Source organism: Streptomyces sp. CNP082 (assembly GCF_059570535.1).
The window spans coordinates 1-56,751 of the sequence record NZ_JCANSZ010000010.1; the positions used below are offsets into that span (position 1 = coordinate 1).

47 protein-coding genes and 3 pseudogenes (1 of these 50 only partly in view) are annotated in these 56,751 nt (G+C 75.0%); 23 read left to right on the plus strand and 27 right to left on the minus strand.

Features of this window, described 5'->3' with window-relative positions:
- A pseudogene (locus B124_RS11300) lies at positions 1–264 on the plus strand (hypothetical protein); the annotation flags it as partial.
- Positions 265–320: 56 nt separating this feature from the next.
- Here the strand turns inward: B124_RS11300 and B124_RS11305 are convergent.
- Positions 321–1,157 (minus strand): annotated as a pseudogene (locus tag B124_RS11305) (NsdA family TPR-like regulatory protein); the annotation flags it as partial.
- A 234-nt stretch (positions 1,158–1,391) separates the two neighbouring features.
- Between B124_RS11305 and B124_RS11310 the strand changes: the two are divergent.
- From B124_RS11310 to B124_RS11325, 4 genes are all read left to right on the plus strand, one after another.
- Positions 1,392–2,141, plus strand: coding sequence for a hypothetical protein (locus B124_RS11310; protein WP_496502618.1), 750 nt, complete (start codon positions 1,392–1,394; stop codon positions 2,139–2,141).
- Between the two features lie 88 nt (positions 2,142–2,229).
- The gene (locus B124_RS11315; RefSeq protein WP_496502619.1) at positions 2,230–3,141 is read left to right on the plus strand and encodes an aminoglycoside phosphotransferase family protein; all 912 of its coding nucleotides are present in this window, start codon (positions 2,230–2,232) and stop codon (positions 3,139–3,141) included.
- Between the two features lies 1 nt (position 3,142).
- Positions 3,143–3,835, plus strand: coding sequence for a class I SAM-dependent methyltransferase (locus tag B124_RS11320; RefSeq protein ID WP_496502620.1), 693 nt, complete (start codon positions 3,143–3,145; stop codon positions 3,833–3,835).
- A 36-nt stretch (positions 3,836–3,871) separates the two neighbouring features.
- Complete coding sequence (locus B124_RS11325; RefSeq protein WP_496502621.1) at positions 3,872–4,429, plus strand: HAD domain-containing protein; 558 nt, start codon at positions 3,872–3,874, stop codon at positions 4,427–4,429.
- 127 nt (positions 4,430–4,556) lie between these two features.
- Here the strand turns inward: B124_RS11325 and B124_RS11330 are convergent, their stop codons facing one another.
- Complete coding sequence (locus B124_RS11330; protein ID WP_496502622.1) at positions 4,557–6,824, minus strand: heavy metal translocating P-type ATPase; 2,268 nt, start codon at positions 6,822–6,824, stop codon at positions 4,557–4,559.
- Between the two features lie 175 nt (positions 6,825–6,999).
- Between B124_RS11330 and B124_RS11335 the strand changes: the two genes are divergently transcribed.
- A complete protein-coding gene (locus tag B124_RS11335) occupies positions 7,000–8,016 on the plus strand; it encodes a DUF8832 domain-containing protein (protein ID WP_496502623.1) in 1,017 nt (338 codons plus the stop codon).
- A gap of 153 nt (positions 8,017–8,169) precedes the next feature.
- Here the strand turns inward: B124_RS11335 and B124_RS11340 are convergent, their stop codons facing one another.
- Positions 8,170–8,412, minus strand: coding sequence for a GntR family transcriptional regulator (locus tag B124_RS11340; RefSeq protein WP_496502624.1), 243 nt, complete (start codon positions 8,410–8,412; stop codon positions 8,170–8,172).
- A 291-nt stretch (positions 8,413–8,703) separates the two neighbouring features.
- On the opposite strand from B124_RS11340, the gene B124_RS11345 reads away from it, so the two are divergent.
- Complete coding sequence (locus B124_RS11345) at positions 8,704–8,931, plus strand: hypothetical protein (protein WP_496502625.1); 228 nt, start codon at positions 8,704–8,706, stop codon at positions 8,929–8,931.
- A 94-nt stretch (positions 8,932–9,025) separates the two neighbouring features.
- On the opposite strand, the gene B124_RS11350 is transcribed toward B124_RS11345, so the two are convergent.
- Positions 9,026–12,373: an AfsR/SARP family transcriptional regulator gene (locus tag B124_RS11350; RefSeq protein ID WP_496502626.1), complete on the minus strand. Its 3,348-nt coding sequence runs from the start codon at positions 12,371–12,373 to the stop codon at positions 9,026–9,028.
- A 207-nt stretch (positions 12,374–12,580) separates the two neighbouring features.
- On the opposite strand from B124_RS11350, the gene B124_RS11355 reads away from it, so the two are divergent.
- Both B124_RS11355 and B124_RS11360 read left to right on the plus strand, forming a co-directional pair.
- A complete protein-coding gene (locus tag B124_RS11355) occupies positions 12,581–14,335 on the plus strand; it encodes a glycoside hydrolase domain-containing protein (protein WP_496502627.1) in 1,755 nt (584 codons plus the stop codon).
- A 192-nt stretch (positions 14,336–14,527) separates the two neighbouring features.
- Positions 14,528–15,067 (plus strand): annotated as a pseudogene (locus B124_RS11360) (NUDIX hydrolase); the annotation flags it as partial.
- A gap of 36 nt (positions 15,068–15,103) precedes the next feature.
- Here B124_RS11360 and B124_RS11365 read toward each other — a convergent pair.
- On the minus strand, positions 15,104–16,009 hold the full coding sequence (locus B124_RS11365) for a GNAT family N-acetyltransferase (RefSeq protein ID WP_496502750.1): 906 nt from the start codon (positions 16,007–16,009) through the stop codon (positions 15,104–15,106).
- Positions 16,010–16,085: 76 nt separating this feature from the next.
- Here B124_RS11365 and B124_RS11370 point away from each other — a divergent pair, with 76 nt between their 5' ends.
- From B124_RS11370 to B124_RS11380, 3 genes are all read left to right on the plus strand, one after another.
- Positions 16,086–16,463, plus strand: a complete 378-nt coding sequence (locus B124_RS11370) for a GntR family transcriptional regulator (RefSeq protein WP_496502628.1) — start codon at positions 16,086–16,088, stop codon at positions 16,461–16,463.
- A 416-nt stretch (positions 16,464–16,879) separates the two neighbouring features.
- Positions 16,880–18,583 (plus strand): helix-turn-helix domain-containing protein, encoded by a 1,704-nt coding sequence (locus B124_RS11375; RefSeq protein ID WP_496502629.1) that lies wholly within the window; start codon positions 16,880–16,882, stop codon positions 18,581–18,583.
- 240 nt (positions 18,584–18,823) lie between these two features.
- The gene (locus B124_RS11380; protein ID WP_078564210.1) at positions 18,824–19,090 is read left to right on the plus strand and encodes a hypothetical protein; all 267 of its coding nucleotides are present in this window, start codon (positions 18,824–18,826) and stop codon (positions 19,088–19,090) included.
- Between the two features lie 124 nt (positions 19,091–19,214).
- On the opposite strand, the gene B124_RS11385 is transcribed toward B124_RS11380, so the two are convergent.
- Positions 19,215–20,012 carry an ABC transporter permease gene (locus tag B124_RS11385; protein WP_496502630.1) on the minus strand — a complete coding sequence of 266 codons (798 nt, stop codon included), beginning with the start codon at positions 20,010–20,012 and terminating at the stop codon, positions 19,215–19,217.
- Positions 20,009–20,980, minus strand: coding sequence for an ATP-binding cassette domain-containing protein (locus tag B124_RS11390; RefSeq protein ID WP_496502631.1), 972 nt, complete (start codon positions 20,978–20,980; stop codon positions 20,009–20,011). The genes B124_RS11385 and B124_RS11390 overlap by 4 nt, the downstream gene beginning before the upstream one ends.
- Positions 20,981–21,050: 70 nt before the next feature.
- Between B124_RS11390 and B124_RS11395 the strand changes: the two genes are divergently transcribed.
- Positions 21,051–21,809, plus strand: coding sequence for a TetR/AcrR family transcriptional regulator C-terminal domain-containing protein (locus tag B124_RS11395; protein WP_496502632.1), 759 nt, complete (start codon positions 21,051–21,053; stop codon positions 21,807–21,809).
- A 27-nt stretch (positions 21,810–21,836) separates the two neighbouring features.
- Here B124_RS11395 and B124_RS11400 read toward each other — a convergent pair whose 3' ends face one another.
- Positions 21,837–23,159 (minus strand): type ISP restriction/modification enzyme, encoded by a 1,323-nt coding sequence (locus B124_RS11400; protein WP_496502633.1) that lies wholly within the window; start codon positions 23,157–23,159, stop codon positions 21,837–21,839.
- 112 nt (positions 23,160–23,271) lie between these two features.
- On the opposite strand from B124_RS11400, the gene B124_RS11405 reads away from it, so the two are divergent.
- Positions 23,272–24,156, plus strand: coding sequence for an aldo/keto reductase (locus B124_RS11405; protein ID WP_496502634.1), 885 nt, complete (start codon positions 23,272–23,274; stop codon positions 24,154–24,156).
- A gap of 13 nt (positions 24,157–24,169) precedes the next feature.
- Here the strand turns inward: B124_RS11405 and B124_RS11410 are convergent, their stop codons facing one another.
- Together B124_RS11410 and hmgA are read right to left on the minus strand one after the other, a co-directional pair.
- Complete coding sequence (locus tag B124_RS11410) at positions 24,170–24,925, minus strand: GntR family transcriptional regulator (protein ID WP_496502635.1); 756 nt, start codon at positions 24,923–24,925, stop codon at positions 24,170–24,172.
- Complete coding sequence (hmgA, locus tag B124_RS11415; RefSeq protein ID WP_496502636.1) at positions 24,922–26,346, minus strand: homogentisate 1,2-dioxygenase; 1,425 nt, start codon at positions 26,344–26,346, stop codon at positions 24,922–24,924. The genes B124_RS11410 and hmgA overlap by 4 nt, the downstream gene beginning before the upstream one ends.
- Before the next feature lie 185 nt (positions 26,347–26,531).
- Here hmgA and B124_RS11420 point away from each other — a divergent pair, with 185 nt between their 5' ends.
- Positions 26,532–27,950: an aldehyde dehydrogenase family protein gene (locus tag B124_RS11420; RefSeq protein WP_496502637.1), complete on the plus strand. Its 1,419-nt coding sequence runs from the start codon at positions 26,532–26,534 to the stop codon at positions 27,948–27,950.
- A 41-nt stretch (positions 27,951–27,991) separates the two neighbouring features.
- The gene (locus B124_RS11425) at positions 27,992–29,080 is read left to right on the plus strand and encodes a zinc-binding dehydrogenase (RefSeq protein ID WP_496502638.1); all 1,089 of its coding nucleotides are present in this window, start codon (positions 27,992–27,994) and stop codon (positions 29,078–29,080) included.
- Positions 29,081–29,146: 66 nt separating this feature from the next.
- On the opposite strand, the gene B124_RS11430 is transcribed toward B124_RS11425, so the two are convergent.
- From B124_RS11430 to B124_RS11445, 4 genes are all read right to left on the minus strand, one after another.
- Complete coding sequence (locus B124_RS11430; RefSeq protein ID WP_496502639.1) at positions 29,147–30,781, minus strand: amidase; 1,635 nt, start codon at positions 30,779–30,781, stop codon at positions 29,147–29,149.
- Positions 30,778–31,980, minus strand: coding sequence for a MalY/PatB family protein (locus B124_RS11435; protein WP_496502640.1), 1,203 nt, complete (start codon positions 31,978–31,980; stop codon positions 30,778–30,780). Before B124_RS11435 ends, B124_RS11430 begins: the two co-directional genes overlap by 4 nt.
- Before the next feature lie 179 nt (positions 31,981–32,159).
- Complete coding sequence (locus B124_RS11440; protein ID WP_496502641.1) at positions 32,160–32,672, minus strand: DUF402 domain-containing protein; 513 nt, start codon at positions 32,670–32,672, stop codon at positions 32,160–32,162.
- Between the two features lie 7 nt (positions 32,673–32,679).
- Positions 32,680–33,411: a TetR/AcrR family transcriptional regulator gene (locus tag B124_RS11445; protein ID WP_496502642.1), complete on the minus strand. Its 732-nt coding sequence runs from the start codon at positions 33,409–33,411 to the stop codon at positions 32,680–32,682.
- Between the two features lie 161 nt (positions 33,412–33,572).
- Between B124_RS11445 and B124_RS11450 the strand changes: the two genes are divergently transcribed.
- Entirely contained in the window at positions 33,573–34,196 is a 624-nt protein-coding gene (locus B124_RS11450; RefSeq protein WP_496502643.1) for a TetR/AcrR family transcriptional regulator, read from the plus strand.
- Here B124_RS11450 and B124_RS11455 read toward each other — a convergent pair.
- Complete coding sequence (locus tag B124_RS11455) at positions 34,184–34,645, minus strand: MaoC family dehydratase (RefSeq protein ID WP_496502644.1); 462 nt, start codon at positions 34,643–34,645, stop codon at positions 34,184–34,186. The two genes, B124_RS11450 and B124_RS11455, sit on opposite strands and share 13 nt — an antisense overlap.
- A gap of 180 nt (positions 34,646–34,825) precedes the next feature.
- On the opposite strand from B124_RS11455, the gene B124_RS11460 reads away from it, so the two are divergent.
- Complete coding sequence (locus tag B124_RS11460) at positions 34,826–35,614, plus strand: SDR family oxidoreductase (protein ID WP_496502645.1); 789 nt, start codon at positions 34,826–34,828, stop codon at positions 35,612–35,614.
- Entirely contained in the window at positions 35,598–36,188 is a 591-nt protein-coding gene (locus B124_RS11465) for a TetR/AcrR family transcriptional regulator (protein ID WP_496502646.1), read from the plus strand. The genes B124_RS11460 and B124_RS11465 overlap by 17 nt, the downstream gene beginning before the upstream one ends.
- Positions 36,189–36,281: 93 nt before the next feature.
- Here B124_RS11465 and B124_RS11470 read toward each other — a convergent pair whose 3' ends face one another.
- The 5 genes from B124_RS11470 to B124_RS11490 form a co-directional block, all read right to left on the minus strand.
- Entirely contained in the window at positions 36,282–37,502 is a 1,221-nt protein-coding gene (locus tag B124_RS11470) for an acyl-CoA dehydrogenase family protein (protein ID WP_496502647.1), read from the minus strand.
- A gap of 6 nt (positions 37,503–37,508) precedes the next feature.
- Positions 37,509–38,591 (minus strand): phosphotransferase family protein, encoded by a 1,083-nt coding sequence (locus tag B124_RS11475; protein ID WP_496502648.1) that lies wholly within the window; start codon positions 38,589–38,591, stop codon positions 37,509–37,511.
- A gap of 117 nt (positions 38,592–38,708) precedes the next feature.
- Positions 38,709–39,020: a hypothetical protein gene (locus B124_RS11480; RefSeq protein ID WP_496502649.1), complete on the minus strand. Its 312-nt coding sequence runs from the start codon at positions 39,018–39,020 to the stop codon at positions 38,709–38,711.
- A gap of 61 nt (positions 39,021–39,081) precedes the next feature.
- Positions 39,082–39,390: a DUF202 domain-containing protein gene (locus tag B124_RS11485; protein WP_496502650.1), complete on the minus strand. Its 309-nt coding sequence runs from the start codon at positions 39,388–39,390 to the stop codon at positions 39,082–39,084.
- Positions 39,387–39,785, minus strand: coding sequence for a YidH family protein (locus tag B124_RS11490; RefSeq protein ID WP_496502651.1), 399 nt, complete (start codon positions 39,783–39,785; stop codon positions 39,387–39,389). Before B124_RS11490 ends, B124_RS11485 begins: the two co-directional genes overlap by 4 nt.
- A gap of 151 nt (positions 39,786–39,936) precedes the next feature.
- Here B124_RS11490 and B124_RS11495 point away from each other — a divergent pair, with 151 nt between their 5' ends.
- On the plus strand, positions 39,937–41,592 hold the full coding sequence (locus B124_RS11495) for an FAD-binding dehydrogenase (RefSeq protein WP_496502652.1): 1,656 nt from the start codon (positions 39,937–39,939) through the stop codon (positions 41,590–41,592).
- 36 nt (positions 41,593–41,628) lie between these two features.
- Here B124_RS11495 and B124_RS11500 read toward each other — a convergent pair whose 3' ends face one another.
- On the minus strand, positions 41,629–42,840 hold the full coding sequence (locus B124_RS11500) for an MFS transporter (RefSeq protein WP_496502653.1): 1,212 nt from the start codon (positions 42,838–42,840) through the stop codon (positions 41,629–41,631).
- 240 nt (positions 42,841–43,080) lie between these two features.
- On the opposite strand from B124_RS11500, the gene B124_RS11505 reads away from it, so the two are divergent.
- Complete coding sequence (locus B124_RS11505) at positions 43,081–44,301, plus strand: sialidase family protein (RefSeq protein ID WP_496502654.1); 1,221 nt, start codon at positions 43,081–43,083, stop codon at positions 44,299–44,301.
- Between the two features lie 153 nt (positions 44,302–44,454).
- A complete protein-coding gene (locus B124_RS11510) occupies positions 44,455–48,546 on the plus strand; it encodes an ATP-binding protein (protein WP_496502655.1) in 4,092 nt (1,363 codons plus the stop codon).
- A 56-nt stretch (positions 48,547–48,602) separates the two neighbouring features.
- On the opposite strand, the gene B124_RS11515 is transcribed toward B124_RS11510, so the two are convergent.
- Together B124_RS11515 and B124_RS11520 are read right to left on the minus strand one after the other, a co-directional pair.
- Positions 48,603–48,818, minus strand: a complete 216-nt coding sequence (locus B124_RS11515; protein ID WP_496502656.1) for a hypothetical protein — start codon at positions 48,816–48,818, stop codon at positions 48,603–48,605.
- 235 nt (positions 48,819–49,053) lie between these two features.
- Positions 49,054–49,326 carry a hypothetical protein gene (locus B124_RS11520; RefSeq protein WP_496502657.1) on the minus strand — a complete coding sequence of 91 codons (273 nt, stop codon included), beginning with the start codon at positions 49,324–49,326 and terminating at the stop codon, positions 49,054–49,056.
- 167 nt (positions 49,327–49,493) lie between these two features.
- Between B124_RS11520 and B124_RS11525 the strand changes: the two genes are divergently transcribed.
- Entirely contained in the window at positions 49,494–51,806 is a 2,313-nt protein-coding gene (locus tag B124_RS11525; RefSeq protein ID WP_496502658.1) for an MMPL family transporter, read from the plus strand.
- A 104-nt stretch (positions 51,807–51,910) separates the two neighbouring features.
- Here B124_RS11525 and B124_RS11530 read toward each other — a convergent pair whose 3' ends face one another.
- The 4 genes in view from B124_RS11530 to B124_RS11545 are tightly spaced (each overlapping or abutting the next) and all read right to left on the minus strand, a layout consistent with a single transcriptional unit that may run on beyond the window.
- Positions 51,911–52,840, minus strand: a complete 930-nt coding sequence (locus B124_RS11530) for a dihydrodipicolinate synthase family protein (protein ID WP_496502659.1) — start codon at positions 52,838–52,840, stop codon at positions 51,911–51,913.
- A complete protein-coding gene (locus tag B124_RS11535) occupies positions 52,837–54,018 on the minus strand; it encodes an oligopeptide/dipeptide ABC transporter ATP-binding protein (RefSeq protein WP_496502660.1) in 1,182 nt (393 codons plus the stop codon). Before B124_RS11535 ends, B124_RS11530 begins: the two co-directional genes overlap by 4 nt.
- On the minus strand, positions 54,015–56,045 hold the full coding sequence (locus B124_RS11540; protein ID WP_496502661.1) for a dipeptide/oligopeptide/nickel ABC transporter permease/ATP-binding protein: 2,031 nt from the start codon (positions 56,043–56,045) through the stop codon (positions 54,015–54,017). The genes B124_RS11535 and B124_RS11540 overlap by 4 nt, the downstream gene beginning before the upstream one ends.
- On the minus strand, positions 56,045–56,751 hold the 3' portion of the coding sequence (locus B124_RS11545; protein ID WP_496502751.1) for an ABC transporter permease. The gene runs 235 nt beyond the window's last position; 707 of the gene's 942 nt are visible here — the last part of the coding sequence; the start codon falls outside the window, past its right edge; it ends in the stop codon at positions 56,045–56,047. The genes B124_RS11540 and B124_RS11545 overlap by 1 nt, the downstream gene beginning before the upstream one ends.

A 56,751-nucleotide genomic window follows, 5' to 3' on the forward strand; every position in this document is an offset into this window, starting at 1 on the left:
ACGATCACCCGCAAGACCATCACCGGCCTCGCCGACCGGCTCCCCGCCTCCCCGCCGGACCTGCCCGAGCACCCGGACTACCCCCGCATCCTCGCCGCCTTCAACCACGCAACCGGACCGCTACGGGCCAAGGACGTCTGCGAAGCCCTCGGCCACGAACCGCTGCCGAAGAACATCGAAGGCACCCGNGCCAAGCTGAAACGCCTGGTCAAACTCGGCATCCTCACCGAAGCCAACACCGGCAACTTCACCAGGAAGCCATAGCCGACACAGCTCCACCAGCGAACCTTCTCCAACCCCAACCAGAAACGGACATCACCTCGCGAACCGCCCACTGAGAGGTCCACGCAGTGACGGGGCTGTTTGAGGCTGAGTGCCTGGTGGGCCAGGGCGCGCATCATCCAGGCGGCGTGGGCGTGCGGGTCGGCTTCACAGGCCAGACGGTATGCGGCTTGGTAGTAGCGCTGGGCGGTGCCTTCGTGGCTGAGATCGTGGTGTTTCCAGCCGGCCAGGTAGGCGAGTTCGGCAACGGCGCCGAAGGCGGCTCGGCGTAAGGCGTCGGTGGGGAAGCGGCCTCGGAGCATGGGGGCTGCGGTGTCGGCGAGGTAGGCGGCGACGGTGGTCAGTCCGTGGCCACCGCCCAGGCGTTCGTCGGCGGCGCTGAAGGCGGCGGTGATCTGGCGGACGACCTCGACATCCTCTGCGCCGACCAAGGCACGACCGGTGCGGGCGCGCAGCAGGCGGGAGGCGGCTTCGTGGTCATAGTCGAGCGGCATCGCGACTCCGGCGACGGTGAAGGCGGCCACGGCCAGATGCCGGTGGCGTTCGACATCGGCCCGGCTGAGACCGGCGGCAGCGATGACGGGATCGGCGTCGTGGTCCGGTACCGCTTCACCGCCGTCGGCGAAGCCTAACGCTGCCGGGGTGACGACGCGCCCGAGGCGACGGGACAGTGCCTCGGCGAGGTACCGGTCAGTCTGTCCGGTGGGGCGGCGAGTGCCGTTTGCCCAGTGGGAGATCGCGGACTTGTTGGTCTGGATGATCTCGCCGTTCTCGGCGGCGATGCGGCGCACGTCGCGGGCAAGGGCGTCCAGCGTGCAGCCAGCCTCGGAGATGGCTGCCTGGAGGCGGGCGTTGGGCTGCTTCGAAGCGTTCACGACCCTCCCCGATCGCGAGGCTGTAAACCGCGTATACCGACTTACCCGCCCTCCACCGTACCCACTGTGCGTAGCGGCCGGTTCACTGATTGGCAGGCCGCCCGGTGCGACATTCACCCATCGCAGACCATGCTGCCCCGCCTGGGCCGGGCGGCTTCCCACCATCCGCAAGGCGCTGGCCTGAGCGATGTGACGCTGCTCAGGCCCTGCCCGAGGAGAGACGGAGAAACCGCAGTGACGACCATCGACACCACGACCATTTCGGTCGACTTACCGCAGGCCCTCGATGAGCGCTGGAGCCGACTGCCCGGCATCCAGGTCAACGGCACCCGGCTGACCATCGACCCGGCGGACTACTTCTTCCGCTTCGAGTCGAACACCTGGCTCGTCGCCGACTGGCAACTGGTCACCGATCAACTCCTCGGCGCGCAGGAGACCACGGAGAGCGCCGTCGAGCAGATGGCGCTGCAGTTCATCAAGGAACACGCCGCCCCGACATCCGACGCGGCTCTGGTGCTGCGGACGGCGTACGAGGTATACGCGTACCTGTTCCGCGAGGAGCACCTGGCCAGCCTCGGGATGCCGCAGATCACCGCTTCCCATCTGCGGATGCTGCGCGAGGCCGCCACGATCATGGCGCTGAACAAGGTCGAGCTGGACGGACACATCTCCAACGTCGGCCCGTGCTGGTTCTTCCCCGCCGCCACCTCCGTCGTCTTCGACCTGGACGACACGATGGGCGGGCTGCTGGACGAGGTCTACCACGGCGGCTGGTTCAACGAGCACCGCCGCATCGAGTCCATCAAGGCCCACGCCGCGCTCGGCGGCCGGCTGGTGCACGGCTGCCAGTCCGTGCCCGACCAGTCCGGCGGCGTCGTCGCGCCGTACGGCGCCTCCATGAACGCCTTCCGCGACGACCTGGCCGACTTCAAGGCCGGCTGGATCGAACAGGTCTACTCCCACCGCGTCACCCCGGCCGCGTAGCTCGCGCCGCAGTACGGGCTTCGGGGCCGGCTGGCACACTCGCCAGCCGGCCCCGAAGCCCTCCACCTCAACATCCGGAGATCCACCCATGGACGAGACGCTGATCACCAAGCTCTTCACCGAACTGTGCGCCGCTGTCGGGCAGCCCGCCGCCAAGCGGGAGGAGGTGCGTGTGTGGTCGATGTCGGGGGTAGAGCGATTGAACTTCCCCGACGGCAGCACCGCCATCTTCAAGTACGCCACCCGCCCCTTCGACGCCGAGGACCGTGCCCTGCGTCAGGCCCGCGCCCGCGACATCCCTGTTCCGCAGGTCTTCGCTTCCGCCACCCGCGAGGAATGGCTGGGCATGTTCCTCGAAGACCTCGGCCCCGCCACACGCGAGGCCGATGACCTCGACGGCGCCGCCGCTGCCGCGGCCCTGCACGCCGCGCCCCGCGCCGGGGCCCTGCCGGTGCTCGACGAGGAGGGACTACGGGCACTGCCCGCGCGCGCCACCGACCACCTGCGGCGACTGCGTGAGACGGGCCGCTGGGGCGACGCGGACGACGTCGCCGACGCCCTCGGCGCCCTCACCGGCGCCGCCGAGGCGCGTGCTGCCGGGGCAGCACTGGAGCCGTTCGGCTGGGTGCACTCGGAGTTTCACCCCACCAGCCTGCACATCGGAGCGACCGGCTGGCGGCTGCTGGACTTCGCCCGTGCCTTCACCGGCCCCGGCCTGCTGGACCTGGCCAGTTGGCACGGCACCCTCGACGCCCCCGAACCCGGCCGCACCCGCGTCTTCCTGGAGACCTACGTAACCGAGGGCGGGCACCAGGACGCGCTGGCCGACCGTGGTGGCCTGACGGCGGAAGCATGGGCGTTGGGCTGGCACCGCGTCTGGATCACCGAGTGGTTTCTCGAACAGGCCGTGCGCTGGGTCAACGACCCGACCACCGACCCCGCCTACCTCAAGGTCGTACGCCGCCACCTGAACGACGCCGTACGACTGCTGGAACCCTGATATGCCCACTCACCCCACCCCGTGGTTCGCTCACGCTGCGCAGCGCACCGCCGCCGGCCCCGCCGAGCCGCTGCCAGCCCCGGCACGCATGGAGTGGACCACCCGCACCGGCCAAGGACCCGGCGCCGAAATCCTCGGCCCGGACCTGTACGGGTGCCAGGTACTGGAACTCGGCTGCGGTCCCGGCCACAACACCGCCTACCTGGCCGCCCACCGCGGCGCCCAAGCCACCGGCGTCGACCTGGTCGGACTGCAGATCCGCCGAGCCCGCTCACACTACGGACACATCAGCGGCGCCACCTTCGTCGCCGGCCACGCCCTGCACTTCCTGCAAGCGTCCCAGCAGCAATACGAAGCGATCTACTCAGTGTTCGGAGCCATCGGCCTCGTCATGCCGAACCTTCTCCTCCCGGCCATCGCCGCACACCTCAAACCCGGCCGGACCCTCGCCTTCTCAGTGCCCCATCCCGCACGCCGTGGCCGTCGGCCGGCCGCAGACGACCACCCCCGGCGCGACTTCGTGACCCTGCCCGACCACACCCGCCTGCCGCTGGCCCGCTGGGAGTTCGACGCCGAGCGCTGGGTGGCGCACCTTGACGACGCCGGCCTCGCGATGACCTACACCCAGGAGTTCAACGCCCCGGGCCCCGGCCGCTGGCCCACCACCCTTCTGATCGCCGCGCGCAAGCAGTGAGCTTCACACCCTCACCCACGAGCCCCGGAGGTAGAAATGCCCCCGCCCCACCTGCTGCTCGATATCGACGGCGTCCTCATACCCTTCCCCGCTGCTGACGGCAGCACCCCGCACACCCACCGCTGCCACGACGTTCTCCCGGCCGGACGTGCCTCCGACGACACCGTCACCGTCTGGCTCAACCCCGCACACGGCCCACTGATCCGCGCCCTACTGGAAACCGGGCTGGTCGCCCCGGCCTGGTGCACAAGCTGGCGCCAAGACGCCCCCCGCCTCATCGCACCACTCCTCGGCCTGCCCGCCTTCCCACATCTTGACCTCCCCCGGCTGCCGATCACCACCAGCCACCCCAACGGCTACCTGTGGAAACGCGACTACGTCGACCCGTGGCTCGGGGACACCCCAGCCGCCTGGATCGACGACGACTTCACCGCCCTCGACCACGAATGGGCCACCCGCCGCACCGCGGCAGGAATGCCAACCCTGCTCGTCCAACCTGATCCCCGGCAAGGACTGCACCCGGCTCACGTGCGAACGATCGAGCAGTGGGCCGAGCAGCCGCAATCCGGGGATCGTCGGGTCCTACGTTGTTGAGCGGGTTGATCAAGGCTGGTTGTAGGGGCTGGAGGCCCGCGGACACCGGGTATGGCTCTCGTAGGGTCGCCCTTGATGGCTCATCCAACCTGGCCGCCCGGTGTCCCACGACGGCCTGAGCTTAAGCTCAGCCCAGCGGCCGGAAGCGCCGCAGCCGGAGGCTGTTGGCGACCACCGAGACGGAGGAGAAGGCCATCGCCGCGCCCGCGAGCATCGGGTTGAGCAGACCGGCGGCGGCGAGCGGGAGGGCGGCGGTGTTGTACCCGAACGCCCAGCCGAGGTTGGTCTTGATGGTGGCCAGGGTGGAGCGGGCGAGCCGGATGGCGTCCGCGGCGGCCCGCAGGTCGCCGGTGACCAGGGTGAGGTCGGCGGCCTCGATCGCGGCGTCGGTGCCGGTGCCGATGGCCAGGCCCAGGTCGGCCTGGGCGAGGGCGGCGGCGTCGTTGACGCCGTCTCCGACCATGGCGACCGTACGGCCCTCGGCCTGCAGCTGCTTGACCGCGTCGACCTTGTCCTCGGGGAGGACCTCGGCGATGACCTCGTCGATGCCGACCTCGGCGGCGACGCTCTTCGCGACGGCCGTGTTGTCGCCGGTGAGCAGGATCGGGGTCAGCCCCAGGTCCCGCAGCCGGCTGATGGCCTGCGCGCTGGTGGGCTTGACCTGGTCGGCGACCTCCAGCACCGCGCGGGCCTCGCCGTCCCAGGCGACCGCGATCGCAGTACGTCCGGCCTGCTCCGACCGCTCCTTGGCCGCCGCCAGTCCGGCGGGCAGCTTGAGGGCCCACTCCGCGAGGAGCTGCTCCCGGCCGACGAGGACCGCGTGGCCGTCGACGACGCCCTGGACGCCGAGCCCGGGCACGTTGGCGAAGTCCTCGGGCACCGGCAGCGTACCGACGCGGGCGGTCGCCGCCGCGGCCACCGCCTGGGCGATGGGGTGCTCCGAGGCGTGCTCCAGGGCGCCCGCAAGGCGCAGCACGGTGTCCTCGTCCGTGCCGTCCGCGGTGTGGACGGTGTGCAGGGCCATGGTGCCGGTGGTCACGGTGCCGGTCTTGTCCAGGACGACGGTGTCGGCCTTGCGGGTCGACTCCAGCACCTCGGGGCCCTTGATGAGGATGCCGAGCTGCGCGCCGCGGCCGGTGCCGACCATGAGGGCGGTCGGGGTGGCCAGGCCGAGGGCGCAGGGGCAGGCGATGATCAGCACGGCGACCGCGGCGGTGAACGCGGCGGCGATGCCGTCGCCCGTACCGAGCCAGAAGCCCAGGGTCGCCAGGGACAGGGCGATGACGACGGGGACGAAGATGCCGGAGATCCGGTCGGCGAGCCGCTGCACGGCGGCCTTGCCGTTCTGGGCGTCCTCGACCAGGCGGGCCATCCGGGCCAGTTGGGTGTCGGAGCCGACCCGGGTGGCCGCCACGACCAGCCGGCCGCCGGCGTTGACGGTGGCGCCGGTGACGGCGTCGCCCACGGCGACCTCCACCGGCACGGACTCGCCGGTGAGCATGGAGGCGTCGACGGCGGAGGCGCCTTCGACGACGGTGCCGTCGGTGGCGATCTTCTCCCCGGGCCGGACCACGAAGCGGTCCCCGACCGCGAGCTGGTCCACGGCCACCCGCTCCTCGCGGCCGTTCCGCAGCACCGCCACTTCCTTGGCGCCCAGCTCCATCAGCGCGCGCAGCGCCGAGCCGGCCTTCCGCTTGGACTTGGCCTCGAAGTACCGTCCGGCGAGGATGAACGTCGTCACGCCGGCCGCGGCTTCGAGGTAGATGTTGCCGGAGCCGTCGCCGCGGGAGATGGTCAGCTCGAAGGGGTGGGTCATGCCGGGCTCGCCCGCGGTGCCGAAGAACAGCGCCCACAGCGACCACACGGTCGCCGCGATCGTGCCGACCGAGATCAGCGTGTCCATGGTGGCGGCGCCGTGCCGGGCGTTGACCCAGGCGGCCTTGTGGAACGGCCAGGCGCCCCAGACCACCACCGGCGCGGCCAGCGTGAGCGAGAGCCACTGCCAGTACTCGAACTGCAGGGCGGGGACCATCGCCATCGCGATCACCGGCACCGACAGTGCCAGGGAGCCGAAGAGCCGCTGGCGCAGGGTCCGCAGCTCGTCGGAGGGCCTCTCCCCGCCGGCACCGTCCTGGGAACCGTCGCCCGCGGCCGGTCCGGCGGGGGCGGGCGGCGCGGCGGTGTAACCGGTACGTTCGACGGTGGCGATCAGGTCGTCGACCGCCACGTCGTCCGCGAACGTGACCTTGGCCTTCTCGGTGGCGTAGTTGACGGTGGCCTCGACGCCCTCCATACGGTTGAGCTTCTTCTCGATCCGTGCGGCGCAGGAGGCGCAGGTCATGCCGCCGATCGCGAGTTCGACCTCGGCCGTCCTGCCGGGCGTGGTGGTGGTCATCACTGCTCCTCGTGGTGCTATACCCCTGGAGGGTATTACATCCTTCGACGCCATGTATACCCCTGGCCCGTATCGAATGCAAGGGCTGGCCCAGGCTTGACTTTATACCCCCAGGGGGTATTGTCGCCGGTATCGAGGCCGGTCGCAGCGACGGGCCGACCGAGAGGAGCGAGCGATGAACACCGCAGCCAGGGCCGGACTCTTCGCAGGCGCGCTGGCCGTCGCGTTCGCCGGGGCGTACGGGGTCGGCAGTGCCGTCGGGCCCGTCACCGACGGGGACAGCGCCCCCGCCCACGGGCACGCCGCCGCCGACGGCGACGGCGCCGACGCGGGCGCCGGGGAAGGCGCGGGCGGGAAGGAGGGCGGCCACGGCGAGGACGCCGGTCCCGCCGCGGGCGGGCTGCAGCTCTCCGAGGCCGGCTACACCCTCGACCTGGACACCGAGCGGATCGACGCCCGCCCCGCCGAGCTGCGCTTCGCCGTGCGCGGCGCGGACGGCGAGCCCGTCACCTCGTACGAGCGGGAAGGCGGCAAGGAGCTGCACCTGATCGTCGCCTCGCGGGACCTCGGCACGTACCGCCACCTCCACCCCGTCCGCGACGACACCGGCACTTGGAGCACCCCCGTCGAGCTGCCCAAGGCCGGTGACTACCGGGTCTTCGCCGACTTCGTGCCCACCGGCGGCCCCGAGAACGGCCTGACCCTGGGCGGCGACCTCGCCGTCGCCGGCGACTACCGCCCGGCGCCGCTCGCCGAGCCGGAGCGGACCGCGACCGTCGACGGGTACGAGGTGACGCTCGACGGCGCCCTGACGCCCGGCTCCGCCCGCGACGTGGGGTTCACCGTCGAGAAGGACGGCAAGCCGGTCACCGACCTCCAGCCGTACCTCGGCGCGTACGGGCACCTGGTCGCGCTCCGCGCCGGCGACCTGGCGTACCTGCACGTCCACCCGAACGGCGAGCCCGGCGACGGCACGGAGCCCGGCCCCGAGGTGGCCTTCTCCGCCACCGCGCCCAGCACCGGTTCGTACCGCCTGTTCCTCGACTTCAAGCACGACGGCGAGGTGCGCACCGCGGCCTTCACCGTCACCGCGGGCGGCGGCACGGGCGAGGAGAGCACGCCGGCCGGGGAGCACGAGGAGGGCACCGAGAGCAGTTCTGGCGGGGAGGACTCCGGCGGTCACGGCCACTGACGGCTGCTGGCCGACCGCTTCACGGGGTTCGGATCACTGGGGCGGCCAGGCGCCCAAGCCGGGGCACTCCGGTGCCCCGGCTTGACTGGCGGGGGAGGCGGGCTCAGTGCACGACGATCGGGCGGGCCCCGGACACGGCCGGCTGCGGACCGGCTAGCGGCGCGCCGGAGGGTCGTCCACTACGAACGTGCCCATGCCCACTTCACCGCGCGTGTACCCCTGTTCCCGCACGTGGCGCATGGCTTTCGCTGCGGTGGCGTTCACCACTCCGAACTCTTGCGCCAATTCCAGCGTGGAGGGCACGCGGGATCCGGGCGCGTACCTGCCATCGTCGATGCGCTGGATGATCTCTGCGGCAATCTGCTTCCAGAGCGGACGAGAGCGATCGAGGGCCATAACGTCAGCGTGGATGACCGCGGATCATCGTGCATCCGTAGATAACCGCGGATAACTGCGGGTAAGCTGAGCAGCGAAGGGCCCGGCGGGTGCGCTCACACCCCCGGGCTGTGACCAACGCTGACTAGGAGCGCTGATGAACCACAGACTACCGAGGCGGACCAGTGGGCGGGCGGTGGCAATCCCGCCCGTGCTGGCGTACGCGACCTTCCTTGCCGGCATCCTGGCACTGGCTCCGGTGTCCCGATGACGCGCCCCCGGCGGCTTCCGTGGCTGGAGGGGGACCGAAAGGTGTACGTCATCAGCGACAGGGGCGGAGTGCTCGACAGGGTCGCTGACGACGCTGAGGTCCGGCTCCTGGCGAGCGCCCAGGCTCTGCTGAAGATCACAGGTCCGATGCTCGACGAGCTGCGCAGTCAGGACGAGTGGAGGTTTGCGGGCGAGCGCCTGCGTGAAGCGCTCACGGATGCCGTTCAGGTAGCGGAAGCGCGTGGCGAACGATTGCGCGAACGTTCGTGAGCAAAGCACGCGCCTGACGCACAACCTACGAGTGGCCCGCTGCTGGAGGGGAGATTCTGGCGGCGGGCCGTCCCACGGGTCCCCGCCCGCCGCGTCAGCGGCTCTCCGCCGCCACGCGCAGCGGGCCCCGCGGGGCGCGGAGCGCGGGGGACGGGTCCGGGGCCGGGGTGAGGTGCCCGCCGAGGCGGCGGCCGGCCGTGACCGGGGGGCGGAGGGTCGCGGGCAGGCCGACTGACGCGCGTAGAGCCGATGCCTGACGACGTACCCGGGCGGCGGCCACCTCGCCCCCCGCGCCGCCCGCCGCCGCGTGTGCGGCGGCGAGCACGTCGAGCGTGCGCGCGGTCCAGTACGGGGTGTCCAGGTGCCGCCAGATCGACAGCGCCTGCCGTGCCGTGGCTTGCGCCTGCGCCGGCCGGTGCGCGTGCAGCAGCAGGTCCGCCTGGGCGCGCAGCGTCAGCGCCTCGCCGAACCGCTCGCCGAACCTCCGGTACGCCGCCAGGCTCTCGTCGAGCATCCGCTGCGCCTGCGCGGGCTCCCCGGCCACGTCCGTCAGATGCCCGAGCCACTGCAGGGCGTGCACCTCGCCCACCCGGTCGCCGCTCTCCACCGCCAGCTCGCAGCTCCGCAGCATCCGCGCCGCCGCGGAGTGCACGCGGCCGACGGCGAGGTCCGCGAGGCCGAGATTGCGCTCGGCGGACGCCTCGCCGCGCCGGTAGCCGTCCTGCTGGGCCAGGGCCAGCGCCTGGTCGAACTCGCCCCGGGCGGCGCCGGGCTCGCCGCACTCCAGATGGACGGTGCCGAGGCCACTATGCGCGTAGACCTCGGACCGTACGTCGCCGCCCGCCGCGGCCCGTTCGATGCCGCGCCGCAGACACGCCGCGGCCTGCGCGTACTGGCCGCGCAGCCGCAGCAGCACGCCGAGGCCCGCCGCCGCAGCGGACTCGGCGGGGTGGTGGCCGCCGGCGCCGGCGCCGCTGTCGCGGGGCGGGCCGCCGGGGCGGTCGCCGGGCTTCGCCCGGGGCGCCGGGCGCGGTCCTGCCAGCGCCGCGAACTCCTTCAGCGACCGCTTGAACGCCGCCACCGCCTCGCCGTAGTGGTCCTGTACGGTCTCCAGCTCGCCGAGGTCGCGGTGCAGGACGGCGACGCCGAGCCGGTCGCCGGCCGCGGTCGCCGCCGCCAGCGCCGTACGGTGCGTCTCGCGCCAGTCGTCGAAGTGCGCGGACGACTCGAAGTACGCCGCCAGCGCCGCCGCCAGCCGCCACGCGGTGCCGGCTTCGCCGGCGTCGGCCGCCTGGCGGACGAGGGCGCGCAGTGTGGTCCGTTCCGCCTCCAGCCAGGCCAGCGGGTCCGCCGCGACCCGGGCCGCCTCCGCCGCCGGAGGGCTGTGCCCGGGGCGGGGCACCGTGACGCGGCCGGAGAAGCCGGCGGCCAGGGCGTCGTCGGCGCGGCGGGCGAGGTCGAGGTAGGCGGTGTGCACCCGGCTGAGCGCGGCGGCCCGTTCGCCGGGCGGCTCCTGGGCGTGGGCGCGTTCGCGGGCGTAGAGGCGCAGGAGGTCGTGGAGGCGGTAGCGGGGTTCGGTGGCGGGGCCGGGGGCGTGGACCTCGACGAGATGGTTGTCGACGAGCGCGTCGAGGGACCGCTCGGCGAGGGCCGCGGGGTCGGCCGGGGGCGGGGCGGCCGTGTCCCTTTGCGCCGGGTCCGCCGGGGTCCGGCCGCTTCGGGCGGGGTCTGCGGGGGCTTGCCGGGGCGTGCCGCCCGGCGCGTCGCCCAGCAGCGCGGTGACCACCCAGCCGGGCACCGACGGCACGTCCAGCAGGCCGAGGAGCCGGAACGCCCGCTGCGCCGCGGGGTCCAGCGCCGCGTAGCCGAGTGCGACGCTGGCGCGTACCTCCAAGTCGCCCGCGACCAGCTCGTCCAGCCGTCGCCGCTCGTCGGCCAGCGCGTCCGCCAGCCTGGGCAGCGACAGGTGCCGCCGGGTCGCCAGCCGGGCGCCCGCGATGCGCAGCGCGAGCGGCAGGTTGCCGCACTGCGCCGCGATCCGCGCGGCGACCGCGGGGTCGCGGCGCGTACGGTCGTCGCCGGCCGCCCGCGCCAGCAGCTCCAGCGCCTCCGCGTCGCTGAGGAGGCCGAGGCCGACGCGCAGCGCGCCTTCGAGCCCGGCGAGGGCGGCACGGCTGGTGACGAGCACGGCGCTGTCGCCGGTGCCGGGCAGCAGGGGGCGTATCTGGCGCTCGCAGTCGGCGTTGTCGAGGACGACGAGCACGCGGCGGTCGGCGAGTTCCGCGCGGTAGCGGCGGGCCCGCTCCTCCAGGGTCCCGGGGATGGCGGCGCCGGTCATGCCGAGGGTTTTGAGCAGGGAGGCCAGGACGTCGCCGGTGTCGGCCGGGCACCCCGACGCGGTACGCAGGTCGGCGTACAACTGGCCGTCGGGAAAGGCGTCGCGGAGCAGGTGCGCGGCGTGCACGGCGAACGTGGACTTGCCGGCGCCCGCGACGCCGGTGACGAGGACGGTGCGCGGCGCGGAGCGACGCGCGTCGACCCGCCACGCGTCGAAGCCGGGGGCCCCGTGCTCCGGCATCCCCTCGGGCCGCCCCAGCCACCGCAGCACCTGGACCAACTGCTCCCGCCGCCCCACGAAGTCCGGGATGCGCGCCGGCAGTTGGCAGTACGCCTGCCGCTCCGCGGCCTCGTGCCGCGGCGCCGGCTCCGGCCCGCCCGCCAGCACCGCCGCGTGCACCTCCTGCAACTGCGCCCCCGGCTCCACGCCCAGCTCGTCCGCCAGCAGCCGGCGGGCCCGCGCGTACGCACGCAGCGCGTCCGAGCGCCGCCCGGAGCGGTGCAGCGCCAGCATCAGCCGGCCCCACAGCGGCTCGCGCAGCGGGTGCTGCGCGAGCAGCGTGCCCAGCTCCGCGGCCAGCTCCGCGTGCCGGCCCACGGCCAGCTTCGCGTCGGCCAGGTCCTCCCAGGCCGTCAGCCGGCACTCCTCCAGCCGCGCGGCCTCGGCCCGTACGGCATCGGTGGCCGGCACGTCCGCGAACGCCGGCCCGCGCCACAGGCCCAGCGCCTCCGTCAGCGACTCCACGGCCGCCCCCGGCCGCCGGTCGGCCAGCTCCGCGCGCCCGGCGGCAGCCAGGGTCGCGAAGCGGCCGGCGTCGGTGCCGTCGGGCTCGACGGCCAGCTCGTAGCCGCCGGGCCGGGTGTGCAGCGTCTCCTGGGTGCCGCCCAGGGCACGGCGCAGCCGGTGCACGTAGACCTGCAGGGACTTGGCGGCGGAGTCCGGCACGTCGTCGCCCCACAGCTCGGCGATGAGCGCGTCGGCGGGGACGAACCGGCCCGCGTTGATGAGCAGATGGGCGAGCAGGGCGCGCTGCTTCGCGGCGTTCAGCGGCATCCACGTCGTGCCGCTGCAGACGTCGAGCCTGCCGAGGACCCGATAGCGCATCACACCGTCCCCTGGTCACGGTCGTCGTGAGCTGCCTCGGCGTCACCATCCTTGTACTGGGCGGTACATGTCAAGAACGCCGGTGTCTTGCCAGGCAGCGGCCACGCAACCGTCGCGCAACCGCCGCGCTGCGGCCATCGCGTAGACACGTGGCGCAGCGCCGTCCCGCCACCGGAGACCCCACCGCACGAGGAGAGCGATTTCGCGATGTCACCCAGACGTACGGCCTGGCGCCCCCTGCTCGCCGGCCTGGCGGCCCTCGTCACCCTCGGCGGGCTCACCGCCGCGGGCCCCGCCGCCGCCGAACCCCCGCCCGCCCGCGGCAACACCGTCAGCTACCACGGCTACGAGGTCACCGTCCCCGCCGACTGGCGGGTCGTGGACCTCACCGCGGACCCGGGCGCGTGCGTACGCTTCGACCGGCCCGCGGTCTACCTCGGCGAGCCCGGCGACCAGAGCGCTTGCCCGCCCGGCCTCAAGGGCCGTACCGCCGGGATCGTCGTCGAACCCCTCGGTGCCGGGGCCGCCCGGCAGACCACCGCGGCCACCGCCGTCGCCCCGCGCGGCAGCGCGACGGCACCGGGCGCGAAGTCCCGCGACGGCGCCGTCCAGGTGGCCGTCGAGGACGCGGGCGTCCTGGTCACCGCGGCGCACAGCCCCGCGACCGAGGACCTGGTACGCGCCGTCCTCGCCACCGCCGAGCTGACGGCCGGTGCCGAACGCACCGAACTGCCCGCCGCCGGCGCCCCGTCCACCGGCGCCACCCCCCGCGCCGCCGCGGGACCCCAGCCCGGCGACTTCCGCGGCCAGGGCTTCGACGCCTGCGCCGCGCCGTCGCAGAGCGCGATGGACGCCTGGCTCGCCGCCTCCCCGTACCGTGCCGTGGGCGTCTACATCTCCGGCGCCACCCGCGCCTGCGCGCAGCCCAACCTCACCGCGAGCTGGGTGACGAACCAGACGGCCAAGGGCTGGCACCTCATCCCCATCGACGTCGGCCGCCAGGCACCCTGCAGCAACTTCTCCCACAAGATGTCCGCCGATCCCGCCACCGCCCGCGCCCAGGGCGTGAGCGCCGCCAACGCCTCCGTGACCGCCGCGCAGAACCTCGGCATCCCGGCCGGCAGCGCCCTCTACTCCGACATCGAGGGCTACGCCTCCACCGACTCCTGCAAGGCCGCGGTCATGAGCTACGTCTCCGGCTGGACCGAGGCGCTGCACGCCCAGGGCTACCTCTCCGGCCTGTACTCCAGCGCCTCCTCCGGCATCCGCGACGCCGCGAGCGTCTACGACGACAGCCGCTACCTGCGCGTGGACCACCTGTGGTTCGCATGGTGGAACGGTGTCGCCGACACCGACGCGGGCTCGTACGTCCCCGACGCCTACTGGTCCGGCCACCAGCGCATCCACCAGTACGTCGGCGAGGTCTCCGAGACGTACGGAGGCCAGAGCGTCAACATCGACCGCAACTACCTCGACGTCGGCGAGGGCACCGTGCCGCCCGTCACCTGCACCACCGCCGACCTGAGTTTCAGCGCCTACGGAACCATCCGCTCCGGCTCCACCGGCGCGCTGGTCGACGCCGCCCAGTGCCTCCTCAAGGCCGCCGGCCACGACCCCGGCGGCGCCACCCCCACCGGCACCTTCGACGCCGGCACCGTCACCGCCACGAAGGCGTTCCAGACCGCCAGGGGCCTGACCGCGGACGGCATCATCGGGCCCCGCACCTGGACCGCGCTGCTGGCCCAGGGCGCCACGCCCACCCTGCAGAACGGCTCCACCGGCGACGCCGTCGCCCGGCTGCAGCGCGCGCTGACCGCCGCGCTCGGCCGCACCGTCGCCATCGACGGCATCTTCGGCTCCGGTACGCAGGCGGCCGTACGCGACTACCAGAGCACGCGCGGGCTCGACGCGGACGGCATCGTCGGCCCGCTGACCTGGGGGGCGCTCCAGGCAGGCAGGTGACCGGCAACGCCGCAGGGAGATCCCCGCGGGCCGCGCCCGCCGCCGGGCACGGCCCCGCGGGGGTTCCGGCGGGCGGCACCGCCGACGCCGGTCCCGCCCCCGGCCGTTGAAGGCGGAGGCGGTGTCAGTGGCGGCTGCGATGATCGGCGCATGAGCGCAGACGTGACGGACACCACACCGCCGGACCCCGCGGCCCCGCGCGAACGGCCCCGCCGCCACCGGGAGATCGTGGACGTGCACCTGCTGCTGCTCCGGCGCACCCCCGAGCCGGAGGTGCTGCTCGCCCGCCGGGCCGGTACGGGGTACGCGGACGGGCTGCTGAACCTGCCCAGCGGCCACCTGGAGGACGGCGAGGACGTACGGGCCGGGGTGCTGCGCGAGACCGCGGAGGAGATCGGGGTCGTGCTCGACCCGGAGCGGGTCTCCGCGGCGCTCGTCGTGCAGCACAAGCCGCCCGTGGGCCGGCCGCGGATGGGGTGGTTCTTCGCCGCGGAACTGCCGCCCGGCGCCCGGCCGGTGAACGCCGAGCCGGACAAGTGCGCGGGCATCGGCTGGTATCCGCTGGCCGGGCTGCCGGACGACATGGTGGCGTACTGCAGGGCCGCCCTGGAGGCGTACCGGGCGGGGGAGCGGTTCGTCGTGCACTGGCACGGGGCGGACGACCCCGTCGGGTACGACCCCCGGGTGCCGGACCGGGCCGTGGTGCTGCCGCAGTCGGCGGGCCCGCCGTGACGCGGGCGGGCCGGGTGCCGCGGCGGGCCGGGCGACTCAGAGGTCCTTGAGGCAGCGCAGCTCGGCCAGGAGCGGCTCATAGCCGAACCAGCGGTTGATGGCGAGCATCGGTCCGTTGCCGCTGTCGTTGCCCGTGAAGGCGTCGGTGTACCCGGCCGCCTGTGCCCGCCGCAGCGACTCGTGCTTGGCGAGCTTCGCCAGCCCCCGGCCGCGGAACGCCCGGCGGCTGCCGGTCATCCCGGACAGGTAGCGCGTGCGCCCGTCGGTCTCCGCCAGGGAGAACGCCGCCACCTCGCCCTCGACCACCGCCGCGATCGTCAGGTCGTGGTCGAGCAGCGGCTCGCGCCAGGTGTGGTCGAGCCAGTGCTCGTACGTCATGGCGTCGGCCGGGGTGTCGCTCGGCTCGTCCAGGGCGGCCTCCGCGTCCGCCTCGTACAGCGGGCGCGGGTCGTCGAAGTCCGCGTACGCGCGCAGCTCCACACCAGGCGCCGGCTCCGGGCGCGGCCGGAGTTCTTCGCGCAGGTCGAGGCGGAGGATCTGGCCGGTGCGCCCCCGGCGATAGCCGCGCAGCTCGGCGAAGCGGATGTCGCGCCCCGGGTCGTACACCCAGGTGTACACGGTGGTCATGCCCTGCGCGGCGAGGTGCGCCTCGGCCGCCTCGACCAGCGCGCTGCCGACGCCGCGACCGGTGTGCGAGGGGTGCACGTGCGGCTGGACGACACCCTGTCCCGGGGTGCTGCCGTCGTAATTGACGAACGCCTCGCACTCGCCGACGACCTGCCCGCCGACCTCGGCGACCAACTGCCGCAGCCGCTTCTCCGGCGGCGCGGAGGCCACGCTCCAGCGCACCGACTCCGGGGTCATGACCGCGAACGGCACCGCCGCGCGCTGCACCTCGGTGACGGCTTCGGCGTCCTCGGGGCGGAAGTCGCGTACGTGCACACTCATGGAGCCGCACGGTACGGCCACGGGGGTGCCGCTGTCGTGCGAATTTCCCCGCGCGGACCACAATGAGTCCGTGACCATCCAGATTTTCGTCGACCAGCAGGCGCCCGAGGCGCCATACGAGCAGGTGCGCGCCCAGATCTCCGCCCAGGCGCGCGGCGGCGTGCTCCCGGCCGGCACCAAACTGCCCACCGTGCGGGGCCTCGCCGAGCAGTTGGGCCTCGCCCCGAACACCGTCGCCAAGGCGTACCGCGCGCTGGAGAGCGACGGGGTGATCGAGACCCGCGGCCGGCACGGCAGCTACGTGGCCGCCGCCGGCGACGCCGCGCAGCGCGAGGCCGCCGCGGCGGCACAGGCGTACGCGCAGCGGGCGCAGCGCCTCGGACTCGACCACGGAACCGCGCTGACCGCGGTGGAAGAGGCGCTGCGCGCCGCCTACGCCGGCGCGTAGGGCCCCACCGGGTGGACCCGGTCCGGGCCCTCGGGGGTACACGCCGAACCTGGGGCCTCGTCACCCGGGCCGGACCGTCGTACGCGGCGGCACCGGGCGGCCGGCGCGCAGTGGCCCGGCCGACGAGGCCCACCACGGGCCGAGCCGACGACTGCGCAGACCGCACCGGGAGCCGCCCGCGAACCGGTCCGGCCCGGGAGGCCGTCGCGCGGCGCCGAGCGGATACCCCCGTACTCCGCCCGGCGCCGCGCTGCTTCGGTGCTGGAGCGCTTGGCTTGGTGCTGGTGACAAGCCTGCGGACCGCGGGGAGCCGATCGCAAGCGAACCGCGTCGAAACGGGAAGCTGGAACGGGAATCGGACCACCCACCAGCGCAAACAGGGCTAGGGTGGAACGCGTTGGAACGGGGGACAGGACGTGAGGGACGCGGCGACGGAGAAGTTCGCGGCGCTGTTGCGCGAGTTGAAGCAGCGCTCGGGGCGCAGCTACGGCACGCTGGCGGCCCGCCTCCACGTGAGTACGTCGACCCTCCACCGCTACTGCAACGGCGATGCGGTCCCGTCGAGTTACGACCCGGCGGAGCGCTTTGCGCGCCTGTGCGGTGCGACGCCGGAGGAGCTGGTGGAACTCCACCGCCGCTGGCACCGCGCCCGCGGCACCCGGCGCCCGTCGTGGGCGGCGGGAGAGGAGCCGCGCGGCGGCGGCCGGGGCCGGGGGGCGGAGCCTGCGAAACGGGGCACGCCTGCGCCTGCGGCGGGCGCGGGTCGCGGGGGAGCGCGCGGCCGGTCCGGTGCGGCGGGTGCCGCCCGCGGCGCGACCGCCGCGGCGGCTTCGGCGCAGGGCGGGCCCTCGGCCGCGCCGGACAGGCCAGCGGCGCGTACGTCCCCCACCGCCCCCACCGCCGCCGCACGTGCCGGCGCCACCGGTGCCGCGACGGGCTCCGCCGGCACTGCTGGCCCGGTCGACGAGCCGGTCCCCGGCGACGGGCCGCCCGCCGGCGGCGCGGCCCCCGCGGACGGCGCCCGGCCCTCCGCCGGGCCCCGGGGCCGCCGCTTTCCGCGGGTGCTGCTGTCCGTGCGTGGTGCCGCCGCGGCGGACCGGCCCCACCCCGCCGGGGCCCGGGGCCGCTGGCGGCGGGTGGGGTTCCCCGTCTCCGGGGTGGCCGTTGCCGCGCTCGTCGCCTTCTTCGCCACCTCCAGCGGGTCCACCGGCGAGGGCAGGACCGCCGGTGACGACGGGCCCGCGAGCGGCGTGGTGGCCGACGGGAGCCGGGGCGGCGGGGGTGCGCGGGGCGGCGAGACGGCGGGGAAGGACGAGGCCGCCGGGCCGTCCGAGCGGCGCAGGACCTCACCCGCCGGCGGCGAGGACGCGGACGAGGGCGAGCACGAGGACGCCGCGCCCGGTGCCACGCCCCGCAGGGACGGGGGCGCCGCGCCCGGGGGCCGGGGGGACGAAACCGCCGCCCGGACCCCCCTTGCGTGGTCCGTGCGCTCCCACGTCTGGGAGTTCGGCTGCGACCACCGCTACGTCCTCGACAAGTCGCCCGACGACGTGCCGCCCCCGCCCATGGCGCAGGACGCCGAGGCGTGGGCCTCCAGCCAGGGCGCCGTCCACGGGGGCAAGACCAACGTCGAGGCCGCCATCGAGCCTCGCGGCGACGAGCCGGTGACCGTCACCGCCGTCCACGTACGCAAGACCGCGACCGGCACGCCGCTGCCGTGGAGCGCGTTCGCGATGTCGTCCGGCTGCGGCGGCGAGGTCACCGAGGCGGCGTACAGCGTCGACCTCGACGTCCCCCGCCCCGTTCTCAAGCCCCGGCAGGGCGGCGACTCCTCGCAGACCTGGGATCCCCCGGCGCTGCCGTACCGCGTCACCCCCGACGATCCGCTGTCGCTCCTCGTCCGCGCCAACACCGAGGAGTACCACGTCCGCTGGTACCTGGAGGTCGAGTGGAGCACCGGTGACGACTCCGGCGTCGTCCGCATCGACGACCAGGGCGCCCCGTTCCGTACCAGCAGCATCAAGGACCGGCCGCTCTACGACTACGACACCCTCAACGGCTCCTGGTACACGTGGCCGTCAGACGACTCCGCGGACGAGTCCGCCTCCCCCGCGCCGTAGCCACCGGGCCAGACCGGGCGGATCCGGAGGAACGGGCGGAACGGACGGAACCAGAGGAAGCGGAAGACGATCCACCGGCGCGGCCCCTGAACCCGTCAGATGAAACGGTTCTCCAGGTCAAGACCGCGTTGTGGGTGGGGAATTGGGGATGATTCCCGCGTGGGGGATGCGCATGTGACGCGGGCAGACGATAGGGTTAGCCTGCCCGGGCCGGGAGCCCTCGTAAGGGTGGGGAGAGTCATGGATCAGATTGCAATGCGCGGCAAAGCGCGAGTTCCTGCGATCAACTGCGGGAGCACCGCGTCGCGGGCGCGCGTCGACCGGCATCTAGCCGTGCTCGGCGGACCCGCCGCCCCCCAGGGGGACACGGACAGCGCCACCATGCTGATGCGTGAGCTGACCGCGCGCGAGGACAGGGCCGCCAAGCCGGGCCGGATGGCGCGCGTCTCCCTCTTCGCTCCGCTGCGGAAGCTGCGGCGCACCCTCTTCGGCAACCGCCGGAGCTGACAGACGGCTCGTATCGGGGCGGGCGCGGCGACCCGGCATGCCGCGCCCGCCCCGATCGCTGCCCGCGTACGTCCGAGCCCGCCCGGACCTCCCGAGCAACCCCGCGCCCGCGTGCTCCCGTTCCTCAGCCCCGGCCCCGCGCGCTGCGCCGCACCGCCAGCGGCACGAACACCGCCAGCAGCACCGCCGACCAGCCCAGCGCCGCCGCCACCGGATGCGTCATCGGCCACGCCGCGCCCGCCGCGTCGTCCAGCCCCGGCGGCGCGCTGCCCGTCAGGTCCCGCACGGCGGTGACGTACGCGCTGAGCGGGTTCCACTCCACCACCGCCCGCAGCCACCCCGGCATGCCGTGGGCCGGGACGTAGGCGTTGGACAGCAACTGGAGCATGAACGTGGTGCTCGCCAACTGCCCCGCCGCCTCCTCGTTGCCGAGCACCGTGCCGAGGTGGACGCCGGCCCAGGCCGAGGCGAACCGCAGCAGGAGCAGCAGCCCCAGCGCCCCGGCCGTCGCCGCCGCGCCGCCGTCGTTCCGCCAGCCCACGGCGTAGCCGACCGCGACCAGCGGGACCAGCCCGGCGGTGAACAGCAGCACGTCCGCGACCGCGTGTCCGAGCGGCACCGCGGCCCGGCTGATCGGCAGCGCCCGGAAGCGCTCCGTCACCCCGCGGCCGGTGTCGCCGGCGGCCTGCAGCATGCCGGTGACGAGGCCGCCGGCGGCGGTGGTGGCGAAGAGGCCCGGGACGATGTACGTGCGGTAGTCCGCGTCGCCGGGGAGTGAGACGGAGTTGCCGAAGACGTAGCCGAAGAAGAGCAGCAGCGTCAGCGGCATCATCTGGGTGATGACGAGCAGCGCGGGGTTGCGCCGGGCCCGCTGCAACTGGCGGCCGACCATGGCCATGCCGTCGTACGCGAGATCGCTCATGCCGCCGCCTCCTTCTGCTCGGGCCGGGCGCCGTCCGCCCCGGTGAGCCGGAGGAAGACCTCGTCCAGCGTCGGCTTGCGCAGCGTCGCGTCGACCACCGGCACCCCCGCCGCGTCCAGCTCCCGCACCAGGCGCGGCAGCGTCAGCCCAGGGTCGTACGCCGCCGCCCCCACCGCGCGCCGCTCCGCGTCCAGTTGAGGTTCGCCGCCGGTCAGCGGCCCGAGCACCACGGCCGCCGCCGCCAGCGCCGCCTCCTCGGCCACGACCACCTCCGCGTACGCGCCGACGCGCCGCTTCAGCTCGTCGGGCGTGCCGGTGACGGCCGCCCGGCCGTTGTCGACGACCACGACAGAGTCCGCCAGTTCGTCCGCCTCCTGGAGGTACTGCGTCGTCAGCAGCACCGTCGTGCCCGCCGCCGCCAGCTCGCGCACCGCCGCCCAGATCTGCTCGCGGCTGGCCGGGTCGAGCCCGGTGGTCGGCTCGTCCAGGAAGAGGACCCGCGGCCGGGACAGCAGGCTGGCCGCCAGGTCGAGGCGCCGCCGCATGCCGCCGGAGTACGTACGGGCCGGCCGGTCGGCGGCCTCGGCGAGGCCGAACCGCTCCAGCAGCTCGTCCGCACGCTGGCCCCCGGCGGGCCCGCGCAGGCGCAGCAGCCGGGCGAAGAGGCGCAGGTTCTCGCGCCCCGAGAGGTCGTCGTCCACGGACGTGTCCTGCCCGGTGACGCCTATGGCCCGGCGCACGGCGGCCGGCTCGGCGACGACGTCGTGCCCGGCGACCCGCGCGCTGCCGCCGTCCGGCGGGGTGAGCGTGGTCAGGACCCGTACGGCGGTGGTCTTGCCGGCGCCGTTCGGGCCGAGCAGCCCGCAGACGGTGCCCTCGGCCAGGGCGAGGTCGAGGCCGCGGAGGGCGTGGACATCGCCGTAGCGCTTCTCCAGACCCTCACTAAGTACATCGTACGTAGTTGTCATGCGGCCGAGCATAGCCGACTCATTACGCTGTACGTAAACCGGCAACCGACGGCCCTCCGGGAAGGCAGCGATGGCAGCGAGCGGACGAGCCGCCGACGGGGCGCGGCGCGGCGCCACCCCCGAGGTGATCTGGACCCGCCCCGAGCGCGCCGGCCGCGGCCCGCGTCCCGCGCACAGCCGCGCCGCGATCGCCGCCGCCGCGGTGCGGATCGCCGACGCGGACGGGCTCGACGCGGTCTCGATGCGGCGCGTCGCCGCCGAGATCGGCAGCGGCACCATGTCGCTCTACAACTACGTGCCGCGCAAGGAGGACCTGCACGAGCTGATGGTCGACGCGGTCAGCGCCGAGTACGACCTGTCGGTCCCCCTCACCGGCGACTGGCGCGCCGACGTGCTGGCACTGGCCGGGCAGACCCGGGACCTGATGCGCCGGCACCCCTGGCTGCCCCGGCTCACCGCGACCACGGCGTACGGGTTCACGCCCCACGCGCTGCGCTACCTGGACCGCTTCCTCGCCGCCCTGGCGGGCCTGGACGTGCCGCCGGGCACGAAGATGGAGCTGGTCGCGATGGTCACCGCGTCGGTGACCAGCTATGTGACGTTCGAGATCGCCCTCGCGGAACGGGCCCGCGCGCTGCCGTGGAGCGAGGCGGAGGAGCAGGCGGTCCGGGGGGCGTACCTGGCGGAGCAGTTGGGGACGGGGGAGTACCCGCACCTGGCCGCGGTGCTGGCCCAGGCGGCGGAGCCCGGGGACTACGAGGAGGCGTTCCGGCGGCTGCTGGGGCGGGTGCTGGACGGTTTCGAGCCGCCGGGCAGCGGCGCGGAGTGACGGATTCCGGCCGGGGCCCAGGGGGGCTCAGATCAGCGCGAACTGCCCCTCCGGGCCCTCCTCGTGGTGGTCCAGCACCGACGCCGGGCGGCGGGCCGACCCGGGGGCGGGGAGGATGCCCGCCTCGCGCAGCTCCGCCGCCGTGATCTCCGCGCCGGACGGGCCGCAGCCGCCGGGCGGGCCCTCGCTGCCGTACGCGCCCGCGTCGCCGTACGCGCCCTCGCCGCCGGACCCGGCCGGGTCCCGCAGCTCCGCGAGCAGCGCCAGCACCGTGATCAGCTCCAGCAGCTCCGACGTCCACTCCTGCGGCCACGTCCCCGGGCGTATCGCCGCCAGCGTCCCCGGCTCCCCGGGCTCCAGCCGTGCGGCGACCCACTGCTCCAGCACGGGCACGCCGCCCTCCGTGAACTCCCATGCCCCCGGCGGCACCGGCGCGATGCGCCCCTCACCGAGGAACAGCGCCTCCTCCTCCGGGTCGTACGACACCTCCGCCGGCCGGGCCGGTATCGCCGCCCGCACGTACGGCCGCCGCCCGCCCGGCAGCCGGGGCTTCTCGCCGCCGCGAGCGCCGCGCAACTGCACCTGGAGCATCCGCCGCCCCCGCTCCACTCCGGCCCGCCACGCCTCGGCGTCCCCGGTCAGCGGCACCGCGCACCCGCGCGGCGTGGCCCGCCCGGCGGCCAGCGCCCAGGCGAACAGGTCCTCCGGCGCGACCTTGCCGCCCAGCCGCCTGCCCAGCCAACGCAGCAGCCGCGGCGCGACGTTGGGCTCCCGCCCCCGGGGCCGCCGGTACAGCGGCCGGATCCGCCCCGGCCGCCCGGCGGGCGACCGCCCGTCCGGCAGCAGCGCGGAGGCGACCACGCCGGGCCCGCAGGACCCGGCCGCCCCCGGCGCGACGTACCCCGCCTCGACGGCGAACAACTGCCGGTCGTCCGCGACCCGCCACAGCTCGGGGCGGGCGGCGTCGATGAGCCGGTGGTCGGGGATCAGCCACTGCCGGTCGTACGTCCCGTGCAGCACCCGCACCGGCTCGGGACACGGCCCCGCCTCGCGCGCCAGCCGCCCGGTCCCGGCCGCCCGCCCGGGCAACTGCGCCACGGCACTGTGCGTCGTCCGCGCCCGCGTCGCCCCGAAGAGCGCGTCCCGCTCGCCGTCTTCCGCCCGTACGAGCGCGTCCCACCGCGCCCGCAGCGAAGCGGGGTCGGGCGCCATGACCCACCCCCGGCCGAGCCGCAGCGGGGCGACTCCCCAGGGCATGAGGTCGGCGAGCAGCGGCGCGGAGCCGCCGGCGGCGTCCGGGCCTTCGGCGGCCTCCGCCACGGCCGGTCCGCCGTCCGCTGAACCACCCATCCCCGTCCTCCCCTCGACTCCCGGGCCGCCCGCAGGGCACTGCGCATCCTACGATCCCGGTGCGACATCCCCGGCGGGGCCGCGTCCGCGACCGCCGTGTCATCATCCGCTGATGACCTCCTCCCCGATCACCGCGGACACCGCCGGCACCTGGCAGCTCGGCGACCTCGTCGTCCACCGCCTCGGCTTCGGCGCCATGCGCCTGCCCGCCGCCGCGGAGCCGGACGCCGGCGGCCGGGGGCGCGCCCACGCCGTGCTGCGCCGCGCCGTCGAACTCGGCGTCAACCACATCGACACCGCCGCCTTCTACTTCTCCCCGCGCCGCGCCGCCAACGAACTGATCAACTCCGCCCTCGCCCCGTACCCCGACGACCTCGTCATCGCCACCAAGGTGTGGGCCGGCCGCGACCCGTCGGGGGCGTGGGAGTGGGCGGAGCCCGAGCAGATCCGCGGCCAGGTCGAGGAGAACCTGCGCCAGCTCGGCCGCGACCACCTCGACCTCGTCAACCTCCGCCTCCCGCCCAGCCGCCGCCGCGCGAACGGCTCCCTGGCCGACCACTTCGGCGCCCTCGCCGACTGCCGCGCGGCCGGCCTCGTCCGCCACCTCGGCGTCTCCAACGTCACCGCCGGCCAGCTCGCCGAGGCCCGGACCATCGCCCCGGTCGTCTGCGTCCAGAACGCCTTCGGCGTCGGCGCGGACGACGAGGAGCGGGCCCTGCTGCGTACCTGCGGGGAACAGGGCATCGCCTACGTGCCGTTCTTCGCCATCGCGGGCGAGGGCCGGGAGGCGGGCCCCTCGGGTACGGACCCGGAGGAGGTCCGCTCGGCCGCCCGCGCCCACGGCGTGACGCCCGCCCAGATCCGGCTGGCCTGGACCCTCCACCAGGGCGCGCACGTCCTGGCCATCCCGGGTACGGGCAACCCCGCCCACCTCACCGAGAACGTCGCCGCGGGCGCTCTCCGGCTCACGGACGAGGAGGCGGCGCTGCTGGGCTGACCCGGCCGGCGCGTTACTGCGGCGCCTCCAGCGTCACGCTGAACGAGAACCGGTCGCCCCGGTAGCGGATCCGGGCCACGTCCACCACCCTGCCGTCGTCGTCGTACGAGACGCCCGTGTAGTGCAGGATCGGGCTGAGCAGCGGGACTCCCAGCAGCCCGGCGGTCTCCGGGTCGGCCAGGGTGGCGGTGACCGTGTCCGTGATGCGGGCGATGCGGACGCCGGCGCGGTCGCGCAGGACCTTGGTCATCGGCCAGCGCTCCAGGTCCGCCGGGTCGATGCCGGCCGCCGCCTTCGGATGGACGGTGTTGACGGCCCAGTTGGTGGGTTCGCCGGTGTCGCCGTCGTGGCGCAGGCGGCGGTACGTCACGGCCTCGGCGACGTCCGGGAAGTAGCCGGCGAGGTCCCCGGGGACCGGCGCGGGGCCGTGGGCCAGGAGCGTCGTGCGCTCGCCGGACTGCTGGGCGACGATCGCGTCGACCGAGCCCAGCAGCCGGACGGGGGCGGTGCGGCGGGCGGCGGCCTCGATGAAGGTGCCGCGGCGGCGGTGCCGGGTGATCAGCCCCTCCTCCTCCAGCTCCTTGAGGGCCTGGCGGAGGGTGAGCACGCTGACGCCGTAGTGGCCGGCGAGCTGCTCCTCCGTCGGCAGCCGCAGGGGCGCGTCCGGGGGGCGGCCGAGGATGGAGGCGCGCAGGGACTGCGAGACCTGATACCACAGCGGCAGCTTGCGGTTGAGCTGGAGTGAGTCGGGCGCGAAGAGGCCGGTCATACTCCGCTGTGCTTTCCGGGGGAGCCCCCCAGACCCCCTGCTTGCCGCAGTCCCCGCCACACGTCGTCGTAGCCCTGCTGCAGGTGGTCCGCGTCACGCGCCTGCGGCGTGAGCGTGACCGGCCAGCGGGTCTCGAACATGAACGCCAGCCCGTCGTCGATCTTCTGCGGCTTCAGCTCGGCCGCCGAGGCCCGTTCGAAGGTCTCCCGGTCGGGGCCGTGCGCGGACATCATGTTGTGCAGCGAGCCGCCGCCGGGCACGAAGCCGCCCGGACCCGCGGTCTTCGCGTCGTACGCGCCCTCGAGAAGCCCCATGTACTCGCTCATCACGTTCCGGTGGAAGTACGGCGGCCGGAAGGTGTCCTCGCCGACGAGCCAGCGCGGCGCGAAGACGACGAAGTCGACGCCCGCGAGCCCCGGGGTGTCGGAGGGCGAGGTGAGGACGGTGAAGACGGACGGGTCGGGGTGGTCGTAGCTGATGCTGCCGATGACGTTGAAGCGGTGCAGGTCGTAGACGTACGGGACGTGGTTGCCGTGCCAGGCGACGACGTCGAGCGGGGAGTGGTCGTACGTGGCCGTCCACAGGTTGCCGCAGAACTTGCTGACGACCTCGACCGGGCCTTCCGTCTCCTCGTACGCCGCGACCGGGGCGAGGAAGTCCCGGGGGTTGGCCAGGCCGTTGGCGCCGATGGGGCCGAGGTCGGGGAGGGTGAAGGGGCTGCCGTAGTTCTCGCAGACGTAGCCGCGCGCCGTGGCGCCGGCGTCCAGCGGCTCGACGCGGAAACGGACGCCGCGCGGTATGAGGGCGACGTGCCCCGGCTCGGCGCGCAGCAGGCCGAGTTCGGTGCGCAGCAGCAGGCCGCCGCGCTCGGGGACGACGAGGAGTTCGCCGTCGGCGTCGGAGAAGACGCGGGTCATGGGGGCGTTGGCGGCGTAGAGGTGGATGGCCATGCCGGCGCGCTGGGCGGCGTCGCCGTTGCCGCCGAGGGTCCACAGGCCGGCCACGAAGTCGGTGCCGGGCGGGGGCTCGGGCAGCGGGTTCCAGCGGAGCCGGTTGGGGTCGGGGACCGCCTCGGTGAACGGGGCGGAGCGCAGGCCGCCGTTGCCGGTGCGGACGAAGCGGGGGTGCGCGGCGGAGGGGCGGATGCGGTAGAGCCAGGAGCGCCGGTTGTGGGCGCGGGGCTCGGTGAACGCGGAGCCGGACAACTGCTCGGCGTAGAGCCCGAGGGGGGCGCGCTGCGGGGAGTTGCGGCCGGTGGGCAGGGCGCCGGGGACGGCCTCGGTGCTGTGCTGGTTGCCGAAGCCGGAGAGGTACGCCAGCCCCTCGGCGGTCTTGCGCGCCTGCTCCGCCCCTGCCTGGGCTGCCTTTGCCCGGTCGGCGCTTGCCTGATCGGCGCGTGCCTGCGCTGCACTGCTGGTCATGGTGGTACCGCCCGCCTTCCCGTCAGCCATTCCTATGGAGAAACATAGGAATCGTGTCAGGTGTGCGCCGGCGGCGCTACCCCCTCCGCGTGACCCACCGCACGCCCGGACGCCCTGGGCGCCGAAAACTACCGGCGCTAGTTTGGTGCCGTACGCACACCGCCGACGGACCGGGAGACGTACCGATGCAGGCTCACGACGGCATGTTCCTCGACGGCCGCTGGCAGCCCCCGGCCGGCGACGGCGTCATCGAGGTCGTCGACCCCGCCTCCGAGCAGGTCATCGCCACGGTGCCGGCCGGCACCGCCGCCGACGTGGACGCCGCCGTGGCCGCCGCGCGCACCGCGTTCCCCGGCTGGGCGGCGACCCCGCCCGCACAGCGGGCCGCGCGGGTGCGGGCGCTGAGCGAGACGCTGGCCGCGCGCGCGGAGGACGTCGCCGCGACGGTCACCGCGGAGCTGGGCGCGCCGCTGACGTTCAGCCGGAAGGTGCACGCCGCGGTGCCGGTCGCCGTCTCCGCCTCGTACGCGGAGATCGGCGCCTCGTACCCATACGAGGAGAAGGCCGGCAACTCCACCGTCCTGCACGAACCCGTGGGCGTCGTCGGCGCCATCACGCCGTGGAACTACCCGCTGCACCAGATCGTGGCCAAGACCGCCCCGGCGCTCGCCGCCGGCTGCACCGTGGTGCTCAAGCCCGCTGAGAACACCCCGCTGGTCGCCCGGCTCTTCGCCGACGCCGTCGCCGCGGCCGGCTTCCCGCCCGGCGTCCTGGGCGTCGTCACCGGCCACGGCGCCGAGGCCGGCCAGGCGCTGGTGGAGCACCCCGGCACCGACTTCCTGTCGTTCACCGGCTCCACCGCCGTCGGGCGGAAGGTCGCCGCGGCGGCGGGCGCGGCGGTCAAGCCCGCGGCGCTGGAGCTGGGCGGCAAGTCCGCGAACGTCATCCTGCCGGGCGCCGACCTCGCCCGTGCCGTCAGCACCGGCGTCGCCAACGTCATGGCCAACTCCGGCCAGACGTGCAACGCCTGGACCCGGATGCTCGTCCACCGTGCCGCCTACGACCAGGCGCTCACCCTCGCCGCCACCGCCGTGGCCACGTACGCCCCCGGCGACCCCCGCGACCCCGCCACCCGCCTCGGGCCCGTCGTCAGCGCCGCCCAGCGCGACCGCGTCCGCGGCCACATCGAGCGGGGCACCGCCGAAGGCGCCGTGCTCCTCGCCGGCGGGCCCGAGGCCCCGGCGGGACACGGGCGTGGCTACTACGTCCAGCCCACCGTCTTCGCCGACGTCACCGAGGAGATGGCCCTCGCGCAGGAGGAGATCTTCGGGCCGGTGCTGGCGATCATGCCGTACGAGGACGAGGACGACGCCCTGCGCATCGCCAACGGCACGGTCTACGGCCTCGCCGGCGCCGTGTGGGCCGGCGACGACGCGACGGCGGTGGCGTTCGCACGGCGGATGGAGACCGGGATGGTCGACATCAACGGCGGGCGGTTCAACCCGCTGGCGCCGTTCGGCGGCTACAAGCAGTCCGGCATCGGCCGCGAGCTGGGGGTGGCCGGGCTCACGGAGTTCCTGCACACCAAGTCGCTGCAGTTCTGAGGTACGCACCCACGCGCCCCCCGACCTTACGGAGCCAGAAGATGACCCGCGCCGCCGTCCTGCCCGCGATCGGCTCCCCGCTCGAAGTCGCCGACATCGACATCCCCGCCCCCGGCCCCGGCCACGTGCGCGTCCGGCTCGCCGCCGCCGGCGTCTGCCACTCCGACCTCTCCCTCGCCAACGGCACCCTGCGCCAGCCCGCCCCCGCGGTGCTCGGCCACGAGGGCGCCGGCACCGTCGTCGCGGCCGGCGAGGGCGTCACCGGGGTGGCCGCCGGCGACGAGGTGGTGCTCAACTGGGCGCCGTCCTGCGGCGCGTGCCACTACTGCGGGCTCGGCGAGCCGTGGCTGTGCACCGCCTCCGGTGCCGCCGCGGCCGAGCCGTACGCGACCCGCGCCGGCGTCGGCCTCTACCCGGGCCTGGGCACCGCCGCCTTCGCCGAGGAGACGGTCGTCCCCGCGCACGCCGTGCTGCCCCTGCCCGCCGGGGTGCCGCTGGCCGACGCCGCGCTCCTCGGCTGCGCCGTGCTCACCGGCTGGGGCGCCGTGCACCACGCCGCCGCGGTACGGGCCGGGGAGTCGGTCGCCGTCTTCGGCGCCGGCGGCGTGGGGCTCGCCGCGCTCCAGGCCGCCCGGATCGCCGGCGCCGGGCCGCTCGTCGCGGTCGACGTCTCACCGGCGAAGGAGGAGCTGGCCCGCGCCGCCGGGGCCACCGAGTTCGTCCTCGCGGCGCCGGGCGCGGAGCGCGAGACCGCGAAGCGGATCCGTACGCTGACCGGCGGGATCGGCGCCGACGTGGCGATCGAGTGCGTAGGCCGGGCGGAGTCGATCCGTACCGCCTGGTCCTGCACGCGCCGCGGCGGGCGGACGACGGTCGTCGGCATCGGCGGGCAGGAGGAGCGGGTGTCGTTCTCGGCGCTGGAGCTGTTCTACTTCGGCCGCACGCTGGCCGGTTGCGTCTACGGCAACAGCGACCCGGCCCGCGACCTGCCCGCCATCGCCGCGCACGTACGGGCCGGGGAGCTGGACCTCGGCGGGCTGGTCACGGCGCGCATCGGGCTCGACGGCATCCCGGCGGCGTTCGAGGCGATGCTCGCGGGACGCGGGGGCCGGGCGCTCGTGGTGTTCTGAGCGCGCTGCCAGCGTACGCACACCCGGCCCTTCCAGGCGGGCCGTTCGTGCTTGGGCCGCCCCCCCTCAGCCGTCCTGGATCCGGCGCCAGGGCCGGTCGGCCTCCAGCGCGAAGGCCAGCTCCAGCAGCGTGCGTTCGTCGCCGTGCGCCGCCGAGAGCATCACGCCGACCGGGATGCCGCCTGCGGGGCCCGGGTCGGTGGCGGGGGCGGGCAGGGAGAGGGCCGGGCTGCCGTTGATGTTGTTGATGGGGGTGAAGGCCACGTAGGCCCGGAGCCGGTTCAGCAGCTCCTCGTACGGGACGTTGGGAGACAGGTGCCCCAGGCGCGGGGTGGTGTGCGCGAGGACCGGGGACAGCAGGACGTCGTAGCGGGTGAGCGCCGCGTCGTACGCCTCGTCCGCCGCGCGGCGCAGGCGGCGCAGGAACGCCGGGGTGGTGTGCATCCGGCGCAGGTACGTCGCCCGCAGGCCCCTGCTGAGCCCGTCCATCCGGCGGGTGTCGAAGTGCCGGTCGTACACGAACCGGCCGCCGGCGCCCGCGAGGAAGGCGAGCATGCCCCAGTACGAGATGAAGTCCTGCTCGAAGCGGCCGTCGAGCGGCAGCGCGTACGGCTCGACCGTGTGCCCCTGGCCCTCCAGCGCCGCGGCGACGGCGGCGACGGCCGCGCGCGTGGCCGCGTCGGTGGCGGCGCCGGTGGGCGACTCGGCCACCAGGCCGATCCGCAGCCGGCGTGAGCCCGGGCCCTCGACCAGGCCGAGCGGGGGCATGCGCGGGTTGCGCCAGTGCCGTTCGGCCGCGGCGAGGAACGCCGCGGTGTCGCGTACTGACCGGCTCAGGACGCCGTCGCCGACCATGTCGATGGGCAGCCGGCGGCCCGTGTCGTTGGCCACGACCCGGCCCCGGGTCGGCTTGAGGCCGACGAGCCCGCAGCACGCGGCGGGGATGCGGATGGAGCCGCCGCCGTCGTTGGCGTGCGCGATCGGCACGGCGCCGGAGGCGACGAGCGCGGCGCTGCCGCCGGAGGAGCCGCCGGGGGAGTGGGAGGGGTGCCAGGGGTTGCGGACCGGCTCGTCGTCCGCGTACTCCGTGCTGGCGTTGAAGCCGAACTCCGGCAGCCGGGTCTTGCCGAGGAACGTCATGCCGGTGCTGAGGAACTGGCGCGTGAACGGCGCGTGCCGCGGCGCGGTGTGCGGTGTGAAGGCGGCGCTGCCGTGGCCGGTGGGCAGGCCGCCGAAGTCGGTGTTGTCCTTCAGCACGGTGGGCACGCCGGCGAGCGGGCCGGTGGCTGTGTCGTCGGTCTCGTACGAGTCGTAGGCGGGGACGGCGACGGCGTGCAGCTCGGAGTCGACGAGGCGGATCCGCTCGACGGCGGCGCGGGCCAGCTCCCCGGCGCTGACCTCGCCGGAGCGGACGAGCGCGGCGAGGGCGACGGCGTCGTGCGCGCCGAGGGCGTCGTCGCGGAAGGCGTGGACGCGCGCGCGGTCCGCGGGCCCGCCGCCCGGGGCCGCGGCGTCGCGCGCGGGCGACCCGGCGCCCGACTCAGGCCCGGCGCCCGACCCCGAGCCGGCGCCCGACCCCGACCCGGACCTGGCGTCCGACCCGGACCCGGCGCCCGAGCCGGAGCTGGAACGCGGGGCCGCCGGGCCCCGCTTGCGGGCGGCGGCGCCCTGCTGCCGGTACTCGGTGACGTCGTCGGTCATGGCCTGCCTCCCGGCTGGGGTGACGCTTCTACGGCAGTGGCCATCCGGTCCACCGCCTCGGTCAACACCTCGGGCGAGGTGGCGAAGTTGAGCCGCGCGTGGCCCGCGCCGCCCGTGCCGAACGGGATCCCCGACGCCAGCGCCACGCGCCCGCGCTCCAGGAACTCCGCCGCGGGGTCGTCCCCGAGCCCCAGCGCGCGGCAGTCCAGCCAGGCCAGGAACGTCCCGTCCGGAACGCGGTACTCCACCCCCGGCAGCCGCTCCGCCAGCAGCCGCCCGAGCAGCCGGCGGTTCTCGTCAAGACCGGCGAGCAGCGCGTCGAGCCAGGGGCCGCCGTGCCGGAACGCCGCCACGTGCGCGATGGCCCCGAGGTGGCTGGGCCCGTGCGAGACCTCCTCCGGCAGCAGCGCCAGCTCGCCCGCCGACTCCTCGCCGGCGACGGCGACCGCCGCCTTCAGCCCCGCCAGGTTCCACGCCTTCGACGCCGACAGCAGCGCGAAGCCCCGCTCCGCGCCGGGCACCGTCAGATACGGCACGTGCCGGACGCCGGTGCCCGGCGGCACCAGCGGGGCGTGGATCTCGTCGGCGACGATCCGCACCCCGTGGGCCCCGGCGAGCGCGGCGACCTGCGCCAGCTCGGCGGCGGTGTGCACGGTGCCGGTCGGGTTGTGCGGGCTGCACAGCAGGAACGCCGCGCGGCGGCCACCGGCACGGGCGGCGGTGAACGCCTCTTCCAGGGCGCCGAGGTCGATGCGGCGGTCCTCGCCGAGCGGGGCCTCGACCACGCGCCGGCCCAGGTTCTCGGTGAAGGCGTAGAACGGCGGGTAGACCGGGGAGTTGACGACGACGGCGTCGTCCGGGCCCGTGATCAGCTTCAGCACCTCGACGATGCCGAGCATCACGTCCGGCACGATGGCGACCCGCTCGGCCGGCACCCGCCAGTCCCAGCGGCGCTTCGCGAACTCCGCCAGCGCCTCCGCGTACGGCCCGACGGTCGCATAGCCCGTGTCGCCCAGGTCGATCGCCGCCCGCACCGCCTCGGCGACGGGCGCGGCGAGCCGGGTGTCCATCTCGGCGACCCACAGCGGCAGCACGTCGGGCGGATACGCCCGCCACTTCATCGACGTCCGCCGGCGCAGCTGAGCCAGCGCCGGCCAGCGCAGCGGGTCCGCCGGGGCGCCCGGCGTCCCGGCGCTCATCGGCACCCGCCGGCGGGGCGGGGCGGGACGGGGCGGGCGAGGGGGCTGGCGACGGGGCTGCGCGAACGGGCCATGCCTGCCATCGTAGGTCGGCCCACTGACACCGGACCTGCGAATTCACGCCTCTCGACCCACCTGTTACCGACCGGTCAGAACGCGGCGCCCCCCCCAGTCGGCCGCTAGCCCTCCGCAACCTGCGCCAGCCACCTCAGGTGCGCCCCGGCGAACGGCCCCGTGCCCGCCGCCACCGCCGCCATCAGCCACTCGGCCGACGCCGTCGCCCGCGCCACCGTCTCCTCGGAGTAGCCGTAGCGCACCCGGTGTTCGGCGAACTCGTCCTCGTCCAGCAGCCGCGGCTCCCGCTCCCCGCGCCGGCGGGCGACGTCGAGGTCCAGGTCGACCATGGTGACCTCCGCGGCCGAGCGCCACCGCGGCGGCGTGGTGATGTCCACGTAGAGGTCGGTGCGCTTCGGCGGGGCGTTGAACTCGGCGGTCCACCAGGCGCCGCGGGGGAAGAGCGCCACGTGCGCGCACTCGAAGGTCACGGGCGGCCCCGTGCCCTTGCGCGTCGTGCCGCCGGGCGGCTGGCCGAGCCACACGCCGTGCTCGTCCTCGCCGAGGCGGCGCATGGTCGAGTTCCAGTGCAGGGTGCCGTCGTACTTGCGGTAGATCACGCGTACCAGGTCGGCCATTGCGGGATCATAGCCCCGGCCGCGGCCTGCCGGTGCCGTCTCCGGCGCTGCCCCTGCGCTGCCTTTGCGCTGGGCCTGCGCTGGGCCGGTGCCAGCCCGAAGGCTGCCCGCTGAGCTGGGCGAACTGCAGTTGCAGCCCGTCGACGAGCGCCTGCAGCCCGGTTTCGAACGCGCCCTCGTCCACCTCCCGCCGGTGCTCGGCCAGCAGATGCGCCCGGCCGAGGTGCGGGTAGTCCTCCGGGTCGTACGCCGCGGGGTCGGTGACGAAGCCGCCCGCGAACGAGCCCAGGGCGGAGCCGGCCACGTAGTACCGCATCAGCGCGCCGATCCGGGTGGCCTGCGCCGGCGGCCAGCCCGCCGCGACCATGCCGCCGAAGACCGCGTCCGCCAGCCGCAGCGCCGCCGGTCTGCGGCCGGGGCCCTGGACGAGGACGGGCACGATGTTCGGGTGCGCGGCCAGCGCCGCCCGGTACGAGCGGGCCCAGGCGAGCAGCGCCCCGGGCCATGGCGAGCCGTCCGAGAACATCGACAGGTCGACTTCCGCGACGACGGCGTCGACCGCGGCGTCCAGCAGGTCGTCCTTCGTCGTGAAGTGGTTGTACAGCGACGGCCCGCTGACCCCCAGTTCGGCGGCGAGCCGCCGGGTGGAGACGGCCTGCAGCCCCTCGGCGTCGACGAGGGCGAGCGCCGCCGTGACGATGCGCGCACGGCTCAGCAGGGGTTTGCGGGGGCGGGCCATGCCGTGCATTTTAGGGCGGGCCAAGCGGGAACCGGCAGGCTCGACCGCGAGGTCACGGCCGGGGCGCCGGCCGCCCGGCCCGGTCCCGTACGGCCCTAAGCGCTTGCTCAGCGTCGGGGGTAGGGTGTTCTCCGCTGCACCCGGGAGAGCGGAGAGCGAGCATGCAGGACGTCCAGGACCCCGCGGCCTGGGGCGGCGTCGAGCCGGAGGCGGCGCAGCGGTTGCTCACCGCGGGGGTCGAGGCGTTCGCCGAGCGCGGCTACCACGCCACCACCACCCGCGACATCGCCGGCCGCGCCGGGATGAGCCCCGCCGCGCTGTACATCCACTTCAAGACCAAGGAAGAGCTGCTCTTCCGCATCAGCCGCGTCGGCCACGAGCGGGCGCGGTCGGTCATCGCCGCGGCGGCGGAGTCCGAGGGCGCGGCGGGGGAGCGGCTGGCGCGCGCCGTACGGGCCTTCGTGGGCTGGCACGCGGCGCACCACACGACGGCGCGCGTCGTGCAGTACGAACTTGCGGCGCTCGGCGCGGAGCACTACGCGGAGATCGTCGACCTGCGGCGGGACATCGACCGGCTGGTGCGGGGGATCATCGAGGACGGCGTACGGGACGGCGAGTTCGCGGTCGCCGACGTGCCGGGGACGGCGCTGGCGGTGCTGTCGCTGTGCGTGGACGTGGCCCGGTGGTTCAGCGCGGCGGGCAGCCGGTCGCCGGACGAGCTGGGGGCGCTGTACGCGGACCTGGTGGGCCGGATGGTCGCGGCGCAGGGCGGTCAGAAGGAGTAGCGGACCACCGACTCCGCCACGCACACGGGCTTGGTGCCGCCCTCCCGCTCGACCGTGTACCGCACGACGAGCTGCACGCCGCCCGTGACCTCGGTGACGTCCACGATGACGGCGGACGCCCGCAGCCGGGAGCCCACGGGGACGGGGGCGGGGAAACGCACCTTGTCCGTACCGTAGTTGACGCCCATGCGGACGCCCGCGACGTCGATGAGCTGCGGGCCGAAGAGCGGCAGCAGCGAGAGCGTGAGATAGCCGTGGGCGATGGTGCCGCCGAACGGGCCTGCCGCGGCCCGCTCGGGGTCGACGTGGATCCACTGGTGGTCCCCGGTCGCCTCGGCGAACCGGTCGATGCGCCGCTGGTCGATCTCCACCCAGTCCGTGTGCCCCAACTGCTCGCCCACCGCGCCCTTCAGCTCGTCGACCGAGGTGAACGTACGGGGCTCTGCCATGGCGTGCCTCCCGGGGCGGGCGAGGGTGCGTCGGGACCGTCTAAGCGACTGCTTAGCATGGTCGTGCCGCGCGCCCCCTGTCAACGGCCCCGCGCCGGTGGCGGCCCGGGCCGGAGCCTTCCCTCCGGCATACCGACCGGTTAGTCTGCCCGTGTCGCAGGCCGTGGAAAGGCGGGCACCGTGGGCAGCGTGCGGGACGCGCGGGCAGTGGTCACCGGAGGCGGTGCCGGCATCGGCGCCGCGCTGGCGCGGCGGCTCGCCGCCGAGGGCGCCCGGGTCGCCGTCAACGACCTCGACGCCGCCAGAGCCCGCGACGTCGCCGCCGAGATCGGCGGCATCGCGCTCCCCGGCGACGCCTCCGGCGTCGTACCCGCCGCCCGCGAGGCGCTCGGCGGCGTCGACCTCTTCTGCGCCAACGCCGGCGTCGCCACCGGCGGCGGGCCCGAGGCCGCGGACGACGTGTGGACCGCCGCCTGGGACGTCAACGTCATGGCCCACGTGCGCGCCGCGCGCGAGCTGCTGCCGGACTGGCTGGAACGCGGCGAGGGCCGGTTCGTCGCCACCATCTCGGCCGCCGGCCTGCTGTCGATGGCCGGCGCCGCCCCGTACAGCGTCACCAAGCACGCCGCGCTCGCCTTCGCCGAGTGGCTGTCCCTGACGTACCGCCACCGCGGCGTCGCCGTGCACGCGGTCTGCCCCCAGGGCGTACGCACCGACATGCTCCGCGCCTCCGGCACCGCCGGGGACCTGGTCCTGGCCCCCGGCGCCATCGCGCCGGAGCAGGTCGCCGACGCCGTCCTGGCCGGCATCGCCGAGGACCGCTTCCTGATCCTGCCCCACCCCGAGGTCGCCGGTTACAGTGCCCTGCGCGCCACAGAGCCGGACCGCTGGCTGGCGGGCATGAACCGCCTGCAGCGGACACTGGAGGCCGGAACGACGAAGGGGCCAGGACATGGCGACGACGGGTGAGAACAGCGGGACGGTGCCGGAGCGGCTGCTCGCCGCCGCCACACGGCTCTTCGCCGAGCGCGGTTTCGACCGCACCTCGGTGCAGGAGCTCGTCGAGGCCGCGGGGGTCACCAAGGGCGCCCTCTACCACTACTTCGGCTCCAAGGACGATCTCCTGCACGAGATCTACGGCCGCCTGCTGCGGCTCCAGCAGGAGCGCCTCGACCACTTCGCGGCGCTGGACGCCCCGGTCGAGCAGCGGCTGCGGGAGGCGGCGGCGGACGTGGTCGTCACCACCGTCGACCACCATGAGGACGCGCTCATCTTCTTCCGCTCGATGCACATGCTCGGCCCGGAGAAGTCCAAGGAGGTACGGGCGGAGCGGCGGCGCTACCACGAGCGCTTCCGCAGCCTGATCGAGGAGGGCCAGGCCGCCGGCGTGTTCTCCACCGCGACCCCGGCCGACCTGGTGGTGGACTACCACTTCGGCGCGCTGCACCACCTGGGGAGCTGGTACCGCCCGGACGGGCCGATGTCGGCGCGGGAGGTCGGCGACCACCTGGCGGAGCTGCTGCTGCGCGCCCTGCGCCCGTAGCCGGGACGTTTCCGCGCCGCAGGTCCCGGCGATCCCGGCGTTCCCTGTGATCCCTGCCGTGCGGATCCCGCATCCCCGCCCGTACGCGCCGGCTCACGCCCCCGGCGCGTACTTCCGCAGCTCGCGCCGGGCCAGCGACCGCTGGTGCACCTCGTCGGGACCGTCCGCCAGCCGCAGCGTGCGTGCCGACGCCCACAGCTCGGCCAGCGGCGTGTCCTGGCTGACGCCCGCGGCGCCGTGCAACTGGACCGCGCGGTCCAGGATGCCGGTGACCTCCCGCGGCACGGCGATCTTGATGGCCTGGATCTCCGTGTGCGCGCCGCGGTTGCCGACGGTGTCCATCAGCCACGCGGACTTCAGCACCAGCAGCCGCAACTGCTCCACCGCCACCCGTGCGTCCGCGATCCATGTCTGCACCACGCCCTGCCGCGCCAGCTCCTTGCCGAACGCCGACCGGTCCACCGCCCGCCGGCACATCAGCTCGATGGCCCGCTCCGCCATGCCGATCAGCCGCATGCAGTGGTGGATACGGCCAGGACCGAGCCGCGCCTGCGCGATGGCGAAGCCGCCGCCCTCCTCGCCGACCAGGTTCGCCACCGGGACCCGTACGTCGTCGAGCACGACCTCGGCGTGGCCGCCGTGCAGATGGTCCTCGTAGCCGTAGACCTGCATGGCGCGGCGGACCGTCAGGCCCGGGGTGTCGCGCGGGACGAGGACCATGGACTGCTGGCGGCGGATGTCAGCGGACGGGTCGGTCTTGCCCATGACGATGAACACGGCGCAGTCCGGGTTCATCGCCCCGGAGATGTACCACTTGCGGCCGTTGATGACGTACGTGTCGCCGTCCCGCGCGATCCGGGTCTCGATGTTCGTGGCGTCGGAGGAGGCGACGGCCGGCTCGGTCATCGCGAACGCCGAGCGGATGGCGCCGTCCAGCAGCGGCTCCAGCCACCGCGCGCGCTGCTCGGCGGTGGCGAACTGGGCCAGCAGCTCCATGTTCCCGGTGTCCGGCGCGCTGCAGTTGAGCGCCAGCGGCGCCAGGTGCGGGCTGCGGCCGGTGATCTCGGCGAGCGGCGCGTACTGCAGGTTGGTCAGGCCCGCCCCGTACGCGGGGTCGGGCAGGAAGAGGTTCCACAGCCCGCGCCTGCGCGCCTCGGCGCGCAGCTCGGCCACCACCGGCGGGTGCACCCACGGGTCGCCCTGCCGGGCGAGCTGCGCGGCGGCGACGGGCTCCGCGGGGTAGACGTGCTCGGTCATGAAGGCGAGCAGCCGCTCGCGCAGCTCCTCGGTGCGTGTGTCGGGTGCGAAGTCCATGACCGGTCAGCCTTCCTGCAGGGTGGTGAGGCCGCCCGCGATGAAGCGGGGCACGAGCGCGCCGATGCGGTCGAAGCCGGCGCCGACGGTCTGGCCCAGCGTGTAGCGGTAGTGGATGCCCTCCAGGATCACGGCGAGCTTGAAGTACGCGAACGCCGTGTACCACGGGACGCGGGAGACGTCCCGGCCGGACCGCTCGGCGTATCTGGCGGTGATCTCGGCGGCGGTCGGGTGGCCGGGAGCGTCCGCGGTGGTGGCGACGGGGGAGTCGGCGCCGGCGGGGGCGCTGTACATGGCCAGCAGGCCGAGGTCCGTGAGCGGGTCGCCGAGCGTCGACATCTCCCAGTCCAGGACGGCGGTCACGGTGCTGCCGGCGTCGGCTGTGCCGGCAGCGCTGTCGGCTTCGGCGGTGCTGCCGGTGCTGGGGGTGCTGCCGGTGTCGACGAGGACGTTGTCGAGGCGGTAGTCGCCGTGGACGACGGCGGGCGCGGCGGCGGGCGGCAGGTCGCGGGTGAGGGCGGCGTGCAGCTCGTCGATGCCGGGCAGCTCGCGGCTGCGCGAGGCGTCGAGCTGCTTGCCCCAGCGGCGGAGTTGGCGCTCCAGGAAGCCGTCGGGGCGGCCGAAGCCGCCGAGCCCGACGGCGGCGGGGTCGACGGCGTGCAGGTCGACCAGGGTGTCGACGAGGCCGTCGACCACGGCGCGGGTGCGTGCGGGGCCCAGCGGCACCAGTTGCTCCGCCCTGCGGTACACCGTGCCGGGCGCGAACTCCATGACGTAGAAGGGGGCGCCGAGCACGGCGTCGTCGGTGCAGAGCAGCAGCGTCCCGGGCACCGGGACGGGGGTGGGGTGCAGGGCGGTGAGCACGCGGTGCTCGCGGGCCATGTCGTGCGCGGTGGCCAGGACGTGGCCGAGCGGGGGGCGCCGGACGACCCAGCGGCCGGTGCCGTCGGTGACGTCGTACGTGAGGTTGGACCGGCCGCCCTCGATGAGCCGGGCGCTCAGCCCGCCGCGGACGAGCCCGGGCAACTGCGCGTCGAGGTGGCGGCGCAGCGCGTCGAGGTCGAGGCCGGGCGGGTGGTCGTCGCTCATACGGGCTCCCTCCGGGGGCGGTCGGCGGGCCCGGCGGCACGGACCCGGTCCACCATAATGCCGACCGGTCGGTATGCCGTCCAGACCCGTGGGCACGGGCCGCCCCGCGGGCAGGCGTCAGGCGTGGCAGGGCCTCATCTCGCCGCCGCTCAGCGCCGTCATGTCCGCGAGGTACTCCGCGGCGTCCAGCGGACGGCCCTCCGGCTCGCCGGCGAGTTCGCTGTACGCCCGGTGCAGGTTCGCCACCAGGCGCTCCGGCTCCCGCAGCGACCCCCCGAGCGAGCCGAACGCGACGCACGGCGACCCGCCGCACACCGCTATGTCCCCGGCGAACAGCACCCGCTGCTCCGGCAGCCACACCACCGTGTCGCCGACCGTGTGCGCGGTCCTGCCTGCGCTGTGGTGCTCCCTGCGAGCTGAGAACCACAAGGCCGGCGCGCGAGGCCGCCCGCACCTCGGGCGCGCGGGGGCAGGGTGGCCGGGAGCGGCGTCAGAAGAGCAGCACGGCCGCGGACGTCGCGGAGGCCACCACGCACAGCCCGGCGCCCAGCACGAGCCCGGGCGCCATCGCCGCCGGTGCCGGGGCGGCCAGACGGCTTATCCGCCGCTGGCCGACCGCCAGGAACACCAGCCACGTGGACAGCGCCAGCGACAGCCCGGCGTACCCGCCCGCCGAGCCGCCCTCGGCCACCACCCGCCGTATCTCCAGCACCACCACGACGGCGAACGCCAGCGTCGTACGCCGCCACGCGAAGCGCGTCCGCTCCGGCTGCGCCGCGGGGTCCCGGGAGTTCCTCACCGCCCGGTCCCGACCAGCACCGCCACGATCAGCGCCACCGCCGCCACCGCCGTGCCCACGGCGAGCAGCCCGGGGAAGCGGGACTCCGGCAGGTCCTCGCCGCGGCGCATCGCCCGTTCGCAGCGGATCCAGTGGTTGACGGCCCGCACCGCGCAGACCGCCCCGCCCACGAGCAGCACGGCGGCGATGGCCGTACGGATGGGGCGGGACATCTCGGTGAGGAACTGGTCCGCGGCGATGCCGCCGCCGACGAGCGCCAGCGCGGTCCGTACCCACGCCAGGAACGTCCGCTCGTTGGCGAGCGAGAAGCGGTAGTCCGGCGTGCGGCCCTCGGCGCGCAGCCGCCGGGGCGAGAACCACAGCCGCACCGCGGACGGACGTTCGGGGTCGCTCACGGCCTCGACCCTAACCGAACGCCCCCGCGCACCCGGTGGCCGACCCGCGCCGCCCGCGGGCGGCGGAAAGAGCCCGGTGTCCGGCGGTTGACGGGCGGGCGCCCAGTCAACAGGATCTGAACCGACCGGTAACCTTCGAAGGGCGGCAGCCATGGCCTACGACGCCGACGTCATCGTGATCGGAGCGGGACTCGCCGGCCTCGCCGCCACCGCGGAGCTGGCCGACGCCGGACGCCGGGTCATCCTGCTGGACCAGGAGCCCGAGCAGTCGCTCGGCGGCCAGGCGCACTGGTCCTTCGGCGGCCTGTTCTTCGTCGACTCGCCCGAGCAGCGCCGCATGCGCATCCGCGACAGCCGCGAACTGGCCTGGCAGGACTGGCTCGGCACCGCCGGCTTCGACCGGGACGAGGACCACTGGCCGCGCAAGTGGGCCGAGGCGTATGTCGACTTCGCCGCCGGCGAGAAGCGCGCCTGGCTGCGCTCCATGGACGTGTCGTTCTTCCCCGTCGTCGGCTGGGCCGAGCGCGGCGGCTACGACGCGGAGGGCCACGGCAACTCCGTACCCCGCTTCCACATCACCTGGGGCACCGGACCCGGCATCGTCGCGCCCTTCGAGCGGCGGGTGCGCGAGGCCGCCGAACTGGGCCGCGTCGACCTGCGCTGCCGCCACCGCGTCACCGGCCTGTCCCGCAGCGCCGACGCCGTCGACACCGTCACCGGCGAGATCCTGCGGCCCAGCGACGCCGCGCGCGGCACCGCCAGCTCCCGGGAGACGGCCGACACCTTCGAGCTGCGCGCCCAAGCGGTGATCATCACCTCCGGCGGCATCGGCGGCAACCACGATCTCGTACGCGCCCACTGGCCGAAGCGCCTCGGCACCCCGCCGGAGAAGCTGCTCTCCGGCGTCCCCGCGCACGTAGACGGGCTGCTCCTCGACGTCGCCGGCGCCGCCGGCGGCCGGCTGATCAACCGCGACCGGATGTGGCACTACACCGAGGGCATCGAGAACTGGAACCCCATCTGGGCCCGGCACGGCATCCGCATCCTGCCCGGCCCGTCGTCGCTGTGGCTGGACGCGACCGGCCGCCGGCTGCCGGTGCCGCTGTTCCCGGGCTTCGACACGCTCGGCACGCTGGAGCACATCATGAAGTCCGGCCACGGCTACACCTGGTTCGTCCTCAGCCAGAAGGTCATCGAGAAGGAGTTCACGCTCTCCGGCAGCGAGCAGAACCCGGACCTGACCGGCAAGAGCGTGCGCGACGTCCTGGGCCGGGCGCGCTCCGGGGCGCCGGGTCCTGTGCAGGCGTTCATGGACAACGGCGTCGACTTCATCGTCGAACGCGACCTCGGCGCCCTGGTGCGCCGGATGAACGAGCTGACCGGCGACAAGCTCATCGACGAGGAGGCGCTGCGCCGCACCCTCACCGCCCGCGACCGCGAGATCGACAACGCCTACACCAAGGACATGCAGATCACCGCCCTGCGCGGCGCCCGCAACTTCCTCGGCGACAAGCTCATCCGGGCCGCGTCCCCGCACCGCTTCCTGGACCCGAAGAACGGCCCGCTCATCGCCGTACGGCTGAACATCCTCACCCGCAAGTCCCTCGGCGGGCTGCAGACGGACCTGTCGTCGCGGGTGCTCACCGAGGGCGGGGAGCCCCTGCCGGGCATGTACGCGGCCGGGGAGGCCGCCGGCTTCGGCGGGGGCGGTGTCCACGGATACCGCTCGCTGGAGGGCACGTTCCTCGGCGGGTGCCTCTTCTCCGGCCGCGCCGCGGGCCGCGCGGCGGCGAAGGCGGTGGGCTGAGGGGAGTGCGCGCCCTGGTACGCAGGCGGTTGGGGCCTACGAGTCCGCCGGGGGCGCCGGGGCCGGATCCGCTACGGCGCCGGGCGCCTTGGCCCGCGTTTCCGAGCGCTGCCCGCGCAGCAGCCCCGCGCCCGCGATGAGCCCCGTCGCCAGCAGCGTCACCAGTCCGAACGACACCGTCAGCGACGTCGCGTCCGCGACCTGCCCGATCGCCGCCGGGGCGATCAGCCCCGAGGCGTACATGATCGTCGCCACCCCCGCGATCGCCTGGCTCGGTGCGCTGGCGGAGCGCGCCGCCGCCGCGAAGACCACCGGGACGACGACCGCGATGCCCAGCCCCAGCAGCCCGAACCCGGCCATCGCCTGCGCCGGGACGGAGGAGGTGACGATCAGTACGCCGCCGAGCGTCGCCAGCACCCCGCCGGCACGCACCGTGCGTACCGGGCCGAGGCGTTCCACGACCGCGTCGCCGACCAGCCGGGCCACGGCCATCGTCAGCGCGAAGCCGGTGGTGCACGCGGCGGCCAGGCCGGGGGCGGAGTCCATCTCGTCGCGCAGGTAGACCGCCGACCAGTCCAGGCTGGCGCCCTCGGCGAACACCGCGCAGAACCCCACCGCGCCGATGAGCAGCGCGGAGCGCGGCGGCAGCGCGAAGTGCGGCGGCGGTTCCTCGTCGGCGTGCGCGACGGGTGCCAGCACCCAGCGGCAGGCGACGGCGGAGACCGCGGTGAGGACGGCGGCGGCGATCGCGAAGTGCACCCGGCCGTCCAGCTCGGTGTGCGCGGCGACGGTGCCGGCCGCGGAGCCCGCGAGCGCGCCGCCGCTCCACATGCCGTGCAGCCCGGACATGATCGAGCGGCCGAGCCGCTCTTCGACGTCGACGCCGAGCGCGTTCATCGCGACGTCCGCCATGCCGGCGGTGGCGCCGTACACGAACAGGCCCGCGCAGAGCGTCGCGAGGCCCGGCGCGAGGGCCGGCAGCACCAGCGCGAGACACCACATGACCATCAGCCCGCGCAGCGCGCGGCGGGCGCCGAAGGTGTGGCTGATCCGGCCCGCGAGCGGCATCGCCGCGGCGGCGCCGAGCGCGGGCATCGCGAGCGCGAGGCCGAGCTGGCCGGCGCTGATCCCGGCGTGGTCCTGCACCCAGGGGACCCGGGTGGCGAAGCTGCCGGTGACCGCGCCGTGGGCGGCGAACACCGCCGCGACGGCGTACCGCGCCCGCCGTATCTCGCCCGTGCTCGCCACCCGGCCTCCTCCGCCCGCCTGTTGCGCCCGTTCCGGGGCACCGCAGGTGCGCCCAGGCGGACCCGATTCCCCTGCCCAACCAGCTCGATTCCCGCCCACGATCGCATACGAACGCCTGCGGGCCCGCACGTTGGTGCGATCTCTCCCGGCGTCCGGGGGCTTGCCTCGCGCCGCGGAGCCCTCTACGTTTTGCGATCAGACATCCCACCTCCTACGTCCCATGACTTGGGGAGCCGCCGCATGCGCACCTCGACAAGCCTCCTGTTCCTCTCCGCCACCGCCCTCCTCGGCACCCTGGCCGCAGGCCCCGGCACGGCGGCGGCCGACGCCGGAGCCACGGCGTCCGGCACGGCTGGCTGCACGTCCTCGGTCCCCTACAGATCCGGCGACGGCGGCTACGACACGTACCGCATCCCCGCCACCGTCAAGACCGCCGGCGGCGCCCTCCTCGCCTTCGCCGAAGGCCGCGTCGGGGGCGCCGGGGACAGCGGCAACATCGACGTCGTCGTCCGCCGCTCCGAGGACGGCGGCTGCACCTGGGGCCCGATGTCCATCGTGGCCGCCGGCGGCGGCGACACCCGCGGCAACCCGGCGCCCGTCGTCGACCCGGAGACCGGCGACCTGGTGCTCCTCACCGTGTTCAACAGCGGCGCGGTCACCGAAGCGCAGATCATGCGCGGCGAGGTCACGGCCGAGCAGAGCCGCCGTGTCTTCGTCCAGCGCTCCACCGACGACGGCCGCACCTTCGACGAGCCGCGGGAGATCACCGCCGACGTCAAACGGCCGGAGTGGCGCTGGTACGCGACCGGTCCCGGGCACGCCGTCGCCCTCAGGCACGGCCCGCACCGCGGCCGGCTCGTCATCCCGTCCAACCACTCCACCTCGCCGCCGGCCGGCTCCGCCGAGACCGGGCAGGAGGCCAAGTACTACGGCGCCCACGCCATCTACAGCGACGACGGCGGGCGCACCTGGCAGATGGGCTTCATCGACGACGAGTACGAGGGCGAGATCAACAGCAACGAGAACATCGCCGCGGAACTGCCCGACGGCCGCCTGTACTTCAGCACCCGCGACCAGAACGGCACCAGCACCGGCAACCGCCTGGACAGCTACTCCAGCGACGGCGGCACCAGCCTCGACCGGCCCTACACGGTCCAGCCGGACCTCAACGAGGTGCCCGTGGTGCAGGCGAGCGTGCTGCAGCCGGCCGGGCGGCAGGCGCCGCTGCTGTTCTCCGGCCCGTCGAACCCGGTGAAGCGGGAGAAGCTCGCGGTCTGGCGCAGTGACGACGCCGGGCTCAACTTCACCAAGGTGACGACGCTGTCGCAGCAGCCGGCCGCGTACTCCGACCTGGTGCAGGTCAGCGGCCAGACCATCGGCGTCCTGTACGAGACCGGGGTGTCCCGCTCGTCCGAGACCATCGAGTTCCGCCGGCTCGACCTGCGCGACCTCGACGGCTGACGGCGTCCGCCGGTGCCCGGACGGGGGCGGCGCCGGCGGACGGGCGGCCGGCGGTGCCTGACGGCTGGCCGGCCGCACGCCGCTCGACCGCCACCGGTGCCCGGGGGCTTCCCCGGCGCACCGGTGGCGGCGGGCGCGGCCTAAAATTCCCCCGTGGTGGCGATAGGCGTGCTCGGCCCGCTCGCCGCCGATGTCGACGGTGTGCCCGCCGGACTCGGCGGCCCGCGCCAACGTGCCGTCCTCGCGCTGCTGCTGACCGCGCGCGGCGCGACGCTCTCCGCGGACCGGATGATCGACGACCTCTGGAACGGCGCCCCGCCGCCGCGGGCGCGGTCCTCACTCCAGGCGTACGTCTCCCACCTCCGGCGCGAACTGGAACCGGGCCGCTCGCGCCGCGCCCCGGCCCGGCTGCTGGTGAGCACCCCGCCCGGCTACGCCTTCCGGCCGCCGGACGAGGCGGTGGACGCCTGGCGGTTCGAGCAGGCGCTCACCCGGGCCCGGAGCCTCCTCACCCCGGACCCGGAGCGGGCCCGTACGGAGGCGGAGGCGGCGCTGCGGCTGTGGCGCGGCGAGCCGTACGCGGAGTTCGCCGACGCCCCGTGGGCGGCGGCCGAGACCGCCCGGCTGTCCGGCCTCCGGCTGACCGCCCGCGAAACCCGTGCGGCGGCGACACTGCGCCTCGGCCGCCCCGCCGAGGCGGTGGCGGAGGCGGAGGCACTGACCCGCGAGGAGCCGCTGCGGGAGGAGGGCTGGCGGCTGCTGGTCCTCGCCCTGTGGACGGACAGCCGCCAGGCCGACGCGCTGGCGGCGCTGCGCCGGGTGCGGCGGGGGCTGCGGGAGGAGCTGGGGATCGAGCCGGGGCCGGAACTGACGGCACTGGAAGACGCGATCCTGAACCGCCGCTGGGAGGTTCTGCGGGACGGCCTGCCGCCGGCCCGTGAGGACTTCGACGCCGCCCGGCACGCGGCGCCGGCGGGTGACGGGGAGCGCCCCGAACCACCCGGCCCCGGGCCCGCGGTGGCCCCGTCGCCGCCGCTGCGCGGCGCGATGCCCGCTGCGCCGGTGCCGTCCGCGCCGGTGCCGGCCGAGCGGGCTGCCCCCGCTGGCGCGCCCCCGGCCGCAGGCTCTGAACTCCCCGGCTCCGGGCCCGCCGTGAGCCCCTCGCTGCTGCACCGCTCGGGCTCCGCCGGGGCGGAGGCGGGGCCGGGGGCGGCATCGGCGGAGTGGGCTGGACCGGCCGGCCCGGGGCCGGCCGCTGGTCCGGCGCCTTCCGGGGCGCCGGGCCCGGTGGCGCCCCCGGGCCCGGCGGCCCGCGATGCGGTGCCGCCCGAGGGGTCCCTGCCGCCCGGCCGCACCGGTCCCGGGACCGCCGGGCTGTACGGCACCGACGTGCCGCCCCCGGCCGGTGGCGTCCCCGCGCCTCAGGGGGGCCCGGCCCGTTCCGCTTCCGCACCCTCCACGTTCCGCGGCGGCCCCGGCTCCGGCGGCCCGGCCGCGCCCCTCGCGGCCGGCCCGCCCCCGCCGGGTGGCGCCTCCGCGCCGCACGGCAGCCCCGCCCGTTCCTCCTCCCGCACCGCGCTTCTCCCCGCCGGCCCGCCGCCCGAGGCGCCCGCGCTCTTCGTCGGCCGGGAGGCAGAGGTGGCGGCGCTCGGGGCGGCTGCCGGGGAGGCGTTCGCCGGGGGTGTGCGGTTCGCGCTGGTGGCGGGGGAGGCCGGGGCCGGGAAGTCGCGGTTGCTGGGGCACTGCGCACGGCGGCTCGCCGGCGAGGGGTGGGTCACCGCCGTCGGCCGGTGTCCCGAGGCCGAAGGCCCGCCGCCCGCCTGGGCTTGGGAGGAGATCGCCGGCGAACTCGCCCGGCACGAGCCGCCCGACCCCCGGCTCGCCGACGACCTCGCCCCCTTGCTCGACCCCGGCCCGCGGGCCGCCGCCGGCCGGGCCAGCGACCGGTTCCGGCTGCACCGCGCCTGCCGTACGTGGTTCGCCGCCGCCACCCGCGAACGCCCCCTCGCCCTCTTCCTCGACGACCTGCACCGCGCCGACCGCGAGACCCTCGCGCTGCTCGCCGGGCTCGCCGAGGACCCGCCCGCCGGCCGGCTCCTGATCGTCGCCGCCTACCGCCCGGAGGAGGGCGAACTCGCCGCCGTGCAGGCGGTCCTCGCCCGCCGCGCGCCGGTGCGGCTGCCCCTGGCCGGGCTTGCGCCGCCCGACGCCGTACGGCTGGTGCGCGCGCTGGCCCCCGTCGACGCCGAGACGGCCGCCGCCCTCGCGGAACGCACCGGCGGCAACCCGTTCTTCCTGCTGGAGACCGCCCGCATGCTCAGCGCCGGCACCGTCACCGCCGACGCGCTGCGCACCGTCCCCGACGGCGTACGCGACGTGCTGCGGCGCCGCTTCGACCGGCTGCCGCCCGCCGCGCTGTCCGTGCTGCGCCTCGCCGCCGTGGCCGGCCGCGAGGCGGACGTCGAGGCGCTGGTCCGCGCCGCCGCTTCCGGCGCAGGCGCCACGCGCGAACCGGCCCCCGAACGCGCTCCCGCCCCCGCCGCCGCGCCCGCCGCCACCCCGTCCCCCTCGCCCGGCACAGCCCCTCCCGCCGACCCCGCCGACACCCCGGCCCCACCCCCGCCGCACGAAGACGCCGTCCTCGACGGACTCGACGCCGGCCTCGCCGCCGGGCTGCTCACCGAACCCGGCCCCGGCCGTATCCGCTTCGCCCACGCCCTCGTACGCGACACCCTCTACGCCGACCTCAGCGGCCTGCGCCGCGCCCGGCTGCACGCCGCGCTCGGCCGGGCCCTGCGCGAGCTGCGTCCCGACGACGTCTCCGCCATCGCCCACCACCACCTCCAGGCCCCCGCCACCGCCACCGCCCGCACCGCCGTCGACTACGCCGTCCGCGCCGCCGGCCTCGCCGGCCGCCGCTACGCGCACGACACCGCCGCCGGACTGCTGGCCCAGGCCGCCGCCTGCGTGGAGCGCCACCCCGCCGCGTTCGCCGCCGAGGACGCCCCCGCCCGCCTCGTCGCCCTGCTCGGGCTGGAGTTGCAGGCGCGCGCCCGCGGCGGCGCGGTCGTCGAGGCCCAGGGCATCCGTGCCCGCGCCATGGACGTCGCCGAGCGGCACGGCCGTGACGACCTGCTCGTCGAGGCGCTGACCGCCTGGACAGAGCCCGCCGCCTGGGAGCCCCGGACGTACGCGCACGAGGACACCCGCGCCGTCGCCGCGCTGCGCCGCCTGCTGGCCGACCGCACGCTCGCCGACGCCACCCGCTGCCGGCTGCTGGAGGCCCTCGCCGCCACCCTCGACAGCGCCGCCGGACCCGCCCACGCGGGGCGGGCGGCGGCGGCCGAGGCCGTCGGCCTGGCCCGCGGCCTGGACGACCCCGGGCTGCTCGCCCAGGTGCTCGCCACCTACAGCCGGGTCATGGACTGGGAGTTCGACCCCGCGCCGCGCGAGAAGACCGCCGCCGAGCTGGCGCAGCTCGCGGCGGACCACGGCCTGCCCGCGTACGCGTGGTTCGCCGAGTACCTGGCCGCCGGGGCCGCCGCCGTCCGCGGCGACGTCGTGGCGATCCGCGGGCACGTCGCCCGCGGGCTGGAGATCGCCGAGACCCACCGGCTCAGCGATCCCACCGCGGTCGGGCACGTACAACTGGCCGCGCTGCGCATGGCCGAGGGCCGCCTCGCAGCATCCGAGCGCGGCTACGCCGAGGCCGTCGCCCGGCTGCGCGCCAACGGCTCCCCGCACGCGGCGGCCATGTGGACGGTGTCGCGCTTCGCGCTGTGCTGGCGGCAGGGCCGGCCCGCGGCGGCGCTGCCGGAGCTGCGGGCGGCGGCGGAGGAGTACGGGGCGCTCGCCGGCGACTCCCTCGCGCTGGCCCTGATCGATGCCGGCCGCCCGGACGAGGCCCGCGCCGTCCGCGCCGAACGGCCGCCCATCAGGCAGGACTTCTTCTACTCGCTCTTCCTGACCGCCCGCGCGCTGGCCGTGGTCGGGCTGGAGGAGCGGGACGAGGCCCCGGATCTGCTGGCGGAGCTGCTGCCGCTGCGCAACGTCGTCGCGGGGGCCGCGAGCATGTGCCTGGCCATGCGGCCCGTCGCCCAGACGCTCGGCGACCTCGCCCGGCTGCTGGGCCGTACGGACGAGGCCGCCGGCCACTACGCGCACGCCGCCGTCGTCGCGCGCCGCTGGCAGGCGCCGCAGTGGCTGGCCGACGCGCAGGCGGCCCGGGCCGCGCTTGCCGCCTGATCCCCGTCACGGCCCCGACCCTGGACCGCCTCCGGCCACTGATCACCCCGGCGCCGTCATCCGGACAGCAGACGCCTGCACGCCACCGCCAGCCGCTCGGCCATCATCCGCTGGTCCCGCAGTTGTCCCGGGTCGTCGGGCATCGAGGTCCAGAAGCCGTCTGAGGCACGCCAGAGGGTGGGCGCTTCTACGAGGGCTCCCAGCACGGACCCGAGTTCGGCAGCCGCGTCGAGGCCGGCGGCCTTGGCCAGTCTGGCGAGCTGCTTGAGCATCTCGGGCCAGGGTGGCAGGCCGCCGAGCGTGCGGCGGACGGCCAGCTCCCGCAGTTCCCGGCAGGCCCTCCGCGTCGGACAGCAGGACCGGATGCGGCAGGGACACGGGGCCCACCGGTGGGGCGTGCGCCGTACCGTCCCGGCCAACCAGGGCGGTACGACCCTCGTCGGTCACCTCCGTCAGCAGGCCCGTCCGCCCGCCGACGACCACCACGAGGTGCTCCAGCGCGGACCGTCAGCCCGGGTCGGGCCACACGCGGGCCAGCAGGGCGGCGGGCACCGGAACGCCGGCCAGCAGCCAGGACTCCACGGTGGACCGGCACTCCTCCTCGTGCCGCACCAACCGCTCGCGCAACTCGGACAGCTTCTCTCCCACCGAGCTGCCGCGCACGGCCCTGGGGACTGACCGCAGCACGTCACCGCCGGACTTACGGCATCTGAGGACGGTTCCGTCCAGGGCGAGTTCGTGGTCATGGGCGGCGGGAACCCACACAAGCGGAGTCGGCATGCCCCGCATCGTGCCAGCCCCCTGTGACAACCGTCCCGGGCGGGACCCCGGACGCGCCGAGCTGCGCCGGAAGCCCTCCGGCCCGTTCCAAGAGTTCTCCAAGTCGCCTGCAAGAGGCCCCCCGCACCGTGTGATCGGAATCGATCGGATCTGCGCAAGGAACGGTCATGACCCGACTGCTCGGCCGCCTCGGCGGCGCCTGTGCGGTGCACCCCTGGCGGACGATCTCCGCCTGGCTCGTCGCCATCGCCGCGTTCTTCACCCTGGCCGGGGCGTTCGGCGGCACCCCGCACGACAACTACCGCGTGGAGGGCACCCCCTCCCAGGCCGGCACCGACTTCCTCACCGACGCCTTCCCGGAGATGTCCGGCGCCAACGCGCGCGTCGTCGTCCACGACGAATCGGGCGACGGCCTGCCGGCGGGCGTGCTCGACGAGGTGCGCCGGCGGCTCGCGGATGTGGAGGGCGCGTCCGTGGTGGACGAGCCGGTGTTCTCGCGCGACGGGGACACGGCGCTGATCAGCGTCAACTACCGCATCCCCGTCACCGACATCAAGGGCTCGGAAGGCACCGACGCGCTGCGCGCCGCCGCCGCCCCCGCAGAGGACGCGGGCCTGGACGTCGAACTGGGCGGGCAGGTACCGGAGAACGTCACCAAGCCCGCCATCACCGCCGAGATGATCGGCGTCGGCGCCGCCCTGATCATCCTGCTGTTCGCCCTGCGCTCGTTCACCGCGGCCGGGCTGCCGCTGGTCGTCGCCATCGCCGGGCTGGGCGTCGGGTTCGCCGGCGTGGCGCTGCTCTCCGCCGCCACCGACGTCAGCAACATCGCGCCCACCGTCGCCTCCATGGTCGCCCTCGGCGTCGGCATCGACTACGCGCTGCTGCTCGTCGGCCGGCAGGCGGAGGGGCTGCGCCGCGGCCTCGCGCCGCGCGCTGCGGCGGCGGAGGCGACGGCCACCGCCGGCGTCTCCGTGCTCATCGCCGGCGCCACCGTCCTGCTGTCCCTCTTCGGGCTCCGGCTCAGCACGGTCGCGGTCTTCGCGTCCTTCGGCTACGCGACCTTCTGCACCGTCGTCGCCGTGATGGCCGCCGCGCTGACGCTGGTGCCGGCGCTGTGCGGGCTGGCCGGACACCGCGTGCTGCCGAGGGCCGAACGGCTCGGACTCGTACGCTCCGAAGAGGCCGAAGCAGCCGGAGAAGCCGAAGAGGTCGAAGGGGCAGCGCAGACCGGGGCAGCGGGGGGAGCCGCCGTCCGGTCCGCGCCGCCGCGCGCCACCCTCACCGAGCGCTGGGCCCGCGCCGTCACCAAGCGCCCGGTGGTCTTCGGCCTCAGCGCGCTGGTCGTGCTCCTCGCCTTGGCCGCCCCCGTCCTCGGCATGCGCACCTGGCCGCAGGACGCCGGCAGCCAGCCGGACTCCAACACCACGCGGCGCGCGTACGACCTGGTGGCCGCCGAGTACGGCGAGGGTGCCAACGGCCCGCTGCAGATCGCCGTGGACCTCGCCGAGGTACCCGCGGACGCCCTGCCCGCGCTCGGCGACGACCTGGCCGCGGCCGACGGGGTGGCCGCCGTGTCGCCGCCCCGCGTCAACGAGGCCGGCGACGCCGCCGTCATCCTCGTCACGCCCACCACCGGACCGCAGGACGAGCGCACCCAGGACCTGCTCGACCGGCTCCGCGCCGACGTGCTGCCCGAGGGCGCGGAGGCCACCGGTCTTGTGGCAGTGTTCGCCGACATCTCCGACCGGCTCGCCACCCGCCTGTGGGTGGTCATCCCGTTCGTCGTCGGACTCTCGCTGCTGCTGCTCACCGTGCTCTTCCGGGCGCCGGTCGTGGCGCTGAAGGCGGCGGCGATGAACCTGCTGTCGGTCGCCGCGGCGTACGGCGTGATGACCGTGGTCTTCCAGACCGACACCGGCGCCCGCCTGCTGGGCCTGCCGCACGACGTGCCGGTGTCCAGCTGGGTGCCGATCCTGATGTTCACCATCCTGTTCGGCCTGTCCATGGACTACGAGGTCTTCCTGCTCTCCCGGATCCGGGAGGACTGGCTCGCCACCGGCGACCCGCACGGCAGCGTCGTGCGCGGCCTCGCGGCGACCGGGCGCGTCATCACCAGCGCGGCGGCCATCATGGTCGCGGTCTTCACCGGGTTCGCGATCGACCCCGACGTGACGGTGAAGATGATCGGCGTCGGCATGGCGGTGGCGGTGCTCGCGGACGCGACGATCGTCCGCATGGTGCTGGTGCCGGCGACGATGACGCTCCTGGGACGGGCCAACTGGTGGCTGCCCCGCTGGGCCGACCGGCTGCTGCCGGAGCTGCACCTCGAACCGCCGGCCCGCGCCGCCGCCCCCGTCACCGCCGGCCCGGAGACCGCGGCGGGCCCGGAGGACCCGGGAGATCCGGGGGCCGGGGAGGAGGCCGCCGCGGAGACCGGCGGCGGCAAGGGGCGGATCCCCGTCGGCGGCGGGGGATGAGACCGGCGGGAGGGACGACGGGTCCACCCCCCGTGGCCCCCGCCCCTCCCGCCTCTCCCGCCTCTCCCGTCCCTCCCGCTCTCGTACGGCGGGACCGGAAGCCGTCAGAGCAGTCCCGCCGCGGCCAGGTGCTTCTCCACCCGCCGCACCTCCTCGGCGTCCAGCGGAATCTGCGGCAGCATCGTCGCCGGGCAGTCGATGACCCCGCGCAGGTGCAGGGCCGCCTTGAACGAGCCGAGAGCCGACGAGCTCATGCCCATCCGCGCCAGGTCGCCGCTCCTGATCATCCCGAAGAGCGTGAGCAGCCGCTCCTGTTCGGTACGGGCCGTCTCCCAGTCGCCCTTCCGGGCGCTGCGGTACAGCCGCACGTAGCCGTGCGGGTCGACGTTGCCGAGGCCGGGCACGACGCCGTCGGCGCCCATCGCCAGGGCACTGTCCACCGTCGTCTCGGACCCCGAGAGCACGGAGAAGCCCGCCGCCTTGCCCCGGGCGCCGACGATGACGCGGCGCAGCCCCGTCTCGTCCCCGCTGGAGTCCTTCAGCCCGGCCAGCACCCCGTCGGCCGCGAGTTGGAGCACCAGGTCGGGGCCGAGCTTGGTGTGCACCGACACCGGCAGGTCGTACGCGTACACCGGAGCCTCGGCGCGGCCGGCGACCTCGCGGAAGTGCCGGTCGATCTCCGCCGGGTGGGTGCGGGTGTAGAACGGGGCGGTGACGACGAGCGCGTCCGCACCGGCGGCCAGCGCGCTGCGGGCGTGGTCGAGCACCCGCGGCGTCGTCATGTCGATCGCGCCGGCGAGCACGGGCAGTTGGCCGCCGACGTGCCGTACCACCGTGTCCACCACCGTCCTGCGCTGCTCGTCCCTGAGGTAGGCCGCCTCCGAGGTCGAGCCGAGCACGAAGAGTCCGTCGACCCCTCCGGCCACGAGGAAGTCCACCAGCCTGATCAGCGAGGCGGTGTCCACCTCGGCATCCGGCGTCAGGGGGGTGCAGACGGGCGGTACGACGCCGGTCAGGTGGGTGGGACGGGTCATGCGTTCTCCTTCGCTTGGATCACGAGATCACGGGTGCTCTCCCCGGCGGCCACCGGATGGTGGCAGCGGAACCGGTGAGCGTGGGCTGCCTGCGTGACGTCCGGCATGGCCGCGGCGCACTCCTGCGTGGCCTTCCAGCACCGGGTACGGAACGGGCAGCCGCTCGGCGGCCGGGTGGCCGACGGCACGGGGCCGACGAGCGGGATCGGGTCGATGGGGTCGAGGAGCCCCGGCGTCGCCGAGAACAGCGCCCGGGTGTACGGGTGCCGGGCGGTGTCCGCGCGGCGCTCCTGCGGCCCCTCGCCGCCGGAGCCCAGCGCCATCGCCGGCGCCTCCTCGACGATCCTGCCCAGGTACATGGTGATGACGCGGTCGCTCATCCGCCGCACGGTCTGGATGTCGTGCGAGACGAACACCAGCGCCAGGTTCAGCCGCTCCTTCAGATCCAGCAGCAGGTTGAGGATCTGGGCGCGTACGGACACGTCGAGCGCCGACGTCGGCTCGTCGGCCACCACCAGGTCCGGCTCCAGCGCCAGGGCGCGGGCGATGGCCACCCGCTGCCGCTGCCCGCCGGACAACTGGCCCGGCAGCGCGTCCGCGAGCACCGGCGGCAGGCCGACCAGGGCCATCAGCTCCCGTACCCGCTCGGTGCGCTGCGCGGACGTGCCGCGGCGGTGCACGTCGAGCGGGTCGCGGAGGATCTGCCGGATCGGCAGCCGCCGGTTGAGCGCGGTCGACGGGTCCTGGAAGATCATGCCCGCGCCGGTGCCGATGGCCGTACGCCGCTCGCCGGCGTCCATCCCCCAGATGTCGCGGCCCCGGAACTCCACCGTGCCGGCGGTCGGGGCCTGCACCCCGACCAGCACCTTCGCCAGCGTCGACTTGCCGCAGCCGGACTCGCCGACCACGCCGACCGTCTCGCCCGCCGCGATCGTCAGGTCCGCGCCGGTCAGCGCGTACACCCGGTCGCGGGAGAACAGCCCGCCGGTGCGCGCCCGGTGCACCACGTGCGCGTCGCGCACGGTGACCAGCGGCGGCGCCGCACCGGCACCCTCTGCCGCATCCCCCTTGTCCAGGGGCTCCTTGACCGGGGGCTCCCTGTCCACGGGCTTCGTGTCCACGGCCTCCTTGGCCAGATCGCCGGCCGTCCCCGGGCCGCCGCTGTCCTTCGCGCTCATCGCAGCGCCTCCTTCTCCGCCTCGCCCGCGGCCGTGACCGCCGGTTCTGGTGCCGGTTCGGCCGCGGGGTGGTGGCACGCCACCTCGTGCCTGCGTTCCTCGCCGACGAGTCCGGGCGCGGTCTCCAGACACACGGCGCTGGCCATCGGACAGCGGTCGGCGAACCGGCAGCCGGCCGGGAAGTCGGCCGGCGACGGCACGACGCCGCGGATCTGCGTCAGCCGCTCCTGGGCCGACTCCAGCGACAGCACCGAGCCCAGCAGCCCGCGGGTGTAGTGGTGGGACGGCGTCTCGACCAGGTCGGCGGTGACGCCGGTCTCGACGATCTGCCCGCCGTACATGACGACCACCCGGTCGGTGACGTCGGAGATCAGCGCCAGGTCGTGGCTGACCAGGATGAGCGCGAAGCCCAGCTCCGCGCGCAGCCGCAGCAGCAGCTCGATGACCTGCGCCTGCACCGTGACGTCGAGCGCGGTGGTCGGCTCGTCGGCGACGATGAGCTTCGGGTTGCGCGACAGCGCCATGGCGATGAGCACCCGCTGCCGCTGCCCGCCGGACAGCTCGTGCGGATAGCTGCGCAGCGTACGGTCCGGGTCCAGGCCCACCAGCTCCAGCAGCTCGGTCGCGGTGCGCGTGCCGCCGCGCCGGATCAGCTGCCCCAACTGCGCGCGGATCGTCATCGCCGGGTTGAGCGAGCTGAGCGCGTCCTGGTAGATCATCGCCATCTCGTGGCCGAGCAGCTTGCGGCGTACCCGCATCGGCGTGCCGACCAGCTCCCGGCCGTCGAAGACGACGCTCCCGCGGACCCGCGCGCCGTCCGGCTCCAGGCCCATCACCGTCAGCGCCGTCAGCGACTTGCCGCAGCCCGACTCGCCGACGAGGCCGAGGACTTCACCGGGCCTGATGTCGAAGCTGATGCCGTCCACGATGTCCACGCCGGAGTGCCGCTTGTCGAAGCCGATGGCCAGGTCCCTGACCGACAGCACCGGCTCGCCGCCGGGCAGCGGGCGGGCCCGTTCCCGCAGCCGCCGCGCGGCCTCGGCGAGCCCCGGAAGCTCCAGCACCTTGCCGGTGCCGGGCGCGGCGGCCTCGATCCGGTCCTCGGCGCCGGCCTGCTTGACCGGCACGCCCGTGGACTGCCGGGAGGCGGGCGCCGCCCAGGCGTCGGATATGCCCTCGGAGAGGATGTTGAGCGCCAGCACGGTCAGCAGCATCAGCAGGCCCGGGAAGACCGTGGCCCACCAGCCGCCGAGCAGCACCATGTTCTTGCCGTCCGCGATGACGCTGCCCCAGGACGGGTCCGGCGGGCGGACGCCCGCGCCGATGAAGGACAGCGACGCCTCGAAGACGATCGCCTCGGCGACCTGCACGGTGCAGAACACCAGGATCGGCGCGGCGCAGTTGATGGCGACGTGCTTGACGATGATGTGCGGCGTACGGGCCCCGATGACCCGTTCCGCGATCACGTAGTCCTCGCCGTACTGGTCGAGCACGTTGGCCCGGACGACCCGCGCGATCGGCGGCGTATAGAGGAACGCGATGGCGCAGACCAGCACGGGGATGCTGCCGCCGAACACGGCGACGAGCACCGCGGCCAGCGCGATCCCCGGGAACGCCATGACGACGTCCAGGCAGCGCATGACGAACTCGTCCACCGCCTTGCGTGAGGTGGCGGCGACGGCGCCGAGTACCGCCCCGGCGGCCAGCGCGAGCAGCGTGGCGCCGAGGCCGATGATCAGCGACCAGCGGGCCCCGTACATCAGCCGGCTGAGGATGTCGCGGCCGAGGCTGTCCTGCCCCATCCAGTGGTCACCGGAGGGGTGCCCGGTGCCGTCGACCTGCCCCTGCTGGTCGAGCGGGTCGTGCGGGGCGAGCAGCGGCGCGAACACCGCGACGGCCACGACGAGGGTGATCAGCCCCAGCGAGATCCGGGAGATCCAGGGCAGCCGCCCCAGCCCGCGGAGCCGCAGGCCGGGCCGGGACAGCCGCTCTGCGAGCTGCTTGCGGCCCCCGAGGGTGGTGAGCATCAGGCGGCACTCCTCAGACGGGGGTTGACCAGCAGGTAGAGGATGTCGATGACGAGGTTGACGACGAGGAACGCAACGGCGACGGTGAGCACCACGCCCTGCACGACCGCGGGGTCGCCGTTCTTCACCGCGTTGATCATCAACGTGCCCATGCCGGGCAGCGAGAAGATCGTCTCGATCACGACGGTGCCGCCGAGCAGATAGCCCACCCGCAGCCCGAGCACGGTCAGCGGGTTGACCAGCGCGTTGCGCAGCACGTTGCGGCCGACCACGACGACCGGCGGCAGCCCGCTGCCGATCGCCGTGCGCACGTAGTCCTTGTCCAGCTCCTCCACCACGGCGGTGCGGACGATGCGGGTGAGCTGCGCGGCGACGTGCAGCGACAGCGCGATGGCCGGCAGCGTCATCGTCTTGAGCCAGCCCGTGAAGGAGTCGCCCGGATTGACGTACCCCCCGCTGGGGAACCACCCCCACTCCACCGCCAGATACTGGATCAGCAGCAGCGCCACCCAGAAGGCGGGGGCGGCGACGCCCACCAGCGACACGACGCGGATGATCTGGTCCGGGGCCCGGTCGCGGTAGATCGCGGCCGTGACCCCGAAGAGCACCGACAGCACGATGGCGAGCGCGAGACCGATGAAGGTGAGCTGCATGGTCAACGGCAGCGCGGTGGTCACCTGGTCGATGACCGGTCTGCCGTTGAGCA

Bases quoted from the DNA above. Each gene is read 5' to 3' on its own strand.
- B124_RS11445 (WP_496502642.1), bottom strand. From the start codon at position 33,411: ATGGCCCGCCCCCGCAAACCCCTGCTGAGCCGTGCGCGCATCGTCACG.
- B124_RS11475 (WP_496502648.1), bottom strand. From the start codon at position 38,591: ATGAGCGACGACCACCCGCCCGGCCTCGACCTCGACGCGCTGCGCCGC.
- B124_RS11530 (WP_496502659.1), bottom strand. From the start codon at position 52,840: ATGACCCGTCCCACCCACCTGACCGGCGTCGTACCGCCCGTCTGCACC.
- B124_RS11390 (WP_496502631.1), bottom strand. From the start codon at position 20,980: ATGACAACTACGTACGATGTACTTAGTGAGGGTCTGGAGAAGCGCTAC.
- B124_RS11325 (WP_496502621.1), top strand. From the start codon at position 3,872: ATGCCCCCGCCCCACCTGCTGCTCGATATCGACGGCGTCCTCATACCC.
- B124_RS11315 (WP_496502619.1), top strand. From the start codon at position 2,230: ATGGACGAGACGCTGATCACCAAGCTCTTCACCGAACTGTGCGCCGCT.
- B124_RS11340 (WP_496502624.1), bottom strand. From the start codon at position 8,412: ATGGCCCTCGATCGCTCTCGTCCGCTCTGGAAGCAGATTGCCGCAGAG.
- B124_RS11405 (WP_496502634.1), top strand. From the start codon at position 23,272: ATGACCTCCTCCCCGATCACCGCGGACACCGCCGGCACCTGGCAGCTC.
- hmgA (WP_496502636.1), bottom strand. From the start codon at position 26,346: ATGACCAGCAGTGCAGCGCAGGCACGCGCCGATCAGGCAAGCGCCGAC.
- B124_RS11400 (WP_496502633.1), bottom strand. From the start codon at position 23,159: ATGGGTGGTTCAGCGGACGGCGGACCGGCCGTGGCGGAGGCCGCCGAA.
- B124_RS11465 (WP_496502646.1), top strand. From the start codon at position 35,598: ATGGCGACGACGGGTGAGAACAGCGGGACGGTGCCGGAGCGGCTGCTC.
- B124_RS11380 (WP_078564210.1), top strand. From the start codon at position 18,824: ATGGATCAGATTGCAATGCGCGGCAAAGCGCGAGTTCCTGCGATCAAC.
- B124_RS11355 (WP_496502627.1), top strand. From the start codon at position 12,581: ATGTCACCCAGACGTACGGCCTGGCGCCCCCTGCTCGCCGGCCTGGCG.
- B124_RS11450 (WP_496502643.1), top strand. From the start codon at position 33,573: ATGCAGGACGTCCAGGACCCCGCGGCCTGGGGCGGCGTCGAGCCGGAG.
- B124_RS11525 (WP_496502658.1), top strand. From the start codon at position 49,494: ATGACCCGACTGCTCGGCCGCCTCGGCGGCGCCTGTGCGGTGCACCCC.
- B124_RS11535 (WP_496502660.1), bottom strand. From the start codon at position 54,018: ATGAGCGCGAAGGACAGCGGCGGCCCGGGGACGGCCGGCGATCTGGCC.
- B124_RS11440 (WP_496502641.1), bottom strand. From the start codon at position 32,672: ATGGCCGACCTGGTACGCGTGATCTACCGCAAGTACGACGGCACCCTG.
- B124_RS11515 (WP_496502656.1), bottom strand. From the start codon at position 48,818: ATGCTCAAGCAGCTCGCCAGACTGGCCAAGGCCGCCGGCCTCGACGCG.
- B124_RS11410 (WP_496502635.1), bottom strand. From the start codon at position 24,925: ATGACCGGCCTCTTCGCGCCCGACTCACTCCAGCTCAACCGCAAGCTG.
- B124_RS11520 (WP_496502657.1), bottom strand. From the start codon at position 49,326: ATGCCGACTCCGCTTGTGTGGGTTCCCGCCGCCCATGACCACGAACTC.
- B124_RS11470 (WP_496502647.1), bottom strand. From the start codon at position 37,502: ATGGACTTCGCACCCGACACACGCACCGAGGAGCTGCGCGAGCGGCTG.
- B124_RS11335 (WP_496502623.1), top strand. From the start codon at position 7,000: ATGAACACCGCAGCCAGGGCCGGACTCTTCGCAGGCGCGCTGGCCGTC.
- B124_RS11435 (WP_496502640.1), bottom strand. From the start codon at position 31,980: ATGAGCGCCGGGACGCCGGGCGCCCCGGCGGACCCGCTGCGCTGGCCG.
- B124_RS11420 (WP_496502637.1), top strand. From the start codon at position 26,532: ATGCAGGCTCACGACGGCATGTTCCTCGACGGCCGCTGGCAGCCCCCG.
- B124_RS11395 (WP_496502632.1), top strand. From the start codon at position 21,051: ATGGCAGCGAGCGGACGAGCCGCCGACGGGGCGCGGCGCGGCGCCACC.
- B124_RS11430 (WP_496502639.1), bottom strand. From the start codon at position 30,781: ATGACCGACGACGTCACCGAGTACCGGCAGCAGGGCGCCGCCGCCCGC.
- B124_RS11425 (WP_496502638.1), top strand. From the start codon at position 27,992: ATGACCCGCGCCGCCGTCCTGCCCGCGATCGGCTCCCCGCTCGAAGTC.
- B124_RS11350 (WP_496502626.1), bottom strand. From the start codon at position 12,373: ATGCGCTATCGGGTCCTCGGCAGGCTCGACGTCTGCAGCGGCACGACG.
- B124_RS11540 (WP_496502661.1), bottom strand. From the start codon at position 56,045: ATGCTCACCACCCTCGGGGGCCGCAAGCAGCTCGCAGAGCGGCTGTCC.
- B124_RS11330 (WP_496502622.1), bottom strand. From the start codon at position 6,824: ATGACCACCACCACGCCCGGCAGGACGGCCGAGGTCGAACTCGCGATC.
- B124_RS11385 (WP_496502630.1), bottom strand. From the start codon at position 20,012: ATGAGCGATCTCGCGTACGACGGCATGGCCATGGTCGGCCGCCAGTTG.
- B124_RS11495 (WP_496502652.1), top strand. From the start codon at position 39,937: ATGGCCTACGACGCCGACGTCATCGTGATCGGAGCGGGACTCGCCGGC.
- B124_RS11455 (WP_496502644.1), bottom strand. From the start codon at position 34,645: ATGGCAGAGCCCCGTACGTTCACCTCGGTCGACGAGCTGAAGGGCGCG.
- B124_RS11505 (WP_496502654.1), top strand. From the start codon at position 43,081: ATGCGCACCTCGACAAGCCTCCTGTTCCTCTCCGCCACCGCCCTCCTC.
- B124_RS11320 (WP_496502620.1), top strand. From the start codon at position 3,143: ATGCCCACTCACCCCACCCCGTGGTTCGCTCACGCTGCGCAGCGCACC.